Source organism: Streptomyces sp. SID8352 (genome assembly GCF_009862265.1).
GTDB lineage: Bacteria > Actinomycetota > Actinomycetes > Streptomycetales > Streptomycetaceae > Streptomyces.
This window is the reverse complement of sequence record NZ_WWGX01000042.1, coordinates 1-57,394: the sequence shown is the minus strand read 5'-3', so window position 1 is coordinate 57,394 and position 57,394 is coordinate 1. Positions and strand designations below refer to the sequence as shown.

Sequence of the window (57,394 nt, the reverse complement as noted above, 5' to 3'; positions counted from 1 at the left end):
CGTCGTCGCCCTCCCGGCACTGGAGGGCGAGGATGCCCGCGCCGATCGGCGGCATCATCGTCTCCGTCGACAGGACCTCGCTGACCACGTCCGGTCGGCCGATGCGCTCCAGCCCGGACACCGCGAGCAGCAGCGCGTCCGCCTCGCCCGCGGCCAGCCTGGCGAGCCGTCGGTTGGCGTTGCCCCGGAACGGGACGCACGTCAGCCGGGGGTGGGAGGCGGCCAGTTGGGCGACCCGGCGCACCGAGGAGGTGCCGACGCGCGTCCCGGCCGGGAGCGCGTCCAGGGTGAGCCCGCCCGGGTGCACCAGGGCGTCGCGGACGTCGTCCCGCTCCAGGAACGCGGCGAACACCGTGCCCGCCGGGAGCGGCCGGTCGGCGGGGACGTCCTTGAGGCAGTGCACCGCGAGGTCGGCCTCGCCCGAGAGTAGCGCGGCGTCGACCTCCTTGGTGAAGGCCCCCTTGCCGTCCACCTGCGACAGATCGCCGAGCCACTTGTCCCCGGTGGTGCGCACCGGGACGACCTCGGTGCGCACACCTGGATGGAGGGACGCCAACCCCGCCCGTACGCGCTCCACTTGAGCGAGGGCCATGGGGGAGTCACGGGAGACGACGCGGATCAGCTCGGGCGCGGACATGCCGACACGATAGTGCCCCCGCGGGGCTCCCGGTCCCCCCGGTTCCCCCGTTTGCCCCACGGTCCGTCAGAAAGCCTGTGGGCAGGGCCCTTCCGGCGGTGCGGCGCCTTCGCCGGGGGCGTCCGGAGAGGGGTGCGGGCGGTCCTCGGGCCCTGCTCCGGGAGATGCGGCACCACGCGTCGGGGGGCGCGCCCGTCGCACCCGCTGTCGCCGTACGCGGACCTCCGTGCGCGGCCGGGTGCGCCGAACGGGCCCTTGGCACACGGCGGTTGCCCCGGAAGGCCCGGCCCGCCCCGGGCCCGGCCCTATCCGGACGGTCAGGCGGTGCCGTCGGGCAGGTAGGCCGAGGACTCCTCCGGGGTCAGGTCCGGGCGGAGCCGCACCCAGGAGGGCTGGCGCAGCATCCCGTCCCGGGTGCGGGTGCTGTAGCGGACCTCGCCGACCAGCCGGGGGACCACCCAGCGTGCCTCCGCCACGGCGGGCACGGGGTCGAAGGGGCACTCGTCGGACGCGGCGGCCCGCAGCAGCCCGGCCAGCTCTTCGCGCTCGGCCTCGCTCCAGCCGGTGCCGACCCCGCCCACCCAGCGCAGCGACCCGGCGGCGCGCTGGCCGACCAGGAGGGCGCCCGGGAGCCCGCCCAGCCTGCCCCTGCCGGGGAGCCAGCCGCCGACCACCACGTCCTCGGTGCGCAGGTTCCGGATCTTGATCCAGGCCCGGGAGCGCACCCCGGGCTCGTACACCGAGTCCAGCCGCTTGCACACCAGCCCCTCCAGTCCGTGCTCCCGGGTGGCCCGGAGGGCCTCGGCGCCGTGGCCGACCACCGCGCCGGGTGTCGACCAGGCCGGGCCGCTCAGCCCCAGCTCCTCCAGACGGCCCCGGCGGCGGGTGTAGGAGAGGGGGAGCAGGGAGCGGTCGCCCAGGTGCAACAGGTCGAACAGCACCAGGTGCACGGGGGTCCGCGCCGCCCGGCGCGCCGCCAGGCCGGGGGAGTCGGCGAGCCCCATCCGGGACTGGAGGAGCTGGAAGTCGGCCCGGCCCTCCGCGTCCAGGGCCAGCACCTCCCCGTCCAGCACGGCCGGCGTGGAGCCGAGCGCGGTGCCCAGGGCCGCCAGTTCCGGGTAGGCGGCGGTGATGTCCCGGCCGGACCGGGCCCGCAGCAGCACCGTGCCGTCGCCGGGCAGGCTGACCACGGCCCGCTGTCCGTCCTGCTTGGTCTCGTAGGCCCAGCGGGCGTCCTGCCGGGCGGGCGGCAGAGAGCCCGGAGTGGCGAGCATCGGAGGGATCTGGGGCAGCTCCACGGGGTCAGTTCTCGACCCGCGGGGCCGCCGTCACGCCCGTTGCCCCACAGGTTCGCCTGAACGGCGTCCGAGGGCCCCCGCGGTGCCCCACATGCCCTCATGCCGGCCCTTCGCCCGGAGCATGGCCGCCCGGCCCCGCCCGGAGCCGTGGTTTCCCCCGCCCCCGGGCAGTGGGGCCTCCGGCGGGGATCCGGCGGGCCGTCCGCCGTTGCGCGGTGCTCCGCCGGGTGCGCCGGAACCGGAGCGCGCCGAGGCGCGTCCCCGGGACCCCGGTCCGCGACCGCTTCCGCCCCCGGCGCACACCATGCGGCGCACCCCGGTTGATAGCGGGCCGCGTACGGATGATCCTGGACGGCATGGAGTATGCCCCGGCCGTCGCGACCGTGGACCGCCACGGCGGCGTGACGGGATGGAGCGAGGGCGCGCGGCGGCTGACCGGCTACACGGCCGGGGAGGCGGTCGGGCGGCAGGTCCGGGACCTGCTGGCCGAGGCCCCGGCCCCCGGCGTCCTGGCCGCGCTCTCCGGTGTCGTGGTGATCAGGCACCGGAACGGCACCGCCGTGGCGCTGCCGCTGCGCGCCTGCCGCCTGCTCACCGCGGACGGCGACGGCGGGGACGGCGGTGAGCACGCCGGATACGTGGTGACCGCCGAGCAGCCCGACGACCCGTCGGCCCTGCGGGGTCTCGCCTTCCAGCAGGCTCCCGTCTCCATGTCCGTCTTCGACGACCGGCAGCGCTTCCTGCTCGCCAACACCGTCACCTGCCGCACCATGGACACCACCGAGGAGGCGCTTCGCGGCCGGTACCTCCCGGACACCATGCGGGACGTGCCCACCGACCGCTTCGGCATCGCCCGGCAACTGCGCGAGGTCGCCGAGACCGGCCGCGCCGTCAGCTTCGAGAGCGTCGCCGGAGGCCCCGCGGACCGCCCCGAGGCCCGCACCATCGAGATGTGGCCGGTGCGCGACGCCTCCGGCGGGGTCAGGGCCGTCGCCGTCGCCGCCTTCGACAGCACCGCCCAGCACCGGGCCCGCGTCCGGCTCAGCGCCCTGAACGAGGCCGCGCGCACCCTCGGCACCACCCTGGACGTGGGGCGCACCGCCGACGAGCTGATCGACGCGCTCGTGCCGCGCTTCGCCGGGGCCGCCGTCGTCGACCTGCTCGACTGGGTCCTCGGCGTCGACGACCGGGCCGAGCGGACCGCCCCGGAGAGGGAGCACCCCCTGCGCCGGATGGCGCACGGTGCCGCCGGGAGCGCCGCCGGCCTCATCGTCCCCCTCGGCCGCTCCGGCCACTACCCGCCCGGCACCCCTCCCGCCCGGGCCCTGCGCGAGGGCCGCGCGGTGCTCGCCGGGCCCGGCGACCCCGGTGTCGGCCGGTGGCTGCGCGAGAGCGGGACGGGCGCCCCGCCGGACCGGGTCCGCTCCGTCCTGGCCGTGCCGCTGCGGGCCCGCGGCACCATCCTCGGCGTCGTGGTGCTGGTGGCCGGCGGTCCCCAGGACCCGTACGACCAGGACGACACGGCGCTCGCGGAGGAACTCGCCAGCCGGGCGGCCGTCTGTGTCGACAACGCCCGCCGCTTCGCCCGTGAGCGCGCCACCGCCCTCGCCCTCCAGCACAGCCTGCTGCCGCGCGGCCTGCCGGGACAGGCCGCCGTCGAGGTGGCGCACCGCTATCTGCCGTCCGTCTCCGCGGCCGGCATCGGCGGCGACTGGTTCGACGTGATCCCGCTCTCCGGCAGCCGGGTCGCCCTGGTCGTCGGCGACGTCGTTGGCCACGGCATCCCCTCCTCGGCCACCATGGGCCGCCTGTGCACCGCCGTCCGCACCCTCGCCGACGTCGACCTCCCGCCCGACGAACTCCTCACCCACCTGGACGACCTCGTCACCCACCTCGCCGCCTCGGACGGCAGTGAGGACGGCGTCGAGGGGGTGGCGGAGACCGGTGCCACCTGCCTCTACGCCGTCTACGACCCGGTCTCCCGCCGACTCGCCCTGGCCGCCGCGGGCCACCCGCCGCCCGCCGTGGTCCTGCCCGACGGGACCTGCCGGTTCCTCCCGGTGACCGCCGGGCCGCCGCTCGGCGTCGGCGGTCAGCCCTTCGAGGCGGCCGAGGTGGAACTGCCCGAGGGCAGCGTCGTCGCCCTCTACACCGACGGCCTCATCGAGGGCCGCGACCGCGACCCGGCCGGCGCCGCCGAGGCCCTCCGCCGCGCCCTGAGCGCCCCCGAGGAGCCGCTCGACGCCCTGTGCGACCGCGTGCTGGAGCGGGTGATGCCGAAGGAGCGCGTCGACGACGTGGCCCTGCTGCTGGCCCGCACCCGCGCTCTGGGCCCGGACCGGGTCGCCACCTGGGACGTCCCCGCGGACCCCGCGAGCGTCGCCGGGATCAGGAGTTCCGTCATCGAACGGCTCGGCCGGTGGGGCCTGGAGGAGGAGGCGTTCGTCACCGAACTGGTCGTCAGCGAACTCGTCACCAACGCCATCCGCTACGGCGAACCGCCGATCCAGCTGCGCCTGATCCGCGACCGCGCGCTCATCTGCGAGGTCTCCGACGCCAGTTCCACCTCCCCGCATCTGCGCCGTGCCCAGGCGCTCGACGAGGGAGGCCGGGGCCTGCTGCTGGTGGCCCAGCTCACCCGGCGCTGGGGCAGCCGCCAGACCGCGGACGGCAAGACCATCTGGGCCGAACAGCCCCTCGCCGACGACTGATCCGCGCCCGCCGGGCCCACTTCGGACGTGCAGCCTCCGCCCTCCTCCCGTGCCCCGGCGCGTCCGGATCCCGCCCCGCCGTCCCGGGCCCACTCGCCCCGCGCGGCGCGGACTGCCACGATCTCCGGGAGCCGCGCCGCCGTACGGGAGCCCCGCGGCGCGGGCGAGGACCACGACGCACGGCGGAACACGACGGCGTACGACGGGCCACCACGAGGCACGACGGAGACGGAGCGCGCATGACGACGGACGGGACGAGGGACGAGCGGGCGGCGGCGGAGCGAGCGGCGGCCCGGGACGCGGGCGTCGGGATCGAACCGGCCGCCGGGCACATCGGCGCCGAGATCACCGGCGTCGACCTGACGGAGGAGCTGAGCCGGGAGCGGGTCGCGGTCATCGAGGCGGCGGTGCACCGCTGGAAGGTGGTCTTCTTCCGCGGCCAGCGGCTGGACCACGCCGGGCACGTCGCCTTCGCCCGCCGTTTCGGGCGGCCCGTCGTGCCGCCCCGGCGCGGCGGCGCCTCCCCCGCGGACGTCCCGGAGGTCGAGACCACCGCCGACCGGCTGGAACTGGGCGGGCGCTTCGGCATGGACCACGACGAGTGGCTGGACCGCCGCCGCCACACCCTGCTGCGCGGCTGGCACTGCGACCACGGCGCCCGCGTCGACCCGCCCGCCGCCACCGTCCTGCGCGCCGAGGCCGTCCCGCCCTACGGGGGCGACACCACCTGGGCCAGTCTCGCCGCCGCCTACGCCGGACTCTCCGCCCCGGTGCGCGCGTTCGTGGACGGGCTGCGCGCCGAACACCGCCTCGGCGTCGGCTACCGGCCCCGGCCCGGTGACGACGCCTACGCCCGCCACCTGCTCGACCACCAGGTCGCGACCGTGCACCCGCTGGTCCGCGTCCACCCGGTCACCGGTGAGCGGCTGCTGTTCGTCAACGGCTACTACGTCGAGCGGATCACCGGGCTGACCCGCCCGGAGAGCACGGCGGTACTGGAGATGCTGCTGGAGCAGGCCACCCGCCCCGAGTACACCGTCCGCTTCCGCTGGGAGCCGGGCAGCGTCGCCTTCTGGGACAACCGGGCCACCATCCACCTCGCCCCGGCCGACGCCGCCCGCCTCGGCCACCCCAGGATCATGCACCGCGTGATGCTCACCGGCGAGGTGCCCACCGGTGTCGACGGCACCCCCTCGGAGCCGCTCACCGGCAGCGCCCCGGGCCGGTGGTGACCCGGCGCGCGCCGGGTGCCGTCACCCGAGCGGGATGGTCACCTCGTCCTCGACCGGCGGGGCGATCTCCTGTGCCGGTTGCCGGTCGCGGCGAAGCAGCGCAGCCGCACCGACTCCGGGGTCACGTCGAGCCGCAGGAAGCTCTTGAAGAAGGGCGGTCCGTGCGTCGCCGACCCCGGGGAGAGGAGCTGCGCGTACATCCTGCGCACCGGCAGCCGCAGGCGCCTCCGGCGGTCCGGGCGGCTGCCGGTGCCCAGCAGCCCGGCGACCAGCCGGACCCGCCGGGTGACCCTCGGGTCGCCGTCCGCCGCGCGGCCGGGGCGGATGCCGAGCCGCTCCGCGACCACCGCCGTCGCCTCGTCCTGGGTGAGGGCGAACAGGCGCCGCATCCGCAGCCGCCGCCCGTACAGGGCGCCGTAGAAGGCCAGCGAGTCGCCGCGCAGCGGGTAGCAGCGGAAGTCGGCCTCGGTGACCCCGGCCACCGACACCCGGGGGATGGTGTGCGTGGCGTGCGTGAACGCGCCGCCGCCGCCCGCGACGACGTACTGGACGGTGCGCCCGCCCACGTCGACCGGATAGCGCTGGTAGTTGTGGATGTCGCCGCCGATCGCCGCCACGTAGCGGTGGGCCGGGTCGCGCACGAGGTCGTCGACCGTGCCGCCGCCCTCGATAGGACACGGGTGGTGCTCGCCGTCCACGTACAGGGGCGAGCCTGTGACCAGGATCTTGGGGCGCGGCCCCCGGGACACCTCGCGCAGCCAGGCGCCCTGTTCGGCGTCGACCGTGCCGAGGAGCCCGGTGTCGATGCCGACGATGCGCAGCGGACCGGCGTCGATCGCCCAGTACGGGCCGGGCTGCGACGCCCGCTGGGAGGGGGCTGCGCGCAGCGCGCGGGCCTCGTCCAGGTGCCGCCCGTCGCCGGGGCGGGCACGGTGCCAGAGGGCGTCGCGCAGCCGGGCCCGGCTGAGGAGGCGCGGCGCGGGGCCGGGCGGCAGCGGCGGGGCACCGTCGCAGAAGACCCGCATGAACGCGGTGAGGTCCTCGTACCAGTCGTGGTTCCCGGGTATCGCGTAGACGGGCGCCGGATAGTCCCGGTAGGGGCGGAAGAACTTGGCCCCGTAGTCGTCGGCACCGCCCACCGGGTAGATCACGTCGCTGGCGAGGACCGCGAAGCGGGTGCCCCGCCCGGCCCTGAGCAGCCCCGGTACGACGGCGTACTGGGGGTCGCCGCCCTCGCCGGTGTCCCCTATCACCAGGAACGAGAAGCTGTCGGGGTCGTCGCGGCGCACCACCCGGTCGGCGGGCGCCCCGGCCGCCGCCCGCTGGGCGGCCCAGCGGGCGCGGGTGCGGCCCGTGGGATCGCCCAGCCAGGAGGCGAGCACACCGTTGCGGGCGGCCCACAGGAGCCTGGGGTCCAGCCAGGACAGGCGCTCGGTTCGGGCCGGGAGCAGGGAGCGGTAGGCGCCGGGCTCGGCGGTCCCCCAGCCGGCGCCCGCGGCGGTATCGCGTGAGGAGTCGGACACCCGCGCACGGTAACAACCGGCCACCGGATTCCCGGTACCGGGACGTCCTCAACTTCCTTGCGGAGCACGTATGTTGGCGCGGTTTGTGCGGCAACGGGCCTTCTGTCGGAACCGGTTCACCCGGCCCGTCGGCCACCGGCGCCCCGCCGTCACCGCGTCACGGGGCCGCCGCGTCACCGCGCCGCCGGGACCGCCGGCATGCCCGGGATCAGGGGCCCGGGGTCACAGGGTCCGCCCCAGCAGGCCCAGCAGCGCCGCCCAGTGGCGCTCGGCGGCGGCCTCGTCGTACGCGGCGGTGTCGGCCTGGGTGAAGCCGTGCCGTGCCCCGGCGTACACCTCGCAGTGATGCGGGACCCTCGCCGCGGCCAGTGCAGCCGCCAGCCGCTCCCGCTGCTCCGGCGGCAGCGAGGGGTCCTCGTCGGCATGACCGAAGTACACCTCCGCGGTGAGGTCGCGGACCGCCAGGTGCGGGCTGTCGGGCTCGTCCGTCGCCAGGTTCCCGCCGTGGAAGCCGGCCACCGCCGCCACCCGGCGCGGGAACGCCCCGGCGGTGCGCAGGGCCAGGGCGGCGCCCATGCAGTAGCCGACCACCGCGACCCGGTCCCCGGCGGCGACCGGGCACTCCGCCAGCCACCGCAGATGGGCGCCCGCGTCCCGCACCGCCATCTCGGGGGTCAGCGCCCGCATCGCCGGGCGCAGGCGCCCGAGCAGGTCCGGCCGCGCCGCCGGATCGATGAACCCGGGCAGTTCCACCACGGGCGCCCGTCCGGACCGGTACAGCGCGTTCGGCACGAGCACCGTGTACCCGGCGCCCGCCAGCCGGTCCGCCATGGCGTCCAGCGAGGGGCGCGGTCCGAAGGCGTCCGGCCAGAGCAGCACGGCAGGGCGGGGCCTCCCGTCGGCGGGGTGCGCGAGGCGCGCGTCGGCGCTCCCGTCGCCGGTGCCGATCTCGACGGGGGTTCCCTGTACGGCGGTCATGGCCTGGCTGCCTCTCTGTCGGCCGGCGGCGGATCACGCCCATCGTGGCACGCCGCCGTCGGCCGCCCCGGCGCCTACTCGAACCGCGAGGTGTCACCCGCCCCCCGCCGGACGATCTCCGCCTCGCCGTCCGAGAAGTCGATGACGGTGGTGGGCTCGGTGCCGCAGTCGCCGGAGTCGACGACCGCGTCCACCACGTGGTCGAGCCGGTCCTTGATCTCCCAGCCCTGGGTCAGCGGCTCCTCCTCGTCCGGCAGCAGCAGGGTGCTGGACAGCAGCGGCTCGCCCAGCTCCGCCAGGAGGGCCTGGGTGACCACGTGGTCCGGGATGCGCACCCCCACCGTCTTCTTCTTCGGGTGCTGGAGCATGCGCGGCACCTCCCGCGTCGCGGGCAGGATGAAGGTGTAGCTGCCCGGGGTGGACGCCTTGACCGCCCGGAACACGTCGTTGTCGATCCGGACGAACCGGCCGAGCTGTGCGAAGTCCTGGCACATCAGGGTGAAGTGGTGTCGGCTGTCCAGGTGGCGGATCGACCGGATGCGGTCGATGCCGTCGCGGCTGCCCAGCCGGCAGCCCAGCGCGTAGCAGGAGTCGGTCGGGTAGGCGATCAGCGCGCCCGAGCGGACGCTGTCGGCGACCTGGGCGATGCTGCGCGGCTGGGGGTTGTCGGGGTGCACGTCGAAGTACTTCGCCATCCGGTGAGCTTAGGGCCTTCCCAGTGGATCTTTGTCGCGCCCGGCGGCGGTGTGTTCGGCCCCGCCCGGCGGAGCCCGGCGGCCGGTCGCTCCTCCCGTCGCGGAACCCTTTGTTCCGTTCGCCGCTCCGCAGGTCGCCGGCCATGGGGTAACGTCCAGCGACCGGACCGGGGGAAGGCGAGGACGAGGAGAAGGCCGACGTGGCGGGCCGAGAACGTGGAACCGGGCGGAACGGGCCCGCCGTCGACGGGGACGCGCCCTGGGCGCGGGAGCTGCTGGAGCACCTGCGCCCGGCCGGGCGGGACGTGCGCCGGGTGGCGGAGTGGCTGGCGGGCGCGGTGAACGCCGCGGTCGGCCTGCGGGACGCCGCCGGGCGGCTGCTGGCCGGTGAACGCGTCCCGGTGGACGCCGCCCTGATCGCCGACCTCACCAGCGGCCGGGTCGCCTCCGCCGCATGGGAGGACGGGGGCCGGCACCTGCGCCTGGTCGGCGTGGCGCGGGCGTACCCGGAGACCGCCGCCGTCCTCGTGGTCTCCCGGGAGGCACCCTTCGACCGGCGCGCCGCCGACATCGTCACGCACACCGCCCAGGTGCTGGAACTGCTGGTCGCCGGGGCCGAGTCCGCCGCCGCCGGGCAGCGGCTGCGGCGGGCCGCCTCCGACCTCCGGCTGGCCATCCTCCAGTTGCTCATGGTCGAGGACACCGTCTCCGCCCGCCGGGTGGCCGCCGGGCTCTGGCCGGGGCTCCTGGACACCGACACGGCCTGCGTCTACGTGGTCGAGACCGACCCCGCAGACCGCGACGGGCTCGCCGAGGAGTGCCTGGCGGCCACGGGGGAGCGGGCCCTGGTCGTGCGCTGCCCCGCCGTCGACGGCCACGTCATCGTCCTCTCGCCCCGGGAGGCGGCCGGGGACGCGCTGCGCGACCTGGTGGGCCGGAGGCCCGGCGTCTACCTCGGCGGCAGCGCCCGGCAGAGCCTCGCCCGCACCGCCATCGCCTACGGGCAGGCCGTGAGCGCCCTCGCCATAGCCCGGTTCCGCCCCGGCAACGCCGCCGTGTACGCCGAGCGGACCCGCCCCGAGGTGCTGATGGACCCGGCCTCGCTGCGCGACTGGACGGCCCAGGTGCTGCGCCCGCTCGACGCGCTGCCGCACCACACCCGCGCCGAACTGCTGGCCACCGCCCGGCTCGGCCTGGAGTTCACCGCCGTCAGCACGGCCAAGATCCTCGGCGTCAGCCGCAACACCGTCCGCGCCCGGATGGACCGGGTCGAGACGCTGCTGGGCACCGACCTCTCCGACCTGACCGTCCGGGCAGCCGTGCACCTCGCCCTGAACGCCGAGGCGGGGCTCACCCCCTGCGCGGTCGGCGGTGGCACCGCCGGGCGGGTGCCGGTCCGGCTGGCCGAGCTGCTGGCCGGGCGCCCGCTGCGCACCTGGGCCGGGGACCTGCTCGGACGGCTCGACCCGGACACCCGGGACCTGCGCGGCACCCTGCGCACCTGGATCGCCGTCGGCGGCAACGCGGAGCGGGCCGCCCAGCGGCTCGGGGTGCACGCCCAGACCGTGCGCGAGCACGTCCGCAGCGCCGAGCCGGTGCTGGAGCACGAGCTGCTGGCCGGCGGGAGCGATCTCTACGAGGTGGTACTCGCCCATCTCGCCGTCGGTGACCTCGCGGATCCACCGCTGCCCGGGACGAAAGCGGGCCATCCGGACTCACCTGTGCACGGGTGAGCCCCTACGCACCGGTAGCGGGCACCGACGCGATTCACAAGGCGCTGGTCGGCCACGTAGGTTCGACGGGTCGCGGGGTCACGACCGGAACGGGGGACCGGCCGTGACCCCGCGGACCCCGTTCACGGAGCGCCTCCCGCCCCTGGTTCCCCGCCCCGGACGCCCGTCCGAGGCCCCGTCCCTCGGGGCTCTCCCGCCCCGGTGGCCGCGATCCCCGGGGCCCCGCTCTCCCGGGGCCCCGGTCCACCGGGCCGCCGCCCGCCGCCGGGGGTCCGGGCCGTCCCGTCCCCGGCAGGGCCCCGGGCGCGCCCGGGGGGGGGCGTACGCCGGACGGGGCACCTCGGCAGGGTCCCCGTGAGGGCCGCTCCGGAGCCGGTCGCGAATCGCCATGAATCGGCGGGTGACGGACACCTCGTCCCCGGGTACCCGGCCCGCCCGAGCGCGCGGCCGTCGGCCGCCCCGCAGCTCAGGCCGCCGTACGGCGGCCACGAGTCGTAAGGAGCCCACCAGGATGACGGACGCAGCGAGCCGGGGCCCCGCCCCGGGCGACGACCGGAAGGTGCTGACGAACCGGCAGGGGCACCCGGTCCACGACAACCAGAACCAGCGCACCGTCGGCGCGCGCGGCCCCGCCACGCTGGAGAACTACCAGTTCCTGGAGAAGATCAGCCACTTCGACCGCGAGCGCATCCCGGAACGCGTGGTGCACGCCCGGGGCGTCACCGCGTACGGCTACTTCGAGTCGTACGGCGCCTGGGGCGACGAGCCCATCGCCCGTCACACCCGGGCCAAGCTGTTCCAGGAGCGGGGCGGGCGCACCGACGTGGCCGTCCGCTTCTCCACCGTGATCGGCGGCCGGGACTCCGCCGAGACCGCCCGGGACCCGCGCGGCTTCGCGGTGAAGTTCTACACCGAGGAGGGCAACTGGGACCTCGTCGGCAACAACCTCGCCGTCTTCTTCATCCGGGACGCGATCAAGTTCCCCGACGTCATCCACTCCCTGAAGCCGGACCCGGTGACCTTCGAGCAGCAGCCGGGGCGCATCTTCGACTTCATGTCGCAGACGCCCGAGTCGATGCACATGCTGGTCAACCTGTTCAGCCCGCGCGGCATCCCGGCGGACTACCGCCACATGCAGGGCTTCGGCGTCAACACCTACAAGTGGGTCAACGCCGAGGGCCGCACCGTCCTGGTCAAGTACCACTGGATGCCCAAGCAGGGCGTGCGGAGCATGACCGAGGAGGACGCGGCCAACGTGCAGGCGGACTCCCTCGGCCACGCCACCAAGGACCTCTACGAGGCGGTCGCGCGCGGCGAGCACCCCGAGTGGGAACTCCTCGTCCAGATGATGGACGACCACGACCACCCGGAGCTGGACTTCGACCCGCTCGACGACACCAAGGTCTGGCCCGAGCAGGACTTCCCGCCCCGCCCGGTCGGCCGGATGGTGCTGGACCGGATGCCCGAGAACTACTTCGCGGAGAACGAGCAGATCTCCTTCGGCACCGGAGTCCTCGTCGACGGACTGGACTTCTCCGACGACAAGATGCTCGTCGGCCGGACCTTCTCCTACAGCGACACCCAGCGTCACCGGGTCGGCCCCAACTACCTCCAGCTCCCGGTCAACCGGGCCAAGCACGCCGAGGTGCGGACCAACCAGCGCGACGGCCAGATGGCCTACCACGTCGACGGCGGCGGGGGGAACCCGCTGGTCAACTACGAGCCGTCGATCACCGGCGGCCTGCGCGAGGCCCCCTACCGCGTGCCGGACGAGCAGGGGCCGGAGATCACCGGGCGGCTCACCCGCCGCCGCATCCCGCGCACCAACGACTACCAGCAGGCCGGGCAGCGCTACCTGCTGATGGAGCAGTGGGAACGCGACGACCTGGTGCGGAACTTCGTCGACCTGATCTCCCAGTGCGCCCGGCCGGTGCGCGAGCGCATGGTCTGGCACTTCCTGCTGGTCGAGAACGACCTCGGCCTGCGGGTCGGCGAGGGGCTCGGCATCGCTCCCGGGGACGTGGCGCACCTGGAGCCGCTGGCCGGCCAGGACCTCACCGACGAGGACCGCGAGCGGCTGGGCCGGCTCGGCGAGAACCCGCCGCGCGACGTGCGGGGTCTCACGATGACCCACTGCGTGCCCGACGAACGGCACGTGGTCACGCGGTGAGTCAGCCGCGCAGCGCCTCCCGGGCCGCCGCGACGGCCTGCTCGGCGTAGCCCCGCCCGAACAGCACGGCGTGCACCAGCAGGGGGAAGAGCTGGTGCACGCCGACGCGCCCGGCCCAGCCGTCGGCGAGCGGCGCCCGCTCCCGGTAGGCCGCCAGGACCTCCTCCAGGTACGGGCAGCCGAAGAGGCGCAGCATCGCCAGATCGGTCTCCCGGTGCCCGCCGTGCGCGGCCGGGTCGATCAGCCGCACCGACCCGTCGGCGCCCCACAGCACATTGCCGTTCCACAGGTCGCCGTGGAGCCGGGCGGGCGGCTCGGCCGGGCCCGCCAGCGCGGGCAGCCGCTCGCAGACGCGCTCGACGACGGCCGCCTCGGCGGGCCGCAGCACACCGGCGTCCACCGCGCCCCGCAGATAGGGCAGGACCCGGTGCTCCGCGTACCAGCGCGGCCAGTCGTCCCCGGTGGCGTTGTGCAGGGGCGCGAGCCCGATCCGGGCCTCCACCGGGCCGCCGGGCGGCGGGGACCCGAGGGCGGGCGCCCCGGCCAGGTGCAGCGCGGCCAGCTCGCGGCCGAACCCGGCCGCCGCGCGGGGGCCCGGCGGTCCCTCCTCGACCCGCTCCGTCACCAGCCAGTACGGCTCCTCCCCGAGCACGTCGGGGACGCGCACCGCGTCGGCCCCGGCGAGCCAGCGCAGCCCCGCCGCCTCCGCCCGGACGGCGCCGGCCCCCTCGTCGTGCTTGACCACGACCGTGCGTCCGTCGTCGAGGTCCACCAAGGTGACGGCTCCCGACAGAGGGCGCTCACCGGTCGCCGCCCGGCCGGTGAGGCGGGCCGCGGCGGCGGAGGGGGACGCGGAGGAGGGCACGACGCCAGGGTAGGGGCTGTCCGCCGCCGTTGGGCCCGTGCCCGGTGAACCCGGAGGGGCCGGTGAGCCGGAGGGGGGTGCGACGACGGGCCGGGGCGCCCCGCGGGCCCGCGGGGCGCGCCGCCGACCCGGTGAAAAACGCTCCGGGCGCCGAGCGAACCTCCGAGGGCCGGGGGAGGCATGTGAATATGAACAGTTCAGCGTATTCCCGCACCATCACCCTGCCGACCGCCATCCGCGAACAGGCCGCCCAGCACCTCGAACAGGCGGTGCGCCGGTCCATCGACGGCGCCGCCGCCCCCTGCCGTGCCTTCCGCGCCGCCGACGGCGACGATCCCGTGTTCTCCGTCCCCGTGATCGAGCAGGCCGCCGGCTGTCTGCTGGTGCTCGCCGCCGACAGCGCGCAGAGCCTCCGCCCCTCCGCCCTGCGCGCCCTGATCGGCGTCGCCCTGCACCTGCGGGACGCCGCCGAGGCCGTGCGCCGTCCTGCCCTGGTCACCCCGGCCTGGTGACGGATCACCACCGCGCGGGGTCGGCCCGGCGCCCGGCGGCCGGGTGAGGGGAGCTCCGGGGTGTGGCGGCGGGGTCAGGGGAGGCCCCATGGGGTGGCGGTGGCGGGGCCGTGGTCCGGGTGCGGCCGGACCGGGGCGTGCCCTGGCGGGTGGCCGGAGCGGTCGCCGGTGCGCGGATCCGGGGAGCCGTTCCCGGGACGGGCCGTTCCCGGGATGAGAGCGAGGGCCTCCCGAGCACGGGGGCGCCTCCGGGGAAACGGACGTCCCGAGGAGCGCGGGCGGGCGGCGGTCGCCGTCTCAGCGGCCCAGCTTGGCCCGGAGACCGCCCTCCAGCGCGGCCGAACGCGACGCCGCCCGCGCCGAGCGCCGCACCAGCCGTGCCTCCCGGCGCAGCTCCCGGGCCGCGTGCCGGCCGCGCCACAGCAGGGAGGGGGCGCCCGCGGTGTCATCTGCGGCGATCAGCAGCCCGCCCATCATGGACACGTTCTTGAGGAAGTGGATGCGCTGCTGCATGCGGTCGCCGGGATCCTCCGCTTCCCAGTAGCGGTGCCCCGCCAGCGTCGTGGGCACCAGCGTCACGGCGAGCGCCAGCGCCGCCAGCCGCGGGCACCGGCCGAGCCCCAGCAGCACACCCCCGGCGACCTGCACGGCGCCGTTGAGGCGGACGAGCTGCTCGGTGCTGTCGGGCAGCACCGCCACGCGCTCGGTCACCGGCCTGACGACGGGTTCGGCCGTCGGGGCCACGGCCGACGGGTTGCGCAGGGACTGCACGCCCCCGGCGATGAACATCGAGGCGAGCATCGGCCGCCCGGCCATACGCAGAAGACTCATGGGGCTCTCTCCAGCCTCTCCAGGAAGCACCGGGGTGTGGGTTTCCGGTGTGCCGTCACCGGATCTTCAGGTGCCCCGCCCGTGCGGCGCCATTCGGCGCACGGCCCGTTCCGGCGCCCATGACCGTCCCCGGACCGCTCCCTTCGCAGGTCAGGGGCGTACGCGGGAGGCGTTCCCGGCGTGGCCCGATCCGGTGGCGGCCGGGCGCATACGGCGCACCCGGCGCACGGGCCGCACCCGGCGCCCGAGGGCGACCGGCCGCTCGGCCGACCCGCGCGCCGCGCTCCGTCGCCGCCGTCCCCGGCCGCCGTCCGACGGTCCGTCGCGCTGCCGGGTGGCCCCGGCCGGGTTCCGTGACCGCGTGTCATGGAACGGCCCGAATCCAGCCGATCGGGCGAGCGATTCGGGCCGTCCGGGTGTGTCCGTGCCGCCGGGGGAGGGGTGGCGCCTCACCCGAATGGCCCCCGAGCGGTACTGCTCTGGGCCCCCTCGGTGTCTCCTGGAGGGTGTCAGCGGCGTCCAGGCTGGGAGGCCGAGCATGTACGAGATGTGCGTGGGCCCGGAGAAGGCGGGCGGAGCATTGGTGTGGCACGTGATGGCCAAGCGCACGGCGGCCACTCTCTGCGGACAGCGGCTCCGTGAACGCGTGGCGGCGTCCGACGGTGAGAGGGCGCGGCACTGCCCCGACTGCATGGCGTCCTTCGCGAAGCTGATGGCGGCCACACCGTGCTGACGCCCCGCCCGCCCCGCCGTCCGCCCCGTCGCGCCCCAGCGGCGGGGCGGACGACACGGTGGCGCGGCCCCCGCCACCGCCTCGTCACGGTGCCTGTTGCATGCCGTTCCCGTGCCGTGTGCCGGGTGCCGGTCACCCTTCCCTACGGGGCCTTTCCCCGATGGCGGCCGTGCGTAGCCGTGCATGACCGTTGACGGGCCGCCGTCGCCGGGGCCCATTGAGTCCGGGGGACCCTGGGGGAGCGCGGTCCGGTCCCCGTGCGGGTGCACCTTGCGGGTGCCCGCGCCCCGTCGCCCGACCGGGCGGTCCGGCCGCGCGCCGAGCCGTGGCACACCGCCGCGACGTGGCCGGGCCCACCTCGCGCCCCACCCGCCCGGCCCCGCGTGTGCCGTGCCGTGCCGTCCGGGCCCCCTCCCCGCCCCCCGTTCGGTTCCCGCGCCGCCCCGCCGGCCGGCGCCGGCCGCCCGCACCCGACGCCGGTGCCTCGCCCGACGCCGCGCCTCCGCTGCGGCCGGGGCGGTTTCGTGGGAGAACGACCCTCTCGCCGGTGCGACAATCTGCCCGTGGAGAGGTGCCCGACGACGTGGTCGGGGCCCGGGGCGGAAGGAGCCATGCGCATGATCGAATGGGTGCCGCTGAGCAGCGGAGCCAGACCCGTTCCCCGCCCCGTCGCCGCGCCGCTGGTGTGGGCGGCGGCCCTCGGCGGCGCCCTCGTCCTGGTCGCGGTGCTCAACGGCACCGTCGGCACCGGCCGCCCGGAGTTCGCCCTGGCGGCGCTCTCCCTGCTCGCCGCCCTCCTCGGGCTCTGCGCCCCGTACGCGGCGGCCCCCGGCACCGCCCTGCTGTGCTGGCTCTCCCTGAACGGCTTCGCGATACCGCCCGCGGGCACCCTCACCTGGGCCGCCTCCAGGGACGCGCTCTGGCTGGCCTGTCTGTTCGGCGCCGCCCTGGCGGGCACCTCCCTGGCCCGGCTGGCGTACGCCCGCGCCGCCTACCGCAGGCTGACCGCCGCCCGGGGCCCCGCCGGAACGGGAGACCCAGGCGACCGTTGACGGCGGACCGCCGCGCCCCCGGCCGCGGAGCCCCGCTCCGGCGATGGCGCGGAGCCCCGCCCCGGCGATACGGCCTCCCCCCGGTCCTCCTCCGGGCCGCCGGTCCGGGTCAGCGGGGGCGCCGACTCCGCGCCAGGGTTCGCAGCAGCGCCCCGCGCGCTCCGTCCGGCACGGTCCACAGCGTCTCGCCCGTCACCCCCCAACGCTCCAGCAGCGCGCCCGCCGCGAGGAACCCGGAGGTGGCGGCCCGCTCCATCAGGGCCACCGGCAGCCCCGTGCGGACCAGGTCCCCGGCGACCACGACGACCGGGTCCGGGGTGCGCACGGTGGGCCGGTCCCCGTGACCGCCCACGGGGAACAGCGGGCAGTCCGCCCGCCACTCGTGCCGCTCGGCCACGACCCCGGCCCGCCGTGACTCCGGATACACCCGGTGCAACTGGTCGAGCAGCGCCTTCTCCTCGACGTCCCGCACGGCCGTCGCGGGCAGCGCGTACGCGTGCAGTTCGACGACCGACCCGCCCGTGCGGGCCGACCACCGCGCCGCCTCGCCCTCCCACCGGGACAGCACACTGACGTTGTCGAGCGAGCCGTACCCGCTGGTGCCGAGGAACCCCGCCCGGTCCGGCGCCAGCGGCCGGTCCAGCCACAGCCGGGAGACCAGGAACGGCGGGGCGGTCCGCAGCCGCGCCACCCGCTCCCGCCAGCCGGGGTCCCCCAGCTCGGGCGAGCGGCCCACCAGATCGCGCAGCCCCCCGGTGTCCAGTGCGAGGACCACGGCGTCGTACGGGTCCGCGCCCCGGGCGCCGGTCACCAGCCGAGCGCCGGACGGCAGCGGGCGGACCGCCTCGACGGGCGCACCCGTCCGCAGCTCCACCCCGTGCCGGGTCAGATGGCGGGCCAGCGGGTCCCAGAGGGCGCGGGGGAAGGGCTCGTCGGGCACGTCGAACAGCAGGCCCTCGCTGGAGCCCAGGAAGTAGATGTGGAACATCAGGGCCATCTCGGCCGCCGACAGCTCCCGGGGATCGGCGAAGAAGCTCCGGGAGAAGACCTCGAAGGCCAGGTGCCGGGCCGCCGCGGGGAACCGCAGCCGCTCCAGCAGGTCATGGGCGCTCGTCCCGTCCCACCGCTCGTGGACCCGGTCCGCGCGGACGTCGAGCAGGGGCAGCGCGGCGGACGGCCGCAGGGACGGAAGGTCGCGCAGGCGGAAGGTGGGGCTGAGGGCGGCGAAGCCGAGCGCGTTCCACGGGGGCGTGCGCGGCACCCGGCGGAAACCGTCGCGCAGGCCGCCGCCGTGCCACAGCGGATAGTCCGGCAGGCCCCTCAGCATGCCCAGCGCCGGATCGGCCCGGCGCAGCAGGGCGCGCAGGTTGTAGTACTGGCGGAAGAACGCGTGGAAGCCGCGGCTCATGGTGAAGGGCATGCCGTCGGGCAGTGTGTCTGCCCATCCGGCGACCCGGCCGCCGAGCACCGGCTCCCGCTCGTACAGCACGACGCGCGCGCCCCGCTCCGCGAGCAGGGTGGCGGCGGCGAGTCCGGCGATGCCCCCGCCCACCACGGCGACGGACGGGGGGTCCCCGGTGATCCGCTCCCGGCCCGGCGCCGGGGGGACGAGCCGGGCGAGCCGGTCCCGGCCGGGCCGTTCGCCGTCGCGCCGGTTCACCGGGCGCCGCCCGCGGCCGTGCCGTACGCCGTCGCACTGCCCGCCGCCGCGTCGCCCGCCGCAGCGCCGCCGTGGGCGAGGAAGGTGTGGGCGATCCCCGTCTGCCAGCCCGGCAGCGGCAGGACCCGGACCCGGTCGAAACCGGCCCGCCCGAGCCGGGCGGTGAAGTCCCCCGCCGTGTCGAACTCCGCGACGCTGCGCCGCAGATGGCGGTACAGGTCCCGGTCGCCGCAGGCCGTGCCGAGCGGCTGGACGACGCCCCGGCACACCGCCGACCACACCAGGCGGCCGGTCGGCCGCCCGGTGAGCGCGAACTCGTGGGCCGCCAGCCGTCCGCCCGGCGCGAGAAGGGCGCGCACCGCCCGCAGCACGGCGTCCGGATCGGTGAGATTGCGGAAGAGGTAGGCGGCGAAGACCGCGTCGAAGGGGCCCTCCACCCCCGCCTCCGCCAGTTCCTCCGCCGGGGCCCGCACGAAGCGCACCCGGTCCGGCCAGGGCTTGCCCCGGGCCCGCTCCAGCATGCCCGGGGAGGCGTCCACCCCGGTGATCCGGGCGTACGGGAAGGCCGCGGCCAGCGCCGCCGTCGAGGCGCCCGTGCCACAGCCCAGGTCGAGGACCCGGCGTCCGGTGCCGCCGTCCGCGAAGGCCAGCCGGCGCGCCGAGCGGCGCAGCTGGGCGTGGTAGCCGGGGTTGAGGGCGACCAGGCGGTCGTAGCGGCCGGCGCCGCGGTCGAAGGCGGCGGTCAGCGCGGCGTCGCGGAGCAGGGGCATCGGTGACTCCTCGGTGGGGCGGTGGGTTCGAGGACGCTGGTCCGTGGGGTCCGGCGCGGCCCGGTGACGAGCCGTGCGCGGTTGTGGTCGTGCGGGACCGGTGGTCCGGCGGTGCGGTGCGCGGTCGTGAGGACGCGCGGTGGAAGGTCGGCGGCGAGCCGGTGGGGCGGCGCGAATCAGACGGCGGGGCGGGGGCGGAGCCAGGGCAGTTCGGCCGCCGTCCGCAGCATCGGCAGGACGGGGGTGCGGACCCCGACGGCGAGGTCCTCGCGCAGCCGGGTCCGCCCGTCCAGGAAGCGGAGCAGCCGTTCGGCGGGCACCCGGTCGAACAGCCGCAGGAACAGCTCCGGCCCGTCCACCCGGCCGGTGTCCAGCGCCCGCAGCAGCACCGCGTCCATCAGCCGGGCCCGGAGCGGGTGCGGGGCCGGGGGCTCCGGGCACCGCCCCGCCCGCAGCGCCCGCGCCACCGCCTCCGACTGACGCTGCACGGCGGCGAAGGTGTAGCCGGTGGAGGGGCGGGTCGCGCCGCCCGCGGTCCCGATCCGGAACACGCACCCGGCGCCCCCCGCCCGGCGCTCGAACACCCCGTCCGTCATCGGGATCACCCCCTGCTCGGCCGAGAGCACCTCCATCGCGCCCAGCCCCAGCACCCGGCCGGTGTACTCGGACAGCTCCCGTTCGTACGCCTCGCGTGTGAGCGGGGCGGGCCCGAAGCCGGTGTACTCGACCAGCGCGGTGCGCCGCCCCGTCGGCAGGACGTAGCCGAAGGACAGCCCGTGCTCCGGCTGGCGGGTGCGGAAGTCCATCAGGTCGACCACGCCCGGCTCGAAGACCGGCCGCGCGGCGCGCACGAACCAGCCGCGGAAGTGCTGGAGCAGCCGGGTCCGCGCGGCGGGCGGCCGGTCGGGCGGCCGGGAGTCGAAGACCCAGTCGGCCCGCAGGTCCAGCGGCGCGCCCGCCGGACCGGCTCCGCGCACCCGCGCCGTGCCGTCCGGCAGCGCGGACACCGACGAGACGGTGGCGGTCACCCGCTCCAGGCCGGGACGGCCCTCCAGTTCGCGGTGGAGCAGGGCCTCGAAGTCGTCCGAGCGGATCATCTTGTAGCGGGCGGGCGCGATGGACCGCAGCACCACCGCGCCGTTCCGGCCGCGCAGCCGCAGCCACTGCCAGGAGGCCGTCACCGCCGCGTCGAACCGGCCGGGCCCCGTCTCCCAGAAGCACCAGGTGCGCGCCGGGGGCCGCAGCGGGCCCTCCGGCGGCTCGATCAGGGCGACGGCGGGCGCCGGGCGGCCCGGGCCGCCCGACGGCAGCCGGTGCGCCAGCGACAGGCCCGCCGCCCCGGCGCCCACGATCACGATGTCCGCCTCGGCCACGGCCACCTCCCTGCGCCCGCGCACCGCCCCCGGACGGCGGGGCCGGGCGGGCGTACGACGATTCGGCTGCGGCGGAGTATTCCGTCCGGGCACCCCTTCCGGACGGACGCCGCGCGGGACGGGGCGGGCCCGGTACCCGCCGGACGGGTGAGCGGCACCGGCCCACGGCACGGTGCGGCGTCCCGCCGGGGCCCGGGGGTGAACCATGGCGCGGGGCGGCGCCCTCCCGTCCCGGGGGCGCGGGCCACCCGGTCCGGGAGCGCGGGGCCCGCGCCCCCGCCCCGGGGCCCGTACGGTCCGCCTCGCGCGCGGAGCCGAACCGCCCGCGCCGGTGCCTCCCCGTCCGCCCCGCCCCGTCCGTCCCGTCCGCGCAGTCCGTCCAGGGGAGCCGTGATGACCCGTACCGTGCCCGGCCCGACCGACCACGTGGTGGTGGTCGGTGCCGGACTGGCTGGGCTGTCGGCCGCCCTGCACCTGCTGGGCGCCGGGCGGCGGGTGACCGTCGTCGAGCGTGATCCGCTGCCCGGCGGGCGGGCCGGGCGCCGCCTGCTCGGCGGCTACCACCTCGACACCGGCCCCACCGTGCTGACCATGCCCCACCTCGCCGACGAGGCGTTCGCGGCCGTCGGCGAGCGGCTCGCCGACCGGGTCGAACTCCTGCCCGTGCACCCGGCCTACCGGGCGCGCTTCGCCGACGGCGGCACGCTCGACGTGCACACCGAAGCGGCCGCGATGGAGGCGGAGGTCGAGCGGTTCGCCGGGCCCCGCGAGGCGGCCGGGTACCGGCGGCTGCGCACCTGGCTGACCCGCCTCTACGCCGTCCAGCGGCGCCGGTTCATCGACGCCAACTTCGACTCCCCGCTGGGCCTGCTCACCCCCGACCTGGCCCGGCTCGCCGCCCTCGGCGGCTTCGGACGGCTGGACGCCCGCATCGGACGGTTCCTCGCCGACGAACGGCTCCGCCGGGTCTTCTCCTTCCAGGCCCTGTACGCCGGTGTCGCGCCAGAGCGGGCCCTGGCCGCCTACGCCGTGATCGCCTACATGGACACCGTCGCCGGGGTCTTCTTCCCGCGCGGCGGCATGCACGCCCTGCCCCGCGCCATGGCCGCCGCCGCCGTGGACGCCGGGGCCGAACTGCGCCTGGGCGAGGCCGTCACCCGGCTCGAACGCTCCGGCGACCGGATCACCGCCGTGATCACCGCCGGTGCCCGCATCCCCTGCGACGCCGTCGTCCTCACCCCCGACCTGCCCCTCACCCACCGGCTCCTGGGCCGCCGCCCGCGCCGCCCGCTGCGGCTGCGGCACGCCCCCTCCGCCGTCGTCCTGCACGCCGGGACCGACCGGACCTGGCCCCAACTCGCCCACCACACGCTCTCCTTCGGCGCCGCCTGGCACCGCACCTTCGACGAACTCACCCGGATGGGCACCCTGATGACCGATCCGTCCCTGCTCATCACCCGGCCCACCGCCGCCGACCCCGCCCTCGCCCCCGCCGGCCGCCACCTCCACTACGTCCTCGCCCCCTGCCCCAACACCGAGATCGGCCCCGGCGCGGAGACCTGGCACGACCTCGCGCCCGGCTACCGGGACCGGCTCCTCGCCACCCTCGAACGCCGGGGGCTGACCGGCATCGCCGCCGCCGTCGAGGCCGAGTGCCTGGTCACCCCCGCCGACTGGGCCGCCCAGGGCCACGCCGCGGGCACCCCGTTCTCCGTCGCCCACACCTTCGCGCAGACCGGGCCCTTCCGGCCGCGCAACCTCGTCCGGGGCACCGCCAACGCGGTCCTCGCGGGCTGCGGCACCACCCCCGGCGTCGGCGTGCCCACGGTGCTGATCTCCGGGAAGCTGGCCGCCGCCCGCATCGCCGGTCCCCGTGCCACCGGCGCGGGCGCCGCCGCCCGGGGCGGACGCCGGTGACCCGCCGCGAACTCGACGCCGCCGGGATCACCGACCCCGTGCTGCGCGCCGCCTACGCCCGCTGCCGCCGTCTCAACGCCCGCCACGGGCGCACCTACTTCCTCGCCACCCGCCTGCTGCCCCCCGACCGCAGGCCCGCCGTGCACGCCCTGTACGGCTTCGCCCGGTGGGCCGACGACCTCGTCGACGACACGGGGGCCGCGGCCGGTCCCGCCGACCGCGCCGCCGCCCTGGCCCGGCTCGACGCCCGGCTCCGGGGCGCCCTCGCGGGCGGCGCCGCGACCGGTGAGCCCGTGGTGCTCGCCCTGGCCGACACCGCCGCCCGGTACGCCATCGACCCGGTCCACTTCACCGACTTCATGGCCTCCATGCGCAGCGACCTCACCGTCACCGACTACGCCACCTACGCCGACCTGCGCGGCTACATGCACGGCTCGGCCGAGGTCATCGGCCTGCAGATGCTGCCCGTCCTCGGCACCGTCACCGACCGCGCCCTGGCCGCCCCGCACGCCGCCGCCCTGGGCACCGCCTTCCAGCTCACCAACTTCCTGCGCGACGTGGGCGAGGACCTGGACCGGGGCCGGATCTACCTCCCGGCGGACCTGCTCGCCGCCCACGGCGTCGACCGCCCCCTGCTGTGCTGGAGCCGTCGCACCGGCCGGCCCGACGCGCGGATCACCGCCGCGCTGCGGGACGCCGAGGCGCTCACCCGCGCCGTATACCGCGAGGCCGAACCCGGTCTGGCGATGCTGGACCCGGTGTCCCGGCCCTGCGTCCACACGGCGTTCCTGCTCTACCGGGGCATCCTCGACGCCGTCGCCCGGAGCGGCTACGCGGTCCTCCACCGGCGTGCGGTGGTGCCCCGGCGGCGGCGCGCGGCGGTCGCCTCCCGGGGGCTGGCCCGGGTGACGGCCGCCCGGCTCCGCGCCGCCGCCCGGTCGCGGTCCGGGACCGCCCCGGCCCACCCGGCCGCCGCGGCCGCCCGGCCCACCCCGCGGACCGCGGCCACCCCGCGGGCCCTGCCCCCGGCGCCCGCGCCGTCCGAACCTCCGGCCCCGCCCGAGTCCGCCGGCCCCCCGGCCTCACCGGCCCTCCCCGGTCCGCCGTCCCCGTCCGCCGTGCCCGTCCCGCCGGAGCCGTGCCGCGCGGACGCCCGCGACGCCCCCGATCCCAGGGAGACGGCATGACCATCACGCCCCGCCAGGGCCGCTACCCGCTGCGGCTGCGCCGCCGCCCCGTCCCCTGGCGTCAGCAGCCCCCGACCTGGCGCGCGGCACGGCCCGCCCTCATCGCCGCCGCCCTGGAACGCGCCCGTGCCCGCCCCTCGGGCAACTGGTACGTCGTCGGCGCCACCCCCGGCACGACCGGAGGGCGCCCGCTGTCCCGCACCGTCGCGGGAGTCGAGGTCGTCCTCTGGCGGGACGCGGGCGGGCGGCTGGTCGGCGGCCCCGGCGCCTGCCCCCACCTGGGCGCGCCGCTCGCCGACAGCCCGGTGCGCTGCGGCACCCTGGTCTGCCACTGGCACGGACTCGCCCTGGACGGCGGGGCGTTCGCCGGCTGGGAGCCGCTGCCCGTGTACGACGACGGCGTCCTCGCCTGGGTGCGGCTGGACGCGGTGGGCGGAGAGGCGCCCACCCGGGCCCCCGTCCTGCCCGCCCGCCCGCCGCTGCCCGCGGCCCTGGCCTCCGTCTGGTCCGGCGTCGGCGTCTGCGACCCCGAGGACGTGATCGCCAACCGGCTCGACCCCTGGCACGGCGCCTGGTTCCACCCGTACTCCTTCGCCGACCTGACCGTCGTCTCGGCGCCCGGAGGCGAGGGCGGCGAGGGCGGCGAGGGCGGCGGGGGCGGCACCGAGGGGGCGCGGGGAGCGGTCGGGGGCGAGGGGGCGGAGGCCCGGCCGGGCGACGGCACGGGGGACGACGACCGCTTCGTCGTCGACGTCTCCTTCCGGCTCACCGGGCGGCTCGTGGTGCCCGTGCGCGCGGAGTTCACCGCGCCCGGCCCGCGCACCGTGGTCATGCGGATCACCCACGGCGAGGGCGCCGGATCGGTGGTCGAGAGCCACGCCACCCCGCTCGCCCCGGACGACCAAGGCCGTCCGCGCACCGCCGTCGTCGAGGCGGTCCTCGCCGTCTCCGGCCGTCCGGGCTTCCCCGCCGTCCGCCGCCTGGCCCCGGTGCTGCGCCCCCTGATGCGGGCCGCCGCCGGAAGGCTGTGGCGCGACGACCTCGCCTACGCCGAACGCCGCCGCCTGCTCAGGGAGCGCGGCACGTTTCCCGGCTGACCGGACCGACCGCGCGAGGAGCGCCGTGCAGACCTTCCTGCCCCACCCCGGCTTCCGCGACTCCGCGCTCGTCCTGGACCGGCGCCGCCTGGGCAAGCAGCGAGTCGAGGCGCTCCAGGTGCTGCGCGGGCTGACGGTCCCCGGCTACGGCTGGCGGCACCACCCGGCGGTGCGCATGTGGACCGGGTACGAGGAGGCGCTGGTCCGCTACGGGCTGGAGGTCTGCCGGGTCTGGCGGGAGCGGGGTCATCCGGACACCTGCGCCGCCTCCCTGCTGGCCGGGTTCGCCGCCGGGCGGCCGGACGCCCCGGTGCGCGGGCAGGCGGAACTGGGGGAGGCCGGGGAACTGCCGCCGTGGCTGGGCGACGAGGGCTTCCACCGCAGCCACCGCTCCGCCCTGGTCCGCAAGGACCCCGGTGACTACGCCCGGCTGTTCCCCGGGGTCCCGGACGACCTGCCCTACGTGTGGCCCCGGTCGGACCGGGCGGGGGAGTAGGAGCAGTGCGGCGGAGAGGGCCGGGCCGGAGCCGCCGGGGAGGGCCCGCGAGCCGGGTCGGGCCCGTTCGGGGAACGGGCCCCGCATCCGCGGCCGGGCGCTCGGCATCGCGCGGGCCGCCTTCCCGTCACCGGCGGGGCGGCCCCCGGCGCGCGGAATTGGTCCCCGATACGGCAGACGGAATGGACCCCGTCCCGGACCGCCCCGGCTCCTAGCGTCGTCACCATGAACGCCACCACCCGCGGCGGCCTGCTCGCCGCGTTCGCCTGCCTCCTCGTCGGAGCCTCCTTCACCGCCAACAGCGTGCTCGGCGACTACCCGTACGCCGGGGGCCAGTTCCTCCGCTACGCCCTCGCCTTCCTGCTCCTGCTCCCGCTCGCCGCCCGTGGCGCCGGGGCCCGGCTGCGCGCCCTCGGGCCCGGGCGGTGGCTCCGGCTGGCGCTGCTCGCCGCCGTCGGCATGGTCGGCTTCAACCTGGCCGTGCTCGCCGCCGAACGCACGGCGGAACCGGCGGTGCCCGGCGTCCTGGTGGGCTGCGCGCCCGTGGTGGTCGCCGTCCTGGTGCCGCTGACGGAGGGCCGCCGCCCGCAACGACTGGTCCTGTACGGGGCGGCGTTCGTGGCGGCCGGGGCGTTCACCGTGCAGGGCTGGGGCCGCACCGACGGCCCGGGGCTCGCCTTCTCGGTGTGCGCCCTGGCCGGGGAGACCGGGTTCGCCGTCCTCGCGGTGCCCGTCGTCCGGCCGCTGGGCCCCCGGCTGCTGTCCACCGTGGTCTGCGGGATCGCCGCGGCCGAGTCGGCGGCGGCCGGATGGCTGATGGACGGCACCGGCTGGCTGCGCCGCCCGGACGCGGTCGAGACCGGGGCGCTGCTGTGGCAGGCGGCCGTGGTCACCGTCGTCGGCTTCGTCTGCTGGTACATGGGCATGCAGCGGATCGGGGCCGAGCGCGCCACCCTGTTCTCCGGGCTCATCCCGGTCGCCGCCGCCTGCACCGCCCCGCTCGTGGGCACCGGCGGCTACGGTCCCGCGCAGGCCGTCGGCAGCGCCCTGGTCTGCGCAGGGGTGGCGCTCGGCTCGGGCGTCCCGCTGCCGCGCCGACGGCGCCCGGCGACGGCGGGTCAGACGGCGTCGGAGCGTTCCTTGGAGGCGTTGTAGAGGTCCCGGGAGACCCGGACCAGCTCCCGCCGCTCCTGCTGGGAACCGACCATCGGCTGGGAACCGTCGAGCGGCACCCGCGCGCTCTCCGGCAGGAACCGCACCGTCACCAGGCCGATCGCCCCGGCCAGCATCAGGTAGTAGGCGGGCATCAGTTCGTCGCCGGTCACGCTCACCAGCGCCTCGGTGACCAGCGGCGTGGTACCGCCGAACGCGGCGACGGAGAGGTTGAATCCGATGCCCATGGCCGCGTAGCGGACGGCGGTCGGGAACAGCGCCGGGAGGGTGGCGGCGCTCGGCGCGGCGAAGCAGGCCAGCAGGGTGGCCAGGATCAGGACGCCGCAGACCGGCGCCCACACCCCGTCCGCCCGGATCAGCAGGAAGGCCGGCACGGCCAGGACGATCATCGCGGCGGCGCCGACCGCGTAGAGCGGGCGCCGCCCGACGTGGTCGCTGAGCCGTCCCAGGAAGGTGATCAGCACCACGATCCACACCATGGCGGCGAGCACCAGCACATCCGACAGACCGCTGGACCGGTGCAGGGTCTCCGTCTGGTAGGTGGGCAGATAGCCGGTGACCATGTAGTTCGTGACGTTGTAGAGCAGGACCAGGCCCACGCAGACCAGCAGGGGCCGCCAGTGCCGCTGGACGACGCCCTTCAGCTCCTTGCCCGCCGACTCCTGGGCGAGGGACTTCTCGTGCTCGTCCAACTGCTGCTGGAAAGCGGGCGACTCCTCCAGCTTCAGCCGGATGTAGAGACCGATGACGCCGAGCGGCCCGGCGATCAGGAACGGCAGCCGCCAGCCCCAGGAGAGCATCTGGGCGTCGGTCAGCGCCAGGTTGAGCACGGTCACCAGCGCCGAGCCCAGCGCGTAGCCGACGAAGGTGCCGAAGTCGAGCCAGCTCGACAGGAACCCGCGCCGCCGGTCGGGTGAGTACTCGGCGACGAAGGTGGTGGCGCCGCCGTACTCGCCCCCCGTGGAGAAGCCCTGGACCATCCGGGCGACCAGCAGCAGGACCGGGGCGGCGACGCCGATGGTGGCGTAGGACGGGATCAGGCCGATCGCGAAGGTGCCCAGCGCCATCATGATCATGGTGGTGGCGAGGACCTTCTGCCGGCCGACCCGGTCCCCGAGCGGACCGAAGAAGAGTCCGCCGAGCGGGCGCACCACGAACGCCGCGGCGAAGGTCGCGAAGGACGAGATGACCTGGGCGGCGGGGGAGGCGCCGGGGAAGAACACCTTGCCGATGGTGGCGGCCAGATAGCTGTACACGCCGAAGTCGAACCACTCCATGCAGTTGCCGAGGGCCGAGGCGCCGACCGCGCGCCTGAGCAGCGGGCCCTCGACGACCTGCACGTCCTCCTCGCGCAGCGCCCGCCCGCGGCGCCGCAGACGGCGGGTCAGCTCCTCGCGCACCTGGTGGGGCAGGTCCGCCACCGCGCTCGGCGTCGTCCCCGGGCCCGGAGGGCCGGACCGGCCGTCAGGCTTCGCGTCGGCCACGGTGTCGCCCTCCTGTCGCTCGCGCATGTCCCACCAGGCGCATTCTGCGCCGGGAGGCCGCCCGCCGCCCGTCGGCACCGCCGTCCCGGACGCCCCGCCCGGCCTCCACGGACCTCCGCGCCCCCGTACCCCGGGGCGGCCGTGCCCCGTATTCCGGTGGCCGTGCACCCCGCGCCCGGGGAGGTCACTCCTCGCGGTCGATGTGGCGGGTCCACCAGTGGTGTTCGCAGAACCAGTGGCCGAACATCGACCCACCGAAGACGACGAACCCCACACCGATCAGCCAGGACTCCACCACCAGCACGATGCCCACGGTGCCGTAGCTGATCGCGTTGTCGAGGATGAGCGGGGTGAACACCAGGTAGGAGAAGCCGCGCAGCCCGACCAGGCCCACCATGGTGGCGATGGCCCCCGGCAGCAGGTCACGCCAGCGGACCTGCCCGCCCAGCAGGAAGCGCTGCGCCCACCAGAAGAACAGCAGCCCGGTGACCGTGGAGAGCGCGATGCGGGTCCAGCCCTGGAGCGCCGTGCGGGTCTGCACCTCCTGGTAGAGGTAGGCGGTGAGCATCACCACCCAGGTCGCCTGGCGCCACACGCGGTGCCACGGCCCGGACGGCAGCCCCCAGACCCGCTCGTAGCCGTTCTGCACGCTGGAGGCGAACGAGATGCCGAACACGGCCAGGGCGATGCCGCCCCAGACGCTCGTGGTGCCGATGACCTCGGTGGGCGGGCTGATGATGTCCGTCAGCACCCGCGCCGACCGCCCGGACAGACCCATCCCGTCCGCCAGCCAGGAGGCGAAGCCGCCGCGCTCCAGCGGATCGGCCGCCGCCACCACGATCAGCAGCGGCGCCAATGTGACCAGGGCGAGCGTGGCGAACCCCATCGCGCGGTGCATCAGCTCCAGGTCCCGGCCGCGCCGGATCAGGGCGGACGCGGCCAGCCGGTCCCACACGCGGTGCGGCGCGTGCCGGTGCCGGTGGTTCAACGGTGCTCCTCGGGCGGTCCTGGTGGTCCCGGCGGTCGCCCGCGGCGGGCGCGGGCCGCGATCGGCCGGTGCCGGGCGCGGCGGAGGTGCCGGGGCGCGGCGGGGGGACGGACTCCACCGCCGGGCACGGGTCCTGCTACTCCAGGGTGACCGATCACGGCCCGCCGGGCACGTCCGCGTCCGGCCGGCTTCGTGGCACGGGGGACGGCGGCCCGGCGGGTGGCTCCGGTCGCGCGGGGCGGGCAGCCGCGTGCGCGGGCTGGAGCGCGGAACGTCCGACAGGCGCCTGCTCCCGCCTCCGGCGTCCGCTCCCGCTCGGGCGGCCGTGGACGCCCCGGCCCGTGGCGGGCGGTGCCGGGCACCCCCGCCGACGCCGTGCGTCCGCGCCCCGCGCACCGTTCCCGGGCTGGGCCACCTGGCCTACGGGCCCGGGCGTACCAGGGCGGGCGCCGGGGCGGGGGACATGCCGGAGGGCCGCCCGCGCCGGCGGGGGCGGCCCTCGGAAGGGGCCGGACGGGTCAGGGGTCCATGCGGTGCTGCTGGCGCATCCGCTCGTTGTGCCAGGCGATGGCGCGGCGGATCTGCGGCTCGTGCAGTCCGGTGCGGCCGGCGAGCTGGTCCATGGACAGCTCCGGCGGGCCCGTGGTCAGCGCCCGCGCCACCTTGGCGGCCCACAGCTCCTCCTCCACGAAGGGCCGGTGCCGGTAGTCGTCCTTGACCACGTCGAAGTGCTCGTCGCAGCAGGCGGTGATGAGCCGCAGTCCGTCGTACCAGTCGTTGGTGGCGTGGGCGGCGGAGGAGTCCGGCACATAGCCGCGGACCGCCTCGCTCTCGGGAAAGATGTCGGCGCACAGGTCGCACAGCTCCATGCGGACGGGCTGAGCGGGACGGCGCCCCTTCCTGCGCTTACGGTTCCACATCGCGCCTCCCGGAGAGTCGGGGATCGGCCACCGGATTCCCGGAGTTACCAGGACGGAGAGGGGCAAACGTCACGTAACCGACAGGGCAGGTGAGGGGCTCGGGGGCGGGCCGCCGGTCGCGCCGTGTGCACACGCGGTTCCCCGTCGGCGCTCGGGGTGGGCGCGGGCGGAAATCGTACGGGGGAGGGCGGCGCGGGCGGGTACGGCCCGGCCGTGGCCCGACGGGGCGCGGTGCTGCCGCCCGTCGCGATGCTTGCCGGGTGCCGGGTGCCGGGTGCCGGGTGCCGGGTGCGGGGTGCCCGGGTGCGGGGTGCCGCCCCGCAGGCGCGTGTGCGGCGTGGACGCGCTCCGCGGGGGTGCGACGACCGGTGCGTGGCCCGGGGGCACGCGGTGTGCGGCGCGGGGACACGCGGTGCCGTGCGCCCGGGCGGCCGGCCACGGCGCGGCGAGGCCCCGCCGCGCCGTGGCCACGGCGGACCCCGGCCGCCGGGCCCGGTGCGCCGCCCGGCCGGACGTCAGGGCGGCCCGCCCCGCTCGCAGACCCGCCGGGCGACCTCGCGGAGCTTGATGTTGCGGTCCTGTGAGTAGCGGCGCAGCGTCGCGAAGGCCTGGTCCTCGGTGAAGCCGTGGCGGCCCATGAGGATGCCCATGGCCTCCCCGATGACGTGCCGGGTGCCGATGGCATCCTGCAACTGGGCGTGGGTGCGCGCGCTGGAGAAGGCGACCGCGGCGTGGGAGGCGAGAAGCCATCCGGCGGTCTCGCTAGCCTCGGTGAAAGCGCCCCGCTTCCGGGAGTAGAAGTTCAGCGCGCCCAGGTCCTCGTCCTCGGTGAACAGCAGGATGCCCATCATGCCGCCGAGGCCCAGCCCGCGCGCCTCGGGCACATAGCGGGGCCAGCGCGTCGCCGGGTCGTCGAAGTCGGCGATCCGGAACCGCCGCTCCCCGGTCTCGGGGTGGGCGGCGTCGAAGCACGGGCCCTCCCGGAGCCGCTCCTGGAGCCGGTCGCTCTCGACCACCACCTGCTCGGTCGGGGCGAGGGACTCCACGTGCCCGCCCCGCAGGACCAGGATGCCGGCCGCGTCGCAGCCCTCCATCAGCTCGACTGCCGCGCGCGTGATCCGCTCCAGGGTGTCGCTCACCGACTGCTGTGCCAGGAGGTCGCGCGCGAGCGCGGCCATGTGCTGCGCGAAGACGCGCCACTCGTCCATCCCGCCGCCTCCGTCCGGTCGGGCCCCGGGGGCCTCGCGGGCCGGGTGCCCAGCGGCGCGCCGGACCATCTTGTTTCACAATACATCTAAATGCATAATGCGCTTATGGAGTCGAGTGCAGCGGAACCCGGGGACGCCTCCCCGGAGGATCTGATCACCGCCGTGGAGCATCTGGTGCGGTACGTACGGCTGAGTGCCCGCGCGGGCGGCCTCAGCACCGCCGCCTCCTCGGCACTGGCCCGGCTGAGCCGCGAGGGGCCGCAGCGGCTGACCGAACTGGCCCGTGCCGAGGGCGTCTCACAGCCCGGCACGACCCAGCTCGTCACCCGCCTGGAGCGCGCCGGACTGGTCCGGCGCAGCGCCGACGCCCGTGACGGCCGGGGCGTGCTCGTCGGGCTGACGCCCACCGGGCGCGACGTCCTCGAACAGCGCCGCGCCGAGCGCTCCCGCGCGTTCCAGCGGCTCCTCGGCGAGCTGACCGAGCCGGAGCGGCGCGCGACCGGTACCGCGCTCCTGGCGCTGGCCCGGGTGATCGAGGACGGCCGGGACCCGGTCTGACCGGGTGCGGTACGGGGGCCGTGCCCGGGCGGCCGGACCGCGGCGCCGGGCCGGGTCCGGACCGTCGTGCCATGCGGTGGCTCCGTCGCCCCCGCGCTCCCCCCCGTACCGCCCCGGTCCTCCGCCCCGGCGCCGCCAGGTGCTCCTCCCGTCCTCCCCACCGCCTTTCCCGCCCCTTGCCCCCGTCCTCCCCTGCCCCTGCCCCATCTCACCGTTCCGGGAAGTGAACGCGTATGACCGCACCGCACGGAAGGGCCGCAGGCCCGTTCCGGCAGCCCAAGGCCGTCTGGGCCGTCGCCTTCGCCTGTGTGATCTCCTTCATGGGCATCGGCCTCGTCGACCCGATCCTGCCCGCGCTCGCGGAGAGCCTCGACGCCACCCCGAGCCAGGTGTCGCTGCTGTTCAGCAGCTATCTGATCGTCACCGCCGTGGCCATGCTGATCGTCGGCTGGGTCTCCAGCCGCATCGGCGCCAAGCGCACCCTGGTCACCGGGCTCGCCGTCATCGTCGTCTTCGCCGCGCTCGCCGGCACCACCGACTCCATCAACGGCATCGTGGGCTTCCGTGCGGGGTGGGGCCTGGGCAACGCCCTGTTCATCGCCACCTCGCTGGCCGTCATCGTGGCCTCCGCCAGCGGCGGTTTCGGCGGCGCCATCATCCTCTACGAGACGGCCCTCGGCCTGGGCATAGCCGTCGGCCCCCTGCTCGGCGGCGAACTCGGCGCCATCAGCTGGCGCGGCCCCTTCTTCGGCGTCGCCGCCCTGATGGCCGTCGCCCTCATCGCCACCGTCGTCCTCGTCCCCGACCTGCCCCGGCCGGAGAAGGTCACCTCGCCGCTCGCCCCGCTGAGGGCCCTGCGACACCAGGGCCTGCTCACCATGGGCATCATGGCCCTGCTGTACAACTGGGGCTTCTTCACCATGCTCGGCTACGCGCCGTACCCCATGGAGCTGAACGCCCATCGGCTCGGCCTGGTCTTCACCGCCTGGGGCCTGCTCGTCGCCGCCTTCAGTGTCCTGGTCGCCCCCCGCCTCCAGGCCCGCTACGGCACCGCCCCGGTGCTCTACGCCAACCTGCTCGGCCTGGGAGTCGTCATGGCCGTCATCGCCGCCGGGGTCGGCGATCCCACCGCGGTGATCGTGGCGGTCATCGCCAGCGGGGCCTTCATCGGCGTCAACAACACCCTCACGACCCAGGCCGTCATGCTCGTCGCGCCGGTGGAACGCTCCGTCGCCTCCTCCGCCTACGGCTTCCTGCGCTTCATCGGCGGCGGTCTCGCCCCGTACGCCGCCGGGAGGCTCGCCGACGCCACCGACCTGAGCGTCCCCTTCTACGTCGGCGCCGCCACCTTCCTCCTCGCCGTCCCCGTGCTCGCCAGCGGTCACGGGCTGCTCCGCCGCGCCGAGGCGGGGATCACGGAGGCAGGGACCGCCTCCCCGGCGCCCGGCGCCCCGGCGGCGGCCTCACCGGCGCCCTGACCCGCCCCGGTGGGCCGTGGGTTGCGGTCCGGGTCAGACGGGCGTACCGGGCGGCCGGAGGCGGTCCGCCGCCTCCGGCGGCCGGATCCGCATGCCGGGCCGCCGCCGGTGCACGGTCAGATAGGTGACGCCCTCCGGCCCCGCGGTCACCGCCCTCGTGGAGCCGTGCGGCAGCCAGGTCAGGACACCCGGGGCCAGGGGGTGCTCCCCGTCGGCGCAGACCAGGGCGGCCCCGCCGGCCAGCACGAGCAGCAGGACGTCCAGATCGGGCTCGGTGTGGGTGTCCACCCGGGCGGCGGCCGGGAGGCGGACGACATTGGCGTCGAGCTGCCGCCCCGGCTCCGCCAGCCGCCAGAGCGCCCCGGTGGGGGCACCGGCGCCGAGCTCCGCCAGCTCCGCCGTGTCGCACAGCAGGCGCGGGAGGGGACCCGCCCCGGCCGGGGCGGGTGACCCGCCGTCCTCCGCAGTCATCAGCCGCCACCGTCCCTCTGCTCAACTGCCCCGGCGGACCGCCCGGTCGGGGAGCCCGCTGCCGGACGGTCGGCCGCGTGACGCACCGCACAGGGCCCCGACCGGATGCAAAGGCGAATCTAGCATGCGCATTTGATAGCGTCCTGGACGTGCGGATGACGAAGTTCACCGACCTGGCGCTGCGTTCCGTGATGCGCCTGGCGGTCGTGGGAGACGGTGACGACCCTCTGGCCACCCGGGAGGTGGCCGAGGCCGTGGGCGTGCCGTACACGCACATGGCGAAGGCCATCACGCGGCTCCAGCACCTGGGTGTGGTGGAGGCGCGGCGCGGACGCGGCGGCGGGCTGACCCTGACCGAGCTGGGCCGGCGCGCCTCCGTGGGCTGGCTGGTGCGCGAGCTGGAGGGCGACGGCGAGGTCGTCGCCTGCGAGGGGAGCGAGCCGTGCCCGCTGCGCGCCGCCTGCCGGCTGCGCACCGCGCTGCGCTCCGCCCAGGAGGCGTTCTACGCCGCGCTCGACCCGCTCACCGTCGACGACCTGGTGTCCTCTCCCACCGGTCCGGTCCTCCTCGGCCTGACCCGGCGTCCGCCCGGCTGACGGGCCCGCCGGTCCGGCCGGTGCCGCCCTGTGGGCCAAAATGCGAATATCATCTACCAATTAAAGGAGTCCCCGTGCTCTCCGAACAGTCCGTCCCCGTGGTCCGGGCCACCCTTCCGGCGGTCGGAGCCGCCATCGGTGACATCACCGAACTGTTCTACCGGAAGCTGTTCGCCGCCCACCCCGAACTGCTGAGAGACCTCTTCAACCGGGGCAACCAGGCCAACGGGGAACAGCAGAAGGCGCTCGCCGGATCCATCGCGGCCTTCGCCGGCATGCTGGTCGGCGACCCCGGCGCCCGTCCGGACGCCCTGCTCGCCCGGATCGCGCACAAGCACGCCTCCCTCGGCATCACCTCCGACCAGTACAAGATCGTCCACCGTCATCTGTTCGCCGCCATCGCGGAGGTGCTCGGGGACGCCGTCACCCCCGAGGTCGCCGCCGCGTGGGACGAGGTGTACTGGCTGATGGCCAACGCGCTCATGGCCATCGAGGCGGAGCTGTACCAGCGCACCCGCGTCGCGGAGGGCGAGGTCTGGCAGGGCATGGAGATCGTCGAGCGGGACGAGCAGACCCCCGACGCCGTCTCCTTCGTGCTGCGCCCCGCCGACGGCGGCCCCGTCCGGCCCTTCAGCCCCGGCCAGTACGTCAGCGTCCGCTCCGAACTGCCCGACGGCTCCCGCCAGATACGCCAGTACAGCCTCTCCTCGGCACCGGGCCGCCCCGAGTGGCGGATCACCGTCAAGCGCGTCACGGGCGACGGGCGGCCGGACGGCGAGGTCTCCACCTGGCTGCACTCCCGGGCCCGCGCCGGTGACGTGCTCGACGTCTCCGCCCCCTTCGGCGACCTGGCCCTGGCCGACGGCGGCGGCCCCCTGCTGCTGGCCTCCGCCGGCATCGGCGTCACCCCCATGCTGGCCATGCTGGACCATCTGCACACCACCGGCACCACCCGCCCGGTGACCGTCGTCCACGCCGACCGAACCCCCGCCGACCACGCCCACCGCGAGGAGCACCTCGGCCTGGTCGCGGCCCTCCCCGGCAGCCGCCTGCACCTCTGGTACGAGGAGCCGGGCCGGAACGCCCCCGACGGCGCCCGCACCGGCCGCGCCGAACTGGCGGACGTCGACCTGCCCGAGGACGTCACCGTCTACCTCTGCGGCCCCGTGCCGTTCATGCGCGCCGTCCGCGGCGACCTGCTGCGCCGGGGCGTGCCCGCGCGCTCCGTCCACTACGAGGTCTTCGGCCCCGACCTCTGGCTCGGCCAGGAGTGACCCGCCCGCGCCCCGTGGCGCCCGGGAGCCCCGGGGGTACCCGGGCGGCCGGGCGCGGGGCGTGCGGGGCGCGGTCGACCACCGGTGCGCCCGGCCCGCGCCGGGCGGCCACCGGTCCGGGGGCGCCCGGCGCCGCTGAGTAGGATCGGCCGGTCACCCGGACCGCCCCCGACCGCCGCAAGGAGTCCCCGCCGGTGCCCGTCCCGCTGCCCCCGCCCCGAACCGGGCACCGCCCGCTGACCCTGGAGCACCTGACCCGCGACGAGGACGGCGAGCGGCTGCACGCCCTGCTGTGGCGGCCCGGTCCCGGCTGGCGGATGGTCAGCAGCGCGGTGCTGGGCGGCGGCACGGGCGAGCGCGCCTGGGTGCTCAACGCCCAGGTCGCCCACGGCTACCGGCGCACCGACCCCGCCCGGCACCTGGCGGGGCTGGCCCGTGCCGCCGGTGCCGAGGGGCCCGGCGTGGGTCTGATGACCGCCGCCGAGGTGGCCGACCCCGGCCGGGCCGGGGACGGCGGTGCGGAGGCCTTCGCCACCGCCGGGATCTCGGTGCGCGGCTGGGCCGCCGCCCCCGGGGAGGGGGCGGGGGCGGTCCTGCCCGGCACCATCAACATCGTCGCCGCGCTGCCGGTCGCCCTGACCGACGCCGCCCTGGTCAACGCGGTGATCACCGCCACCGAGGCCAAGGTCCAGGCGTTGGTGGAGTCCGGCCACGACTGCTCCGGCACCCCGACGGACGCCGTCTGCGTGGCCGCCCGTGCCCCGTACGCCGGGGGAGAGACCCATGCCTTCGCCGGACCGCGCTCCCTGTGGGGGGCCCGGCTGGCCCGGGCCGTGCACGGAGCCGTCCGGGCCGCCCTGCCCGCCGGCCCGCGGCACGCGTGAGCGGGGGAGGCCCGGCAGGACCTCCCCCGCTCACACACGGTGACGCGGATCAGCGCTGGGCGCTCTTCTCCAGCGCCTTGTCGAGGGCCGCGGCGAAGCCGTTGGCCCAGAGCTGGTTCACCCGGGCGCTCTCGGTGGCGTTCGGGTACGGGTTGGTGCAGGAGGGGCCGGGGCCGCCGCCGGACATCAGCTCGCTGCACGGCCCGGAGTAGCGGTCCGGCAGACCGAGCACGTGGCCCGTCTCGTGGGCGGTGACACGGGTCGAGTCGTACTGCTGGTTCTGCCGGTAGTCCAGGAAGATGTAGCCCTTCCCGTGCATGTTGGTGGAGGCGTACGAACCACGGGAGTCGTTGCCCTCGTAGTACGTGAAGTCGGCGCCCGAGCTGCGCTCCGCCAGCCGCACGTTGGAGACCGAGCTGTTCCAGATCTGGGCGGAGCGGGCTATCTGGGTGCGGAAGGTCGGGGCGTTCGCGGCGCTGTAGTACACGGTGACGGCCGCCGCCGCGCTCGGCGCGCCCGGGGCGTTCGCCTGGCGCTTCGCGACGGACTTCAGGACCGCCTCGAAGAACGCCTGGTTGCCGGCGTTGTCGGCCTTGGCCGACGTCGACAGGTAGGCGGAGTGCGCCACTTCGTGCTGCTGGGGCGCGGAGGCGACCGCGGCCGGGCCGGTGCCGAGCACGGCGACCGTCAGACCGAGACCGACGGCGGTGGACAGCAGGGGCAGGGTGATCCGCATGCGAGGACTCCAAGTGGGGGAGTGGGGAGAAGTCGTCACCGGTGAGTTTGGGGTGCGCACCCGGGCCCTGGGATGATGGCAACAACCGATAGCACGGGGCTATCACCCCGCCCCGTACCGGCCCCGCCCCCGCCCCGCTCCCCTTCCCCGGCGGCCCCGCACCCCTTCCGCGCCCGCTCCCGGAGCCCGCTCCGAACCCTGTCCGGATTCCGTTCCGCACCTCCTCGGACGGTACCCGGCGGCTTCGGTCGGACTGCTGAACTCGCCCTGTTCCGCAGCGTTTTGTTCACCTGGCGCAACGTTCTGTTCCGCTCTACGCTCCCTGCATGGAGCTGGATGTGAGGCACCTACGCGCGCTGTGCGCCATCGCCGACGCGGGCAGCCTGCACCGTGCGGCACGCCAACTGGGCGTCGCCCAGCCCACGTTGAGCACCCAGTTGAGCCGTATCGAACAAGCCCTGGGAGGACCGCTGTTCGACCGCGGGCGCACCGGCTGCCGCCCGACCCCGCTCGGCCGGACCGTCCTCGGCCGGGCCCGCCCGCTCGTCGCCGACATGCGCACCCTGGTGCGCGAGGCCCGCGCCGCCGCGGCCGGCGGGGAAAGCCGGCTGCGCGTCGGCTCCACCGCCAGCCGCGCCCTGGCCGGCTGGCTGCGGCGGCTGCGCCACCCCGGACTGGAGCCCACCCTCCAGATGGACGTCTCCGCCAACGCGCTGCTCGGCCGGGTCGCCGACGGGCAACTGGACGTGGCCTTCGTGCACGAGGTGGAGGGCTGCCCCCTGCAGATGCCCGAGGCGCTGCGGGTGCGGGTCCTGGTCGAGCGCGAGCCGCAGTTCGTGATGCTGCCCGCCGACCACCCGGCCGCCGGGCACCCCGTCGTCCGCTTGGCGGACCTCGCGGAGGACCGCTGGATGGTCGACCCCACGGTGGACGGTGAATGGGACGGGGTGCACCGGGTGCTGCGCGCCGTCGGCATCGACCCCAGGGTCCTGCACGGCGACTACCACACCGCCGCCTCCTTGGTCGCCACCGGCGAGGTGGTCACCGTCTGCCAGCCCAGCTCCCAGTCCCGCCCCGACACGGCGGTGCGGCGCCTGGACGGCGACCCGCTCGGCGTGCGCCTGCTGCTCGCCGCCCGCACCCGGGACGAACTGGACGCCGTCTTCCCGGCGCTGGCGGAGGCGTACTGGGAGGTGGCCCGCGAGTCCCGCGCCTACCGGGACTGGCTGGAGGGCCCCGGCCCGCGGACGGTGGCCCCGCGGCCCCCGGTGCCGGGCGACCGCACGGAGTTCGTCCGGGCCCGCTGACCGCGTCCGCCGACCGAGTCCGCGCCGTCGGGCCGCGGGACCGGGAGGGACCCGGTACGGGCAGGGACCCGGGCCGGGGGCCCTGCCCCGCCGCGATGGACCGACCTCGGCGCGATGGACCGGTCCCGGCGTGAAGGACCGGTTCCGGTGCGAGGACTCGGGCACCGCTCCGGCACCGGCCGCCCGGTCGCCGCCGCCGCCCGCAGGGCCAAACCGGTGGTTGTCCGGGCGAACCGGAATGGGGGCCGGGACGCCTGGTTACGGAGAGCATCATGAGCTCTGCGCGACGACTTCCCCGACTCCGTTCCCTGGCCGTGCTGGGTGCCCTGGGCGCCTCCACCCTCCTGCTGACGGCCTGCACGGACAACGCCGACACCGACCGTTCGAGCGTCGCCGAGGCGGCCCCGACCGGTTCCCCCAGCGGGACCGGCACCGCCTCCGCGTCCCCCACCTCCGCCTCGCCGTCCATGGACAAGGACCAGGAGGAGCGCAAGGCACTGGTCCCGATGGCCAAGGTCACCTGGGACAAGGCCGCCGACGCCGCCGTCAAGGAGGTGCCCGACAGCAAGCTGGTGAGCATCGAGCTGAAGCGGACCTCCGACGAGGCCACCGCCACCACCGGCTCGCCCAGCCCGAGCACCCCCAACCCGGCCCCCAGCAAGGGCGCTCCCGAGTGGGAGGCCAAGGTCGCCACCTCCGACGGCGCCGTGCACCGGGTCGACGTCGACGCGGTGAGCGGCAAGGTGTTCCGCTCCCAGGCCGAGGGCGACCAGAGCGCCGACGACAGGACCCGCACCGCCGACCGGCTGAAGAAGGCCACCGAGACCCCGCAGCAGGCCGTCAAGGCCGCCACCGACAAGACCAAGGGCACCGTCACCGAGGTCGAGCTGGAGGAGAACGACTCCCAGCAGGTCATCTGGGCCGTGGACGTCGTCTCCACCGACACCTGGGACAAGACCACCGTCGACGTCGACGCCGCCAACGGCAAGGTCCTGGGCGAGGACACCGACAGCGACTGACCGCGGGACCGCATCGCGCGGACCGGCGCGGCAGCCGGCACACGCCGCACGCACGGCACATGCGACCCGCGTGAAACGCGGGGAGCACCACAGGCATCGCGCACCACACACAGCGCGGGAGCAGCGGGCGAGGCCCGGCTGCTCCCGTTCCGTGTGCGGTGTGCCGTGTGCGGTCAGGCGGCGGTGCCGCCCGCCTCGGCCGGGGACCCGGACGGCCCGCGCGGCAGGGTCAGGACGGCCAGGAACCCGAGGACCGCCACCGCCGCGAAGAAGTAGAAGCCCCAGGGGTGGCCCACCCCCGACGCCACCAGCGCTCCGGTGATCGACGGGCCGACGATGGAGCCGATACGCCCGATCCCGGACGCCGAACCCAGCGCCGTACCGCGCAACGAGGCCGGGTAGAAGTGGGTGACGTAGGCGTAGACGAGGACCTGCGCGGAGAACACGAACACGCCGGTGAGGAAGATGACCGTGTTGAGCAGGAGGTCGCTGCCGATCCGGAGGCTGAGAGCCGCCAGCATGGCCACCGAGACGGCGAACCAGCCCAGGGTGGTGCCCTTGATGCCCCTGCGGTCGGCCACGTAGCCGCCCAGGACCAGCCCGGCCACACCTCCGGCGTTGAGCACCAGCAGCTGGGTGACGGCGGTGGGGACCGGGTATCCGGCGTCGTTCATCAGCTTCGGCAGCCAGGTGTTCAGGCCGTACACCAGCAGCAGGCCCATGAACGAGGCGACCCAGACGCCGATGCCGGCGCGCAGGTAGGTCGGCTTGAGCAGCTCGGTGAACGGCACCCGGCGCGCGCCCTCCCGCCGGGACCGGACGAACGCCTCCGACTCCGGCAGCCGGAACCACTGCACGGCGGCCACGGCCAGGCCCACCGCGCCGAGGACGTAGAACAGGGACTCCCAGTGGTCGCCGACCCGCAGGGCCAGCAGCGAGGTGATCACGGCGCCGGTGTGGTAGCCGGTCATCGTCAGGGTGCTGGCCCGCGCGCGGCGGTGGACCGGCATGTGCTCGGCCATCATCGTCAGCGACACCGGCATGCAGGCGCCGAGACCCAGTCCGGCGAGCAGGCGCAGCACCGCGAACATCGCGACCGAGTCGGCCAGCGGCACCAGCAGGGTGAGGACCGAGAACACCACCACCGAGCCGATCAGCAGGAGGCGGCGTCCCAGCCGGTCGGCCAGCGGCCCGACGCAGACGGCGCCGATGGCCACCCCGACGAGGGAGAGCGTCGCGATGGTGGTCGCGTCGCCCGTGGTCATGCCGAGGTGATGGGTCTTGAGCAGGGTGGGGATGATCGCGCCGAGGACGACGAGGTCGTATCCCTCAAGCAGGACGGTGATCCAGCACAGGACCACGGTCCAGGCGCTGCTCCCGGTACCGGCGGACCGCGCGGGCGCGCCGGGGGTGGTGGCGGAGGCCATGGTGACATTCCCTAGGGGCGGATGTGTGGAGCGGGTCCGGGCCGGCCGGACCCGCCGGGCCGGTCAGAACGGGTAGTCGGCGATGTCGGGGCGGACCGTCACCCACTGGGTCTCGGTGAACGCCTCCACGTTGGCCGCCGCGCCGCCGAACCGGGAACCGGTGCCGGACGCCTTGACCCCGCCGAACGGGGCGTTGGGCTCGTCGTTCACCGTCTGCTCGTTGATGTGGACCTTGCCGGACTCGATCCGGTCCGCGAGCCGCATCGCCGTGCCGACGTCGCCGAGGATGCCGACGGACAGGCCGTACTCGCAGTCGTCGACGATACGGGCCGCCTCGTCGAGGGTGGAGAAGCCGAGGACGGGGGCGACCGGGCCGAAGATCTCCTCGCGCCAGGCGGGCATGGCGGTGGTGACCCCGCTGAGCACGGTGGGGCGGTAGCAGGCGCCCTCGGCCCTGCCGCCCGCGGCTATCCGGGCGCCCGCCGCCACGCTGTCGGTGACGATCCCGTGCACCCGGTCGAGCTGGCGGCCGTCGATGATCGGGCCGAGCGCCACGTCCTCGCGCGCCGGGTCGCCCACCGGCAGCGCCTCGGCCTTCGCCGCGAGCAGGGCCGTGTACTCCTTCAGCAGCGACTCGTGCACGATGTGGCGACCGGTGGTCATACAGATCTGGCCCTGGTGCAGATAGGTGCCGAAGGCGCCCGCCGAGGCCGCCTTGCGGACGTCCGCGCCCTCCAGCACCACCAGCGCGTTGTTGCCGCCCAGCTCCAGATGGGCCCGCTTCAGCAGCCGTCCGGCCCGCTCGCCGATGGCGCGGCCGACCGGGGTGGATCCGGTGAACGAGACCACCCGCACCTCGGGCGCCTCGACGACGGCCTGTCCGACCGCGCCGTCCCCCGGCAGCAGGTGCAGCACCCCGGAGGGCAGCCCGGCCTCCTCGAAGATCCGGGCGATGACCACGCCGCCGCTCACCGCGGTGCGCGGGTCGGGCTTGAGCAGCACCGCGTTGCCCAGGGCCAGGGCCGGGGCGACCGAGCGCAGGCCCAGGATGAGCGGGAAGTTGAACGGGGCGATCACGCTGACCACACCGGCCGGGCGGCGGCGGGCCAGCGACCAGCGGGCCTCCTCCGAGGTGAGCACCTCGCCCTGCGGATGCGTGGGCAGGCCCGCGCACTCGAAGCACTCGCCGATCGCGAGCCCCGCCTCGAAGGCGGCCTTGGCGCGCACCGACCCCGCCTCGCGGACCAGCCACTCCTCGATCTCGGCGGCGTGCTCGGTGAACAGCTCGCCCGCCCTGCGCAGCACGGCTGCGCGCCGCTGGGGGGAGGTCGCCGCCCACGCGCGCTGCGCCTCGGCGGCCCGGGCGGCCGCCCGGCCCACGTCGTCCGCGGTGGCCATGCCCACCGCGGNGAGCCGGTCGCCGGTCGCCGGTTCGACGACCGGGTGCTGGACGGGGGAGTCGTGCCAGCCGTCGCTGAGGAACTTCCCGTCCCAGACCTCGCTGTCCAGGAATGTCATGATGTGCCCTTTCCTCGGGTGGTCGGAGTCACCGGTCGCCGGGTGTGCCGGGCGTCGCGCGCCGCGTCGGGCGCCCCGGGGTGCCCGCCTGTCGTGTGCCCGCGGGCGGGTGCCGTGCGACGGGGCCGGTGTGCGCGGTGTCCGCGGCGTGTGCCGCGCGAGCCGCGTGGGTCGTGGGGTGTGGGGGATGTGCGGGTGGGGGTCGTGTGCGGGGGTGCGGCGGGGCGGGTCGGTCCTCGTGCGGGCCGGTGCGCCGCCCCGCCGGAGCGGGGTTCAGGAGGGGCTGGTCAGGGCGGTGTCGACCTGGATCAGGCGCGGACCGTCCACCGGCCGTGCCAGCTCCGCGCGCAGCTCCTCCACGCCGCCGACGTGCCGGGCGGCGACGCCGTAGCCCTCGGCGATGCGGGTGAAGTCCAGCCCGGGGATGTCCAGCCCCGGCGCGTCCGCCACACCGAGCAGTCCGCTGAACCAGCGCAGCGCCCCGTACGTGCCGTTGCGGAGCAGGACGACGGTCAGCGGGACGCGGTGCTGGGCGGCCGTCCACAGGGCGGTGATGCCGTAGTTGGCCGAGCCGTCGCCGATCACGCCGACGACCGGGCGGTCGGGCATCCCCATGGCCACCCCCACCGCGCCGGGCAGGCCGAAGCCGAGCCCGCCGGCCGCCGGGAAGTAGTAGGAACCGGGGCGGCGCAGGTCCATCTGGCGCCACCAGGCGCCGGTGGTCGAGGTGGACTCCACGACGTACGCGGTGTCCTCGGGCGACTCGTCGCGCAGGGCGGCGAACACCTGCTCCGGATGGAGGGCGGGGCCCTCCGCGGACGGCGGCTCGGGCACCGGCCGGTGCGCGCCCGCCGGGGCCTCGGGCTCCCCGAGCGCCTCCAGCAGCAGGGCGATGACCTCGCCCGGGTCCGCGACCAGCGCCTCGCCCATCGGCGCCCGTGCGGCGGCCGGGGCGTCCCCGGTCACCTGGACGAGCCGGGTGCCCTCCGGCAGGTATCGGCCCGGCAGGTACTCGTGGTAGCGGAAGACCGGGGCGCCCAGCACCAGCACCAGGTCGTGGCCCTCGAACGCCTCGGACACCGGCGCGATCCCGGCCGGCAGCACCCCCCGGAACAGCGGGTGCCGGTTGGGGAACGGCAGCCGGAACTGCGACGGGGCCGCCCAGACCGGCCCGCCCAGGCGCTCCGCCAGCCGGACCGCCTCGTCGAACAGGCCGGCCGAGTCGATGTCCCCGCCCAGCACCAGGGCGGGCCGGCGCGCCCCGGTCACCCGCTCGACGAGCCACCGGGCCTGGTCGGCGCCCGGCGCGGCGGCGCGGTGCACCCGCCGGTCGAGCACGGCGGACGCGTTGGCGTCGGCCTCGGCGTCCCAGTCGTCGTACGGCACGGAGAGATAGGTCGGGCGGCGCTGGAGCCCGGCCTCGAAGACGGCCTGGGCGAGGGCGCGCGGCACATCCCCGGCGCACGCCGGTTCCGCCGCCCAGCCGACCAGCGGCTTCATCAGCGAGGGCGCGTCGACGCTGGCCAGGTTGGCCTCCGGGCCGATGGCGGAGCGCACCTGCTGCCCGGCCACGACCACCAGCGGAGTGCGGGAGGCCACCGCGTTGGTCAGCGCGCCCATCGCGTTGCCCGACCCCGAGGCCGCGTGCAGGTTGACCAGCACCGGCCGTCCGGTGGCCTGGGCGAACCCGTCCGCCATGCCGACCACGGCGCCCTCGTGCAGGCCGAGGACATAGCGGAACCCGTCGGGCAGGCCGGTGAGGAACGGCAGTTCGTTGGAGCCCGGGTTGCCGAAGACGGTGGTCAGTCCCTGACGCTCCAGGAACTCGTGGGAGACGCGACGCACGGATGGCACGGAGGTTCCTTTCGATGTGGTGCCGGAAACGCTAGGCACCGTGCGACATGGGCACCAATAAATGTTTCGGGGCGCCGACATAGAGACGATCGATATCGAGGCCGTGGTGTCCCGATATAGTCCGTCGTCATGGGCACCTTCGACCTGAATCTGGCCCGCGTCTTCGTCCTGCTGTACGAGACCGGCAGCGTCACGGCGACCGCCGAGAGCCTCCACGTCACCCAGCCCACCGTCAGCTACAGCCTCGGCAAGCTCCGCCGCCACTTCGACGACGAGCTGTTCCGCCGCACCGGGCGCGGACTGACGGCGACCGCCGAAGCCCGGCGGCTGTACCAGCCGCTGCGGCGGGCCCTGGCGGAGATCGACGGGGCGGTGCGGCAGGCGGACACCTTCGACCCGGCGGCCATGTCCGGCCGTTTCACCATCGCCCTGTCCGACCTCGGGGAGGCGACCCTGCTGCCGAGGCTGCTGGCCGCGGCGCGCGAGCTGGCGCCGGGGGTGTCGTTCACTGTGCGCCCGTTCGACGTGGAGGACGCCGAGGGGCACCTGCGCAACGGCGATCTCGACGCGTTCGTCGCCACCCCGGTGCTCATCTCGCACCGGATGGTGCGCATCCCGCTGTTCCAGGAGCGCTACGTGCTGATGGTGGCCGCGGACCACCCCCGTATCCGGGGCGGCGCGGTCACCCTGGACGACCTCGCGACCGAGCACCACGCGACGGTCTTCGGTCCGAGCGGCCACGTCGCCCCGCGCGCGGTGCTGGCCATGCACGGCCTGCTGGAAAGGGTGGCCGTCGACGCCACCCGGTTCTCCATGCTGCCCTATCTGCTGGAGCAGACCGATCTGGTCGCGATCGTCCCCGAGTACGTGGGGGAGGTCTTCACCGCCTCCCACCGGGTGCGCCTGGTGCGGCTGCCGTTCGAGACCGAGCCGATCGAAGTGGCCCTGTACGCCCGGCACGAGAGCTCGCGCAGCCCGGCGCAGCGGTGGCTGGTGCGGTTCATGGCGCGCGTGCTGGGCGAGCAGGTCAGCCCGGCCCAGTTGCCGCCCGGCCCGCCGGCCCGCTGACCGGCCCGCCGGCCCGTGGACCCGACCGGCGGCTACGCCTTGCGGGCGACACCGCCGAACATGGCGACCTCGGCGGTCGGTTCGGCTCCGGTCTTCCCGGGGCGCCAGCGGTTGCAGGAGACCACGCCGGGCTCCAGCAGCTCCAGCCCGTCGAAGAACCGGGCGACCGCCTCCGGAGTGCGCTGGGTCAGCTTCGGGGTGCCGTGCTCGTTCCAGAAGGCCACCGCCGCGTCCACGTCCGGCATGTCCGGCCGGGTGACGGTGTGGGACAGCACGAGGTGGCTGCCCGGGGGCAGCGCGTCCAGCAGCCGCCGCACCAGCCCGTACGCCTCCCCGTCGTCCCCGACGAAGATGACCACCCCGAGCAGGATCAGCGCCACGGGTTCGCTCAGGTCGAGGGTGCGCGCGGCGTGCTCCATGATGGCGCCGACGTTGCGCAGGTCCTCGTCGAGGTAGTCGGTGCGGCCCTCCGGCGCGCTGGTCAGCAGGGCCGCCGCGTGGGCCAGGACGATCGGGTCGTTGTCGACGTAGACGATCCGGGACTCGGGCGCGAGCCGCTGGGCCACCTCGTGGGTGTTGTCGGCCGAGGGCAGCCCGGTGCCGATGTCGAGGAACTGCCGGATGCCGCACTCCGTGACCAGATGGCGCACCGCCCGGCCGAGGAAGCGGCGGTCCGCGAGCGCGTACTCCCCGATGCCCGGGTGCAGGGCGCGGATGCGGTCCCCCGCCTCCTGGTCGACGGGGTAGTTGTCCTTGCCTCCCAGCCAGTAGTTCCAGATGCGGGCGGTGTGCGGCTGGTCGGTCCTGATCCGGTGACGCAGCTCGCCCGGGACGGTCGGCTCGGCCATGGTGCGGTCCTCCGATGCGGGTGACGATCGCTCAGGAGTCAACGTAGCGAGGCGAGTTGACGCCGACGACGGCGGGGGACGTCCCGGAACGGCCGGTGCGCCGGACCCGTGGCGCGGACGGGTGCCGTTCCGGCCGTCCACTCGGGGAGGGTTCCCGCCACGCCCCGACCGCACGGAGGGCTCCGGGGCCCGAGAGGGGGCGGGGCGTCCAGGTGTGGGGGAGCGTCATCATCCCTCGCGCACACGGCAGTCGACCTTTCCCGCCCCGGAACCGGGAGGCCGGACGGGGCGGCGCGGGGCGACCCGGGGAGGACCGGGCCGCCCCGTCCGCTCAGGGCACCGGGAGGGCGCGCCGCGACGAGCGTGCGTAGGCCCGTACCTTCTCCGGCGCCAGCAGCCAGAAGAGGCGGTCGATGCCGTCCGCCGCCACCGTGACGCCGAGCACCCCCACGACCGTCCCGGCTCGCAGGATCACTGCCCCCGGCAGCCCGTTGACCTCCGCCGGGCGGAACGCGGCGCCCGGCAGCATCTCCGGCAGGAAGCCGCTGATCCGCGCCACCCGCGCGGGGCCCGAGACCGGCACCCGGGCCACGCCCCGCATGCCGTTGCCGTCCGCGTGGGCGACCACGGCGGCCGACAGCACCTCCTCCAGCGCGTCCGTGTCGCCGTTCCCGGCCGCGGCGAGGAAGGCCGCCAGCAGCCGCCGGTGCTCCCCGGTGTCCACCGGGGACCGCCGCTCGGCGGCCAGTCGCCCGCGGGCCCGGCTGACGATCCGGCGGACGTTCACCGGGGTCAGCTCCAGCACGGCGGCGATCTCCTCGTACGGGTACGCGAACGCCTCGCGCAGCACGTACGCCGCCCGCTGCACCGGGGTGAGCTTCTGCAGCACCACCAGGACCGCCAGCTCCAGCGCCTCCCGGCGCTCCGCCCCGATCTGCGGATCGACGCCCGTGTCGACCGGCTCGGGCAGCCACGGTCCCACGTAGGACTCCCGGCGCACCCGCGCCGAGCGGGCCACGTCCACGGCCCGCCGGGTCGCCGCCCGCGCCAGGTACGCCTCCGGCTCCCGCACCCGGTCGCGGTCGGCGCCCTGCCAGCGCAGCCAGACGTCCTGCACCACGTCCTCCGCCTCGGCGACGCTGCCCAGCACCCGGTACGCGATGCCGAACAGGCGCGGCCGGGCACGGGTGAAGACCTCCGCCGCCGGGCCGAGGGGATCTCCGGTCACCGGGGTGTCCATGGCGGGGCCGCCTTCCGGGAGGACGGCGCGGGGGTGGGGGCGGCCCCGGCGCGCCGCGGCCCGGAGCCCGCCCCCAGTCTTCCAGAACCGCGCGGCCCGACCGGCCCGGTACCCACCCGTCCGGGCGGAACCCCGCGTGTTTGCCGACCCGTTGAGGGGCAAGGCGGGAGCCATGAGCGATCCGAACAAGGACATGGGCAAGGACATGAACAAGGACACCGGAAAGAAGCCCGCCACCGCCCGGGGCGCCCGGGGCGCGGCCCGCGACACCGCGAGCGGCGCCACCGCGCCCGCCGCCGGGACCGCCAAGTCCGCCGCGCGCACGGCGGAGAGCGCCGCGTCCGGGACTGCCGAGGCCGCCGCGGAAGCCCCCGGCGCCGCCGCCAAGGGCGTCGAGGCGGGCCGCCGGGCCGTCGCCGCCACCTCGGACCAGGTCGCGGCCACCGCCCGGACCGCCTGGACCGTCATCGCGCAGCGCAAGCTCGTCGCCGCGGGCGTGGGAGCGGGACTGACCGCGCTGAGCGCCGCCTCGTACGCGGTGGGGCGCCGCGCCGCCCGCACCCCGCAGGGCCCCCTCACCCGCGCCACGGGCGGCCGCATCTGACCCCCGGCCGCCCGCACCGCGCCCCCGGGACCGCACGCCCGCGCCCCGGGACCGCGCGGCGCCCCCGCGCCTCCGGGACCGCGCCGCGCGCCCGGCGCGGGGGACGGCGCGGCGTGCCGGTCGGCGTGATCGCGCCACGCCCCGGCCCGCCGCGCCCGCTCCCGCCGGTGACGGGGGAAGATGGCCCCGACGCGATGCGTGACCGATGCGGAGGAGTGGGCGCATGCAGCACGACCGAGCCGGCCGCCAGGCCGGACCCGACGACCTGATCGACGTCGCCCGCCTGGTGACGGCGTACTACGCGCTGCGCCCGGACCCGGCCGAGCCCGCGCAACGCGTGGCGTTCGGCACGTCCGGGCACCGCGGCTCGTCCCTCGCGGCGGCGTTCAACGACGACCACATCGCCGCCACCAGCCAGGCCATCTGCGAGTACCGCGCCGACCGGGGCACCGACGGCCCCCTGTTCCTCGGCGCCGACACCCACGCGCTGTCCGAGCCCGCGCGGACCACCGCGCTGGAGGTGTTCGCCGCCAACGACGTGACCGTCCTCATCGACACCGCCGACGGCTACACCCCCACGCCCGCGGTGTCGCACGCCGTCCTCGCCCACAACCGGGGCCGCACCACCGGCCTCGCCGACGGCGTGGTCGTCACCCCCTCGCACAACCCGCCCGCCGACGGCGGCTTCAAGTACAACCCGACGCACGGCGGCCCCGCCGGATCGGACGCCACCTCCTGGATCCAGGACCGCGCCAACGAGATCATCGCCGCCGGTCTGAAGGACGTCCGCCGCCTCCCGTACGCCAAGGCGCTCGCCGCGCCCGGCACCGGCCGGTACGACTTCCTCGGCCGGTACGTCGCCGACCTGCCGAGCGCCCTCGACCTGGAAGCGATCCGGGCCGCGGGTGTCCGCATCGGCGCCGATCCGCTGGGCGGCGCCTCCGTCGCCTACTGGGGCCGCATCGCCGAGCAGCACCGCCTCGACCTGACCGTCGTCAACCCGCTCACCGATCCCACCTGGCGGTTCATGACCCTGGACTGGGACGGCAGGATCCGCATGGACTGCTCCTCCCCGCACGCCATGGCCTCCCTGATCGAACGCAGCGGGCGCTTCACCATCGCCACCGGCAACGACGCCGACGCCGACCGGCACGGCATCGTCACCCCCGACGGCGGACTGATGAACCCCAACCACTACCTCGCCGCCGCCATCGCCCACCTCTTCGCCCACCGCCCCGACTGGCCGTCCGGGGCGGGCATCGGCAAGACCCTCGTCTCCTCCGGCATGATCGACCGCGTCGCCGCCGACCTCGGCCGACCGCTGGTCGAGGTCCCGGTGGGCTTCAAGTGGTTCGTGCCGGGACTGGCCGACGGCACCCTCGGCTTCGGGGGCGAGGAGTCCGCCGGCGCCTCCTTCCTGCGCCGGGACGGCTCGGTGTGGACCACCGACAAGGACGGCATCCTGCTGGCCCTGCTCGCCTCCGAGATCACCGCCGTCACCGGCCGGACCCCCTCCGAGCACTACACCGCGCTCACCGCCCGCTTCGGGGAACCCGCCTACGCCCGCGTCGACGCCCCCGCCACCCGCGAGGAGAAGGCCCGCCTGGCCGCCCTCTCCCCGGCCGGGGTCACCGCGGGGACCCTCGCCGGGGAACCGGTCACCGCGGTCCTCACCCGGGCCCCGGGCAACGACGCGCCCATCGGCGGCATCAAGGTGACCACCGAGAACGCGTGGTTCGCGGCCCGGCCCTCCGGCACGGAGGACGTGTACAAGATCTACGCCGAGTCGTTCCGCGGGCCGGACCACCTGCGGCAGGTGCAGGAGGAGGCGAAGCACGTGGTCCTCGGCGCGCTCACCGCCTGACCGGCCCCGGCCCCCGGGAGCCCGGCGGTCCGCCGCAGGGGCGGGCCGCCCACCGGTGCGCGCGGACCGGTGCGCGCGGACCGGTGGCGTGCGCGGAGCACGGGCTCGGGCGGGTCGGCGGGCACGGACCGGTGGACGGCTCCCGGTGTGCGCGGCATTGAGCGCGTTGCGAACGCCTCCCGGACGGCCCCGGGCGCGCCAGGCACTCCCGGCACTCCGGCACTCCCGGCCGGGGAGGCCGGGCCCCGCCTCCCGGTCCCGCGGGGCTGCCCCGACCGAGCCCGGGCGCGGGCATCGACGGCCGGTACGGGACGCCTCGCGGAACGGGTGCCCGACGGGACCGGGTGCCCGGAAATCCGTGTGCGGGCGTGCCGCCCGTCGTGCCAGGCTTCGCCCGATGGACCGGCAGGTGCTTTCCCTCATCGCCCACGGCGACCACCCGATCGCCGCCCCGCTCGACGACGGGTCGGTGCGCCGCCTGCTCGCCCGTGCCCTGCCGCGGGGCGACGAGCGCGTGCTCGACCTCGGCTGCGGTCAGGCCGCCTGGCTGATGCGTGCCCTCACCGCGCACCCGGGGGTGCGCGCGGAGGGCGTGGACACCTCCGCGGCCGCGCTCGCCCGCGCCGGGCGGGAGGCGGACCGCCTCGGCGTCCGGGACCGGCTGCTCCTCCACCACCGGGACGCCTCCGGGTTCACCGCTCCCCACGCCTTCGACCTGGTGCTCTGCGTGGGCGCGCTCCATGCCTTCGGGGGGCTGCCGAGGACCCTCGCGGCGGCCCGCCGCCATCTGGCCCCCGGCGGCCGGGTGCTGGTCGGCGACGGCTACTGGGAGGGCGAACCGTCCGCCGGGGCCGTCGAGATGCTCGGCGACCTCACCGATCTCGCCACCACCCTGGACCGGGTCGTCGCGGAGGGCTGGACGCCCGTCGACGGACACCTCAGCACCCGCGGCGAACTCGACGCCTACGAGTGGGCCTGGACCGGTTCGCTGGCCGCCTGGGCGCTGGACCACCCCGACGATCCCGACAGCGCCCCGGCCCTGGCCGAGGCCACCGCCCACCGCGAGGGCTGGCTGGGCGTCTACCGGGACGTGTTCGGCTTCGTCTGCGTCACCCTGCGCGAGACGCCCGGCGCCGCCCCCGCGGCACCGGGCGTCTGACCGGCCGCACCGCCCGCCGCACCGGCACCGCCGCCGACGCGGCCCGTACGCCCCCGATGGTCCGCCGGATTCGGGGGTAGACGGGCGGATGTGACGGTCGAGGCTCAGGAAGAGGGCGGGTCGGATGAACGGGGCTGTCCGCGACGGCGGCCGGCGCGGGGACGCGCCGACCGGGGCGTCGGCACGGTATGAGGGCGGGTCGGGGGACATCGCCCGGGGCCGGGAGCTGGCCCGGGGCTTCCTGGAACGGCTGCGGGCGACGGGCGGCCCCGCCGTCTCCGACCGCACCGCGGGCATGGTGCAACTGGTCGTCAGCGAGCTGCTGACGAACGCCTGCAAGCACGCGCCCGGCCCGTCCTCCCTCGGGCTCGCCCTGGCCGACGGAGCGGTCGAGATCACCGTGTGGGACAGCGCCCCGGTGGTGTCCCCGGTGCCCGTCGCCCGGACGGCGGACCCGGGACGGATCGGCGGGCACGGCCTGGAGATCGTCACGGCGCTCTGCCAGAGCCTGGACGTGCGCCGCGCCCCCGGCGGCAAGCGCACCACCGCGCGGTTACGGCTCGTCGACGACGGTCCGGACCCGGCCGCCGGCCGGTGATCCGGGGCACCACCACCCGGGCGCGGGGCATCTCCCCGGGCGTGGGCGGGCGGCCGGGACGGTCCCGGCCCGGTCGAACGGAGTCGGACCGGGCCGTGACGGGGCGACCGGGGGAGCGCCGCCCCCGAGGAACGGCCCGTCCATCGCACAGCTCCACGCCGACTCCCCGGCGGTGCTTCCGCGCACGGGGAGCCCTGCTCCCATGGCTCCGCGGATGGAGCAGCCGTACTCTGCCCAGAAGGCCCTGGGGCATGCCCGGCCATTCCCGTCTGCCGCGCGGCGCCATGCGGGGCTCTCTCGCCGCACCGACCCCGGCCCCGAGTGCTTCCCGTACGAAGGCCCGGAGCCGGCGCGCCGGGAGTACCCGCCCGACGCCGCGCGATCGCCCCACGGGCGACGACGGCAATCGTCGGACAGGCCGTAGGGCCTCTCGTTTGGGCAGGCCGGATCAGGGAGCGGGGCCTGGCCTGATCCAGACGAAAGACCCTAGCCGCGCCGCTCGCCGACCTCCACCAGCCCCGTCTCGTACGCGGCGATCACCGCCTGGGCCCGGTCCCGGACACCGAGCTTGCCGAAGAGGCCGGTGATGTGGTTCTTCACGGTGGACGCGCTGATGTCCATGGCCCGCGCGATCTCCGTGTTGTCCCGGCCCTCCGCCATCAGCCGCCACACCTCCACCTCGCGCGGGGTCAGCTCGCCCGTCCGCGCGACCGGCGGCAGGGGACGGGGCGGTGTCCGCACATAGGCGGCGATCAGCCGGGTCAGCAGCCGGGGCGCGACCGCTGCCTCACCGGTGTGCACCACCCGCAGCGCCGCCACCAGTTCCTCCGGGGAGATGTCCTTGGGCAGGAACCCGGAGGCCCCGGCGCGCAGCGCCGCCACCACGTACTCGTCCAGGTCGAAGGTGCTCAGGGCCAGCACCCGGCACTCCGGCACCTCGTGGGCGAGCCGGGCGGTGGCGGCGACCCCGTCCAGGACCGGCATCCGGATGTCCATGACGACGGTGTCGGGCCGCAGCCGCCGCGCCAGCTCCACCGCCTCCTCGCCGTTCCCGGCCTCGCCGACCACCTCGAAGCCCGGGTCCGGCGTGAGGATCAGCGCCAGCCCGCGCCGCACCAGCGGCTGGTCGTCCGCGATCAGCACCCGGATCGGCCGCCCGCCCCCGGACCCGTCCGCACCCGCGTCCGCCATCCGCTCCGCTCCCTCCGCCGTGCCGCTCATCGCAGCGCTCCCTCGTCGGCCGTCAGCGGGAGCCGGGCGGCCACCCGGTACCCGCCCGTGTCCTGCGGACCGGCCGTCAGCGTTCCACCGAGCAGCACGGCCCGTTCCCGCATGCCGACCAGACCGTAGCCGGAACCGTCGGCCGCCGCCGCGCCGGCTCCGCCCTCGCCGCCCGTCCCGTCGTCGGTCACCGTCACCGCCACGCCGTCCGGCTCGTAGCACAGCACCACCGAGGCCGTCGCCCCGCCCGCGTGCTTGCGCGTGTTGGTCAGCGCCTCCTGGACGATCCGGAACACCGCGAGCCCCACGCTCGGCGGCAGCGGACGCGGCTCGCCCCGCACCTCCAGCCCGGTGGGCAGACCGGCCCGGCGGGACGCGGCGACGATCCGCTCCAGATCGCCCTCGCCGGGCTGCGGCTCGGTCGGCTCCTCCTCCGCCTCGTCCCCGGCGCGCAGCACGTCCAGCAGCTGCCGCATCTCCCGCAGCGCCATCCGCCCCGCCCCCTCCAGGGTGATCAGGGCCTCGCGGGCCACCTCCGGATCGCGGGCCAGATTCGCGCGGGCACCCCCGGACATGAGCTGCATGGTGGTGATGTGGTGCGCCACGATGTCGTGCAGCTCCCGGGCGATGCGGCGCCGCTCCGCGGCCACCGCCCGGTCCGCCATCAGCCGACGGTTGGTCTCGATGTCCCGCTGCCAGTGGGACATCACGGTCGCCGCGACCACCACCACGATGCCGGCCACCCCGGTGCTCACCAGATAGAGCACCGGCGGCTCCGACTCCGACACCCGGCTCGCCATCGGCAGCACCACGCAGGCGAGCACCGAGGCCGCGGTCACGCGGGGACTCCGGTGCCGCGCCACGGTGTACAGCGACAGGCCCAGCGAAAGGCTGAAGTGCGGGGGCATCGGCACGGTGAGGTCGAGCGCGAGACCGAGCAGCAGCACGGTCACCAGCGTGCTCAGCGGAAAGCGCCGCCGCACCAGCAGCGGCAGCGTCGCCAGGGCGGAGAGCAGGCATCCGGCCATCGGGATGTACCCCAGGTCGAGCTGGGAGTTGAGCGTGAACCCGAACAGGTCCACCACCGCGGCACCGGCCGTGACGAGGACGTCGTTGCGGGTCCAGGGCGGGGTGCGCCCTCCGCCCGGCCGGGCCCCCTCGGCCCCGGCTCCACGGGCCGTGCTCGCCATTCCGGTCCTCTCCTCGTGCCATCGGCCGTCCCTCCCGGGCCGCCCGCCGTCCTGGATCACCCGCGGTGCTGGATCACCGGCGGTCCCGGAACGTCCGACGCGCGTGCCGGTGCCGGTCCGTTGCCGTTACTGGTGCCGGTCTCCACGCCCGCCCGCCGTCCGCTCGGGTCCGCGCGGGCGGGCGGCGGTCCGCCCGGTCCTCCAGTCTCGCACCGGGCGGAGCCCGCCGACCGGGACCCGGGACCGATCCCGCTCTGGGAGCAGGGTCCCAGTCCGCGGTCCCGGGCGGCCCCCGCTCCCGGTCCGGTTCTCGTTCCGTGCTCGGAGGAATCCGGGCCCGGCCGCTGATGTGCTGGAGGGGTGCCGGTGACCCGGCCCACCACCCACCGACGGAGGACGACGTGATCCGCGCCCTGACCGGGCTCTCCACCCGACACCCCTGGAAGACCATCGCCGTGTGGACGGTGGTGGGAATCCTGCTCACCCTGGCCGGCCAGGCACTGGTCTTCCGGGCCACCGAGTCGCAGACCGGTGGCTTCCTGCCCTCCACCTACGACTCGGCGGCGGCGCTGCGGACCGCCGAGGAGCGGTTCGGCGTCGACCCGGACGCCAACACGGTGGTCGTCCTCGTCGCCCGCGAGGACGGCGAGCCCCTCACCGACGCCGACCAGCGGCGCGTCGAGACCGTCGCCGGCACGCTGGGCGAGCGCCGTGTGACGATGCCGCGGGACCAGCGGGAAGGCCCCTCCTTCCTGGCCGAGGACTACTCGCAGACACCTCGCACCGCCCCGGCCATGGTCGCCCCCGACCGCGCCTTCGAGCTGATCTCCGTCCAGCTCACCGGCAACACCACCGACCCCGGTATGCACGACCTCTACCGCGCCTTCCGCGACACGGCCCGGGCCGACTTCGCCGCGGAGGGCATGCGCACCGGATTCACCGGCGGCCTCGCGGACATGGCCGACACCACGGAGGCGGGGGAGACCACCTCCAAGGTCGTCGGCCTGGTCATGCTCGGCCTGATCGTGCTGATCAACATCCTGGTGTTCCGCAGCCTCCTGGCCGCCTTCGTACCCCTGCTCGCGGTCAGCGTCATCGGCGGCGCCGCGGCCGGCGTGGTCGTCTCCGCCTCCCTGCTCACCGGGATCAGGCTCGACCCCTCCACCCCCAGCCTCATCGGGGTCGTCCTCATCGGCATCGGCGTCGACTACTTCCTCTTCCTCCTCTTCCGCTTCCGCGAGGAGCTGCGGGCCCGCCCCGATCGCCCGGCGCGCGCCGTGGCCCGCGAGGTCAGCGCCCGGGTCGGCACCGCGATCACCTCCGCCGCCCTCACCATCGTGGCCGCCTTCGCCACCCTCGGGATCGCCACGTTCGGGCAGTTCCGGGTGCTCGGCCCAGCCGTCGCCCTGTCCGTGCTGGTGATGCTGCTGGCCAGCCTCACCTTCATGCCCGCCCTGCTCACGGTCTGCGGACGCCGGATGTTCTGGCCCTCCCGCTCCCTCACCGGCGCCCCGCGCCCCGGCCCGTCCGCCCGCGCGGGTGAGCTGATCGTCCGCCGTCCGTTCGCCGCGCTGCTCCTCTGCGTCGCCCTGCTCGGCGCGCTCGCCGCGGGGCTCAGCGGCATCCGCATGGACTTCGGCCAGACCTCCGGGGACTCCGGCACCCCGGCCGCCGCCACCGCGGCCGAGATCGCCCGCGCCCTGCCCGCCGGGGTGTCCGATCCGGCCACCGTCTACGTCACCGCCGACGGGGGAGGCACCCTGGCCGCCGACACGCTCCGCCCGCTGTCCACCGCCCTCGCCGGGGTCGACGGCGTCGGCAGCGTGGCCGAGCCGGTGCTCAGCGAGGACCGCTCCGCCGCCCGCGTCGACCTCTACCTCGACGCCGACTCCGCCACCCAGAAGGCCCGCGACCTCGTCTCCGGACCCGTGCGGGACACGGTGGCCGCGCACACGCCCGACGGCACCGAGGCCCACGTCGGCGGCACGGCCGCGATCTTCGCGGACATCTCCACCGCCGTCGACCACGATCTGCGGATCGTGTTCCCGGTCGCCGCCGCGCTGATCTCCCTGATCCTGCTCCTCCTGCTGCGCAGCCTGCTGGCACCCGCCGTCCTGATGATCGCCGTGGGAATGTGCTTCGCCGCCACGCTCGGCGCCTCGGCGCTCTTCTTCCAGCACCTCGGGGGCGAGCCGGGCGTCAACTTCGTCCTCCCGCTGGTGCTGTTCCTGTTCGTGGTCGCCCTCGGCACCGACTACAACATCCTCATCAGCGACCGCGTCCGCGAGGAGATGGCCCGCCCCGGGCCGGCCCGCGCCGCCGTGGCCCGCGCTGTGCGCCACACCGCGCCCGCCATCGCCACGGCCGGGGTCGTGCTCGCCGCCTCCTTCGGCAGCCTGGCCGTCAACGCGGCCCCGGCCACCCAGCAGATCGGATTCGCCACGGCCCTCGGCATCCTGCTCTCGGCGTTCGTCCTGTCCATCGTGCTGGTCCCCGCGACCGCCGCGCTGCTCGGCCGCGGCATCTGGTGGCCGGTCCGCCCCGGCCGCGACGGCCACCGGCCGGGGGAGACGGCCCCGGCCCGGCCGGACCGGGAGAGCGTGCCCGTCCCCTGACCCGTCCGCACCGGGCGGCCCGACCCGGGCGCGGGACCCCGCGGCCCTCCTTCCCGGCGCGCCCCGGGGGTCCGGCCCGAGCCCCCGCCCCTCCCACGGTCCCGGCACCACCGTCCCACCGGTGCCGGGACCGCCGCGTCCCCGGCACCGGACGCCGTGTCACCCGGGCGGTGCAGGGCGCCCGGCCCGGCCCGGTGAGCCGTTCACCCGCGTGAGCGCCCCGAGTGGTGCGGGCCCCGGTGGTGACTGACGGTGATTCACGTCGGTCCCGGGTCCCCAGCTGACGAAGGACCAGCTGCCCGGGCCGGTACGGAAGGACATCTCAGATGCGTTCTACTCGTACGTTCCTGGTCACAGCGGCGGCCGCGGCCGCCCTGGCGATCGGCACGCCCGGCGCCCACGCGGCGTCCGGCGGTGACTGGGACAACGGCGGCTCCGACTCCTCGCACAGCGTGGAGCGCGGCGACAACGGCGGACACGAGAGCCCTCACGGTGGTGTGCACGCGGGTGGCGGTGCGCTGTCGCAGGTGAAGGGTGAGTGGGGTGGCGGCTCCGGCGAGGAGCGGGGTGAGGAGGGTGCCCGTGGTGAGGAGAACGAGCGGCCCCACGGTGGTGTGCACGC

The 57,394-nt window shown here is 76.1% G+C and carries 47 protein-coding genes and 2 pseudogenes (1 of these 49 cut by a window edge); 26 read left to right on the top strand and 23 right to left on the bottom strand.

What is annotated here, in order from left to right:
• Both hemC and GTY84_RS14415 read right to left on the bottom strand, forming a co-directional pair.
• Positions 1-637, bottom strand: partial view of a hydroxymethylbilane synthase gene (gene hemC / locus GTY84_RS14420; RefSeq protein ID WP_161226662.1) — the 5' portion only. Its footprint begins 299 nt before the window's first position; 637 of the gene's 936 nt are visible here — the first part of the coding sequence; the start codon lies at positions 635-637; its stop codon lies beyond the left edge, outside the window.
• Between the two features lie 317 nt (positions 638-954).
• Complete coding sequence (locus GTY84_RS14415) at positions 955-1,935, bottom strand: ATP-dependent DNA ligase (RefSeq protein ID WP_161226661.1); 981 nt, start codon at positions 1,933-1,935, stop codon at positions 955-957.
• 356 nt (positions 1,936-2,291) lie between these two features.
• Between GTY84_RS14415 and GTY84_RS14410 the strand changes: the two genes are divergently transcribed.
• Together GTY84_RS14410 and GTY84_RS14405 are read left to right on the top strand one after the other, a co-directional pair.
• Complete coding sequence (locus tag GTY84_RS14410; RefSeq protein WP_161226660.1) at positions 2,292-4,646, top strand: SpoIIE family protein phosphatase; 2,355 nt, start codon at positions 2,292-2,294, stop codon at positions 4,644-4,646.
• Positions 4,647-4,885: 239 nt separating this feature from the next.
• Positions 4,886-5,878 (top strand): TauD/TfdA family dioxygenase, encoded by a 993-nt coding sequence (locus GTY84_RS14405; RefSeq protein WP_161226659.1) that lies wholly within the window; start codon positions 4,886-4,888, stop codon positions 5,876-5,878.
• Between the two features lie 21 nt (positions 5,879-5,899).
• On the opposite strand, the pseudogene GTY84_RS14400 reads toward GTY84_RS14405, so the two are convergent.
• The 3 genes and pseudogenes from GTY84_RS14400 to GTY84_RS14390 all read right to left on the bottom strand — a co-directional run bounded on the left by GTY84_RS14400 (position 5,900) and on the right by GTY84_RS14390 (position 9,074).
• Positions 5,900-7,401: pseudogene (locus GTY84_RS14400) on the bottom strand (metallophosphoesterase).
• A 222-nt stretch (positions 7,402-7,623) separates the two neighbouring features.
• The gene (locus GTY84_RS14395; protein WP_161226658.1) at positions 7,624-8,379 is read right to left on the bottom strand and encodes a dienelactone hydrolase family protein; all 756 of its coding nucleotides are present in this window, start codon (positions 8,377-8,379) and stop codon (positions 7,624-7,626) included.
• Positions 8,380-8,453: 74 nt separating this feature from the next.
• Positions 8,454-9,074 carry an L-threonylcarbamoyladenylate synthase gene (locus tag GTY84_RS14390; RefSeq protein ID WP_161226657.1) on the bottom strand — a complete coding sequence of 207 codons (621 nt, stop codon included), beginning with the start codon at positions 9,072-9,074 and terminating at the stop codon, positions 8,454-8,456.
• A 200-nt stretch (positions 9,075-9,274) separates the two neighbouring features.
• Between GTY84_RS14390 and GTY84_RS14385 the strand changes: the two genes are divergently transcribed.
• Positions 9,275-10,807 (top strand): PucR family transcriptional regulator, encoded by a 1,533-nt coding sequence (locus GTY84_RS14385; protein ID WP_161226656.1) that lies wholly within the window; start codon positions 9,275-9,277, stop codon positions 10,805-10,807.
• A gap of 511 nt (positions 10,808-11,318) precedes the next feature.
• The gene (locus GTY84_RS14380) at positions 11,319-12,977 is read left to right on the top strand and encodes a catalase (protein ID WP_161226655.1); all 1,659 of its coding nucleotides are present in this window, start codon (positions 11,319-11,321) and stop codon (positions 12,975-12,977) included.
• A 1-nt stretch (position 12,978) separates the two neighbouring features.
• Here GTY84_RS14380 and GTY84_RS14375 read toward each other — a convergent pair whose 3' ends face one another.
• Positions 12,979-13,842 (bottom strand): fructosamine kinase family protein, encoded by an 864-nt coding sequence (locus GTY84_RS14375; protein WP_161226654.1) that lies wholly within the window; start codon positions 13,840-13,842, stop codon positions 12,979-12,981.
• 188 nt (positions 13,843-14,030) lie between these two features.
• Between GTY84_RS14375 and GTY84_RS14370 the strand changes: the two genes are divergently transcribed.
• Positions 14,031-14,354 carry a hypothetical protein gene (locus GTY84_RS14370; RefSeq protein WP_161226653.1) on the top strand — a complete coding sequence of 108 codons (324 nt, stop codon included), beginning with the start codon at positions 14,031-14,033 and terminating at the stop codon, positions 14,352-14,354.
• Between the two features lie 297 nt (positions 14,355-14,651).
• Here the strand turns inward: GTY84_RS14370 and GTY84_RS14365 are convergent, their stop codons facing one another.
• Positions 14,652-15,185, bottom strand: coding sequence for a DoxX family protein (locus tag GTY84_RS14365; RefSeq protein WP_161226652.1), 534 nt, complete (start codon positions 15,183-15,185; stop codon positions 14,652-14,654).
• Between the two features lie 538 nt (positions 15,186-15,723).
• Between GTY84_RS14365 and GTY84_RS14360 the strand changes: the two genes are divergently transcribed.
• On the top strand, positions 15,724-15,918 hold the full coding sequence (locus tag GTY84_RS14360) for a hypothetical protein (RefSeq protein ID WP_161226651.1): 195 nt from the start codon (positions 15,724-15,726) through the stop codon (positions 15,916-15,918).
• Between the two features lie 617 nt (positions 15,919-16,535).
• Complete coding sequence (locus tag GTY84_RS14355; protein WP_161226672.1) at positions 16,536-16,970, top strand: hypothetical protein; 435 nt, start codon at positions 16,536-16,538, stop codon at positions 16,968-16,970.
• Between the two features lie 109 nt (positions 16,971-17,079).
• On the opposite strand, the gene GTY84_RS14350 is transcribed toward GTY84_RS14355, so the two are convergent.
• The 3 genes from GTY84_RS14350 to GTY84_RS14340 form a co-directional block, all read right to left on the bottom strand.
• Positions 17,080-18,630 (bottom strand): NAD(P)/FAD-dependent oxidoreductase, encoded by a 1,551-nt coding sequence (locus tag GTY84_RS14350; protein ID WP_345943431.1) that lies wholly within the window; start codon positions 18,628-18,630, stop codon positions 17,080-17,082.
• Positions 18,627-19,400, bottom strand: coding sequence for a methyltransferase domain-containing protein (locus tag GTY84_RS14345; protein WP_161226650.1), 774 nt, complete (start codon positions 19,398-19,400; stop codon positions 18,627-18,629). The genes GTY84_RS14350 and GTY84_RS14345 overlap by 4 nt, the downstream gene beginning before the upstream one ends.
• A gap of 176 nt (positions 19,401-19,576) precedes the next feature.
• Entirely contained in the window at positions 19,577-20,773 is a 1,197-nt protein-coding gene (locus GTY84_RS14340; protein WP_161226649.1) for a lycopene cyclase family protein, read from the bottom strand.
• A gap of 393 nt (positions 20,774-21,166) precedes the next feature.
• On the opposite strand from GTY84_RS14340, the gene crtI reads away from it, so the two are divergent.
• The 5 genes from crtI (at position 21,167) to GTY84_RS14315 (ending at position 26,625) form a co-directional block, all read left to right on the top strand.
• A complete protein-coding gene (gene crtI / locus GTY84_RS14335; RefSeq protein ID WP_161226648.1) occupies positions 21,167-22,690 on the top strand; it encodes a phytoene desaturase family protein in 1,524 nt (507 codons plus the stop codon).
• Positions 22,687-23,877, top strand: a complete 1,191-nt coding sequence (locus tag GTY84_RS14330; protein ID WP_161226647.1) for a phytoene/squalene synthase family protein — start codon at positions 22,687-22,689, stop codon at positions 23,875-23,877. The genes crtI and GTY84_RS14330 overlap by 4 nt, the downstream gene beginning before the upstream one ends.
• Positions 23,874-24,974: a DUF5914 domain-containing protein gene (locus GTY84_RS14325; protein WP_161226646.1), complete on the top strand. Its 1,101-nt coding sequence runs from the start codon at positions 23,874-23,876 to the stop codon at positions 24,972-24,974. Before GTY84_RS14330 ends, GTY84_RS14325 begins: the two co-directional genes overlap by 4 nt.
• 25 nt (positions 24,975-24,999) lie before the next feature.
• Positions 25,000-25,470, top strand: a complete 471-nt coding sequence (locus tag GTY84_RS14320) for an MSMEG_6728 family protein (RefSeq protein WP_161226645.1) — start codon at positions 25,000-25,002, stop codon at positions 25,468-25,470.
• A 225-nt stretch (positions 25,471-25,695) separates the two neighbouring features.
• On the top strand, positions 25,696-26,625 hold the full coding sequence (locus GTY84_RS14315) for a DMT family transporter (protein WP_161226644.1): 930 nt from the start codon (positions 25,696-25,698) through the stop codon (positions 26,623-26,625).
• On the opposite strand, the gene proP is transcribed toward GTY84_RS14315, so the two are convergent.
• The 4 genes from proP to GTY84_RS14295 all read right to left on the bottom strand — a co-directional run bounded on the left by proP (position 26,589) and on the right by GTY84_RS14295 (position 31,243).
• Positions 26,589-28,154 (bottom strand): glycine betaine/L-proline transporter ProP, encoded by a 1,566-nt coding sequence (gene proP, locus GTY84_RS14310; RefSeq protein ID WP_161226643.1) that lies wholly within the window; start codon positions 28,152-28,154, stop codon positions 26,589-26,591. The two genes, GTY84_RS14315 and proP, sit on opposite strands and share 37 nt — an antisense overlap.
• Before the next feature lie 157 nt (positions 28,155-28,311).
• Positions 28,312-29,115 (bottom strand): ribonuclease BN, encoded by an 804-nt coding sequence (locus GTY84_RS14305; protein WP_237532275.1) that lies wholly within the window; start codon positions 29,113-29,115, stop codon positions 28,312-28,314.
• Between the two features lie 518 nt (positions 29,116-29,633).
• A complete protein-coding gene (locus GTY84_RS14300; protein WP_161226642.1) occupies positions 29,634-30,035 on the bottom strand; it encodes a hypothetical protein in 402 nt (133 codons plus the stop codon).
• Between the two features lie 515 nt (positions 30,036-30,550).
• Positions 30,551-31,243, bottom strand: coding sequence for a GAF and ANTAR domain-containing protein (locus tag GTY84_RS14295; RefSeq protein ID WP_161226641.1), 693 nt, complete (start codon positions 31,241-31,243; stop codon positions 30,551-30,553).
• Positions 31,244-31,348: 105 nt separating this feature from the next.
• On the opposite strand from GTY84_RS14295, the gene GTY84_RS14290 reads away from it, so the two are divergent.
• Both GTY84_RS14290 and GTY84_RS14285 read left to right on the top strand, forming a co-directional pair.
• Entirely contained in the window at positions 31,349-31,801 is a 453-nt protein-coding gene (locus tag GTY84_RS14290; RefSeq protein WP_237532274.1) for a MarR family transcriptional regulator, read from the top strand.
• 233 nt (positions 31,802-32,034) lie between these two features.
• Positions 32,035-33,207: pseudogene (locus tag GTY84_RS14285) on the top strand (MFS transporter); the annotation flags it as partial.
• A gap of 105 nt (positions 33,208-33,312) precedes the next feature.
• Here GTY84_RS14285 and GTY84_RS14280 read toward each other — a convergent pair.
• Positions 33,313-33,750, bottom strand: a complete 438-nt coding sequence (locus GTY84_RS14280) for a hypothetical protein (RefSeq protein ID WP_161226639.1) — start codon at positions 33,748-33,750, stop codon at positions 33,313-33,315.
• 149 nt (positions 33,751-33,899) lie between these two features.
• Here GTY84_RS14280 and nsrR point away from each other — a divergent pair, with 149 nt between their 5' ends.
• From nsrR to GTY84_RS14265, 3 genes are all read left to right on the top strand, one after another.
• The gene (gene nsrR, locus GTY84_RS14275; RefSeq protein ID WP_161226638.1) at positions 33,900-34,346 is read left to right on the top strand and encodes a nitric oxide-sensing transcriptional repressor NsrR; all 447 of its coding nucleotides are present in this window, start codon (positions 33,900-33,902) and stop codon (positions 34,344-34,346) included.
• Positions 34,347-34,420: 74 nt separating this feature from the next.
• Positions 34,421-35,620: a globin domain-containing protein gene (locus GTY84_RS14270; protein WP_161226637.1), complete on the top strand. Its 1,200-nt coding sequence runs from the start codon at positions 34,421-34,423 to the stop codon at positions 35,618-35,620.
• Positions 35,621-35,814: 194 nt separating this feature from the next.
• Positions 35,815-36,504, top strand: a complete 690-nt coding sequence (locus tag GTY84_RS14265) for an adenosylcobinamide amidohydrolase (RefSeq protein ID WP_161226636.1) — start codon at positions 35,815-35,817, stop codon at positions 36,502-36,504.
• 49 nt (positions 36,505-36,553) lie between these two features.
• Here the strand turns inward: GTY84_RS14265 and snpA are convergent, their stop codons facing one another.
• Positions 36,554-37,240, bottom strand: a complete 687-nt coding sequence (gene snpA / locus GTY84_RS14260) for a snapalysin (RefSeq protein WP_161226635.1) — start codon at positions 37,238-37,240, stop codon at positions 36,554-36,556.
• Between the two features lie 326 nt (positions 37,241-37,566).
• Between snpA and GTY84_RS14255 the strand changes: the two genes are divergently transcribed.
• Together GTY84_RS14255 and GTY84_RS14250 are read left to right on the top strand one after the other, a co-directional pair.
• Positions 37,567-38,547, top strand: a complete 981-nt coding sequence (locus GTY84_RS14255) for a LysR family transcriptional regulator (RefSeq protein ID WP_161226634.1) — start codon at positions 37,567-37,569, stop codon at positions 38,545-38,547.
• Positions 38,548-38,819: 272 nt separating this feature from the next.
• On the top strand, positions 38,820-39,566 hold the full coding sequence (locus GTY84_RS14250; protein WP_161226633.1) for a PepSY domain-containing protein: 747 nt from the start codon (positions 38,820-38,822) through the stop codon (positions 39,564-39,566).
• 173 nt (positions 39,567-39,739) lie between these two features.
• Here the strand turns inward: GTY84_RS14250 and GTY84_RS14245 are convergent, their stop codons facing one another.
• The 3 genes from GTY84_RS14245 to mdlC all read right to left on the bottom strand — a co-directional run bounded on the left by GTY84_RS14245 (position 39,740) and on the right by mdlC (position 44,365).
• The gene (locus tag GTY84_RS14245; protein WP_161226632.1) at positions 39,740-40,993 is read right to left on the bottom strand and encodes an aromatic acid/H+ symport family MFS transporter; all 1,254 of its coding nucleotides are present in this window, start codon (positions 40,991-40,993) and stop codon (positions 39,740-39,742) included.
• Positions 40,994-41,056: 63 nt separating this feature from the next.
• A complete protein-coding gene (locus GTY84_RS14240; protein ID WP_161226631.1) occupies positions 41,057-42,511 on the bottom strand; it encodes a benzaldehyde dehydrogenase in 1,455 nt (484 codons plus the stop codon).
• Positions 42,512-42,784: 273 nt separating this feature from the next.
• Positions 42,785-44,365, bottom strand: coding sequence for a benzoylformate decarboxylase (gene mdlC / locus GTY84_RS14235; RefSeq protein ID WP_161226630.1), 1,581 nt, complete (start codon positions 44,363-44,365; stop codon positions 42,785-42,787).
• A gap of 129 nt (positions 44,366-44,494) precedes the next feature.
• On the opposite strand from mdlC, the gene GTY84_RS14230 reads away from it, so the two are divergent.
• The gene (locus GTY84_RS14230) at positions 44,495-45,433 is read left to right on the top strand and encodes a LysR family transcriptional regulator (RefSeq protein ID WP_161226629.1); all 939 of its coding nucleotides are present in this window, start codon (positions 44,495-44,497) and stop codon (positions 45,431-45,433) included.
• A 32-nt stretch (positions 45,434-45,465) separates the two neighbouring features.
• On the opposite strand, the gene GTY84_RS14225 is transcribed toward GTY84_RS14230, so the two are convergent.
• Both GTY84_RS14225 and sigJ read right to left on the bottom strand, forming a co-directional pair.
• Entirely contained in the window at positions 45,466-46,281 is an 816-nt protein-coding gene (locus tag GTY84_RS14225; protein ID WP_161226628.1) for an SAM-dependent methyltransferase, read from the bottom strand.
• 331 nt (positions 46,282-46,612) lie between these two features.
• Positions 46,613-47,521: an RNA polymerase sigma factor SigJ gene (sigJ, locus tag GTY84_RS14220; protein WP_161226627.1), complete on the bottom strand. Its 909-nt coding sequence runs from the start codon at positions 47,519-47,521 to the stop codon at positions 46,613-46,615.
• Between the two features lie 172 nt (positions 47,522-47,693).
• Here sigJ and GTY84_RS14215 point away from each other — a divergent pair, with 172 nt between their 5' ends.
• The 4 genes from GTY84_RS14215 to GTY84_RS14200 all read left to right on the top strand — a co-directional run bounded on the left by GTY84_RS14215 (position 47,694) and on the right by GTY84_RS14200 (position 51,746).
• The gene (locus GTY84_RS14215) at positions 47,694-48,125 is read left to right on the top strand and encodes a hypothetical protein (RefSeq protein WP_237532273.1); all 432 of its coding nucleotides are present in this window, start codon (positions 47,694-47,696) and stop codon (positions 48,123-48,125) included.
• A 223-nt stretch (positions 48,126-48,348) separates the two neighbouring features.
• Positions 48,349-49,989, top strand: a complete 1,641-nt coding sequence (gene pgm, locus GTY84_RS14210) for a phosphoglucomutase (alpha-D-glucose-1,6-bisphosphate-dependent) (protein WP_161226625.1) — start codon at positions 48,349-48,351, stop codon at positions 49,987-49,989.
• Positions 49,990-50,386: 397 nt separating this feature from the next.
• On the top strand, positions 50,387-51,148 hold the full coding sequence (locus GTY84_RS14205; RefSeq protein ID WP_161226624.1) for a class I SAM-dependent methyltransferase: 762 nt from the start codon (positions 50,387-50,389) through the stop codon (positions 51,146-51,148).
• A gap of 124 nt (positions 51,149-51,272) precedes the next feature.
• Complete coding sequence (locus GTY84_RS14200; RefSeq protein ID WP_161226623.1) at positions 51,273-51,746, top strand: ATP-binding protein; 474 nt, start codon at positions 51,273-51,275, stop codon at positions 51,744-51,746.
• Positions 51,747-52,232: 486 nt separating this feature from the next.
• Here GTY84_RS14200 and GTY84_RS14195 read toward each other — a convergent pair whose 3' ends face one another.
• A complete protein-coding gene (locus GTY84_RS14195) occupies positions 52,233-52,967 on the bottom strand; it encodes a response regulator transcription factor (RefSeq protein WP_161226622.1) in 735 nt (244 codons plus the stop codon).
• Positions 52,964-54,157 carry a histidine kinase gene (locus GTY84_RS14190; protein WP_161226621.1) on the bottom strand — a complete coding sequence of 398 codons (1,194 nt, stop codon included), beginning with the start codon at positions 54,155-54,157 and terminating at the stop codon, positions 52,964-52,966. Before GTY84_RS14190 ends, GTY84_RS14195 begins: the two co-directional genes overlap by 4 nt.
• A gap of 401 nt (positions 54,158-54,558) precedes the next feature.
• On the opposite strand from GTY84_RS14190, the gene GTY84_RS14185 reads away from it, so the two are divergent.
• Positions 54,559-56,772, top strand: coding sequence for an MMPL family transporter (locus GTY84_RS14185; protein ID WP_161226620.1), 2,214 nt, complete (start codon positions 54,559-54,561; stop codon positions 56,770-56,772).
• A gap of 326 nt (positions 56,773-57,098) precedes the next feature.
• Positions 57,099-57,394, top strand: a 296-nt coding sequence (locus tag GTY84_RS14180; RefSeq protein WP_161226619.1) for a hypothetical protein, incomplete at its 3' end; no start/stop codon positions are given.

Coding starts and splice junctions, on each gene's coding strand:
- GTY84_RS14410 (WP_161226660.1), top strand. CDS start 2,292: ATGGAGTATGCCCCGGCCGTCGCGACCGTGGACCGCCACGGCGGCGTG.
- GTY84_RS14405 (WP_161226659.1), top strand. CDS start 4,886: ATGACGACGGACGGGACGAGGGACGAGCGGGCGGCGGCGGAGCGAGCG.
- GTY84_RS14395 (WP_161226658.1), bottom strand. CDS start 8,379: ATGACCGCCGTACAGGGAACCCCCGTCGAGATCGGCACCGGCGACGGG.
- GTY84_RS14390 (WP_161226657.1), bottom strand. CDS start 9,074: ATGGCGAAGTACTTCGACGTGCACCCCGACAACCCCCAGCCGCGCAGC.
- GTY84_RS14380 (WP_161226655.1), top strand. CDS start 11,319: ATGACGGACGCAGCGAGCCGGGGCCCCGCCCCGGGCGACGACCGGAAG.
- GTY84_RS14370 (WP_161226653.1), top strand. CDS start 14,031: ATGAACAGTTCAGCGTATTCCCGCACCATCACCCTGCCGACCGCCATC.
- GTY84_RS14365 (WP_161226652.1), bottom strand. CDS start 15,185: ATGAGTCTTCTGCGTATGGCCGGGCGGCCGATGCTCGCCTCGATGTTC.
- GTY84_RS14360 (WP_161226651.1), top strand. CDS start 15,724: ATGTACGAGATGTGCGTGGGCCCGGAGAAGGCGGGCGGAGCATTGGTG.
- GTY84_RS14355 (WP_161226672.1), top strand. CDS start 16,536: ATGATCGAATGGGTGCCGCTGAGCAGCGGAGCCAGACCCGTTCCCCGC.
- GTY84_RS14345 (WP_161226650.1), bottom strand. CDS start 19,400: ATGCCCCTGCTCCGCGACGCCGCGCTGACCGCCGCCTTCGACCGCGGC.
- crtI (WP_161226648.1), top strand. CDS start 21,167: ATGACCCGTACCGTGCCCGGCCCGACCGACCACGTGGTGGTGGTCGGT.
- GTY84_RS14325 (WP_161226646.1), top strand. CDS start 23,874: ATGACCATCACGCCCCGCCAGGGCCGCTACCCGCTGCGGCTGCGCCGC.
- GTY84_RS14315 (WP_161226644.1), top strand. CDS start 25,696: ATGAACGCCACCACCCGCGGCGGCCTGCTCGCCGCGTTCGCCTGCCTC.
- proP (WP_161226643.1), bottom strand. CDS start 28,154: ATGCGCGAGCGACAGGAGGGCGACACCGTGGCCGACGCGAAGCCTGAC.
- GTY84_RS14300 (WP_161226642.1), bottom strand. CDS start 30,035: ATGTGGAACCGTAAGCGCAGGAAGGGGCGCCGTCCCGCTCAGCCCGTC.
- GTY84_RS14295 (WP_161226641.1), bottom strand. CDS start 31,243: ATGGACGAGTGGCGCGTCTTCGCGCAGCACATGGCCGCGCTCGCGCGC.
- GTY84_RS14290 (WP_237532274.1), top strand. CDS start 31,349: ATGGAGTCGAGTGCAGCGGAACCCGGGGACGCCTCCCCGGAGGATCTG.
- GTY84_RS14280 (WP_161226639.1), bottom strand. CDS start 33,750: ATGACTGCGGAGGACGGCGGGTCACCCGCCCCGGCCGGGGCGGGTCCC.
- snpA (WP_161226635.1), bottom strand. CDS start 37,240: ATGCGGATCACCCTGCCCCTGCTGTCCACCGCCGTCGGTCTCGGTCTG.
- GTY84_RS14255 (WP_161226634.1), top strand. CDS start 37,567: ATGGAGCTGGATGTGAGGCACCTACGCGCGCTGTGCGCCATCGCCGAC.
- GTY84_RS14250 (WP_161226633.1), top strand. CDS start 38,820: ATGAGCTCTGCGCGACGACTTCCCCGACTCCGTTCCCTGGCCGTGCTG.
- GTY84_RS14245 (WP_161226632.1), bottom strand. CDS start 40,993: ATGGCCTCCGCCACCACCCCCGGCGCGCCCGCGCGGTCCGCCGGTACC.
- GTY84_RS14230 (WP_161226629.1), top strand. CDS start 44,495: ATGGGCACCTTCGACCTGAATCTGGCCCGCGTCTTCGTCCTGCTGTAC.
- GTY84_RS14225 (WP_161226628.1), bottom strand. CDS start 46,281: ATGGCCGAGCCGACCGTCCCGGGCGAGCTGCGTCACCGGATCAGGACC.
- sigJ (WP_161226627.1), bottom strand. CDS start 47,521: ATGGACACCCCGGTGACCGGAGATCCCCTCGGCCCGGCGGCGGAGGTC.
- GTY84_RS14215 (WP_237532273.1), top strand. CDS start 47,694: ATGAGCGATCCGAACAAGGACATGGGCAAGGACATGAACAAGGACACC.
- pgm (WP_161226625.1), top strand. CDS start 48,349: ATGCAGCACGACCGAGCCGGCCGCCAGGCCGGACCCGACGACCTGATC.
- GTY84_RS14205 (WP_161226624.1), top strand. CDS start 50,387: ATGGACCGGCAGGTGCTTTCCCTCATCGCCCACGGCGACCACCCGATC.
- GTY84_RS14200 (WP_161226623.1), top strand. CDS start 51,273: ATGAACGGGGCTGTCCGCGACGGCGGCCGGCGCGGGGACGCGCCGACC.
- GTY84_RS14195 (WP_161226622.1), bottom strand. CDS start 52,967: ATGAGCGGCACGGCGGAGGGAGCGGAGCGGATGGCGGACGCGGGTGCG.
- GTY84_RS14190 (WP_161226621.1), bottom strand. CDS start 54,157: ATGGCGAGCACGGCCCGTGGAGCCGGGGCCGAGGGGGCCCGGCCGGGC.